At 73.0% G+C, this 57005-nt stretch carries 52 protein-coding genes and 2 tRNA genes (2 of these 54 running past the window's edge); 19 read left to right on the forward strand and 35 right to left on the reverse strand.

What is annotated here, in order from left to right; genetic code table 11:
• The 4 genes from BJY14_RS11715 to BJY14_RS11730 form a co-directional block, all read right to left on the reverse strand.
• Nucleotides 1-782 carry the start of an AMP-binding protein gene (locus BJY14_RS11715; RefSeq protein ID WP_179843639.1) on the reverse strand. It extends 2233 nt beyond the left edge of the window, so the window shows 782 of its 3015 coding nt (coding positions 1-782); it begins with the start codon at nucleotides 780-782; the stop codon falls past the left edge of the window.
• 53 nt (nucleotides 783-835) lie between these two features.
• Complete coding sequence (locus tag BJY14_RS11720) at nucleotides 836-2485, reverse strand: AMP-binding protein (RefSeq protein WP_179843640.1); 1650 nt, start codon at nucleotides 2483-2485, stop codon at nucleotides 836-838.
• 75 nt (nucleotides 2486-2560) lie between these two features.
• Nucleotides 2561-2938, reverse strand: coding sequence for a DUF3054 domain-containing protein (locus tag BJY14_RS11725; protein ID WP_258941455.1), 378 nt, complete (start codon nucleotides 2936-2938; stop codon nucleotides 2561-2563).
• Nucleotides 2939-2963: 25 nt separating this feature from the next.
• A complete protein-coding gene (locus BJY14_RS11730) occupies nucleotides 2964-4388 on the reverse strand; it encodes an MFS transporter (protein ID WP_179843641.1) in 1425 nt (474 codons plus the stop codon).
• Nucleotides 4389-4515: 127 nt separating this feature from the next.
• Between BJY14_RS11730 and BJY14_RS11735 the strand changes: the two genes are divergently transcribed.
• On the forward strand, nucleotides 4516-7725 hold the full coding sequence (locus tag BJY14_RS11735; protein WP_179843642.1) for an AfsR/SARP family transcriptional regulator: 3210 nt from the start codon (nucleotides 4516-4518) through the stop codon (nucleotides 7723-7725).
• 43 nt (nucleotides 7726-7768) lie between these two features.
• On the opposite strand, the gene BJY14_RS11740 is transcribed toward BJY14_RS11735, so the two are convergent.
• The 3 genes from BJY14_RS11740 to BJY14_RS11750 all read right to left on the reverse strand — a co-directional run bounded on the left by BJY14_RS11740 (nucleotide 7769) and on the right by BJY14_RS11750 (nucleotide 10096).
• Nucleotides 7769-8989, reverse strand: a complete 1221-nt coding sequence (locus BJY14_RS11740; protein WP_179849313.1) for an IS256 family transposase — start codon at nucleotides 8987-8989, stop codon at nucleotides 7769-7771.
• Nucleotides 8990-9354: 365 nt separating this feature from the next.
• Nucleotides 9355-9428 (reverse strand) — tRNA-Met (locus BJY14_RS11745).
• Between the two features lie 32 nt (nucleotides 9429-9460).
• On the reverse strand, nucleotides 9461-10096 hold the full coding sequence (locus BJY14_RS11750) for a helix-turn-helix domain-containing protein (protein ID WP_179843643.1): 636 nt from the start codon (nucleotides 10094-10096) through the stop codon (nucleotides 9461-9463).
• A gap of 58 nt (nucleotides 10097-10154) precedes the next feature.
• Between BJY14_RS11750 and BJY14_RS47175 the strand changes: the two genes are divergently transcribed.
• Nucleotides 10155-11366, forward strand: coding sequence for a cytochrome P450 (locus tag BJY14_RS47175; protein WP_179843644.1), 1212 nt, complete (start codon nucleotides 10155-10157; stop codon nucleotides 11364-11366).
• 10 nt (nucleotides 11367-11376) lie between these two features.
• Here BJY14_RS47175 and BJY14_RS11760 read toward each other — a convergent pair whose 3' ends face one another.
• From BJY14_RS11760 to BJY14_RS11775, 4 genes are all read right to left on the reverse strand, one after another.
• Nucleotides 11377-11946: a carbonic anhydrase gene (locus BJY14_RS11760; RefSeq protein WP_179843645.1), complete on the reverse strand. Its 570-nt coding sequence runs from the start codon at nucleotides 11944-11946 to the stop codon at nucleotides 11377-11379.
• Nucleotides 11947-12051: 105 nt separating this feature from the next.
• Nucleotides 12052-12390: a hypothetical protein gene (locus BJY14_RS11765; RefSeq protein WP_218905297.1), complete on the reverse strand. Its 339-nt coding sequence runs from the start codon at nucleotides 12388-12390 to the stop codon at nucleotides 12052-12054.
• A gap of 180 nt (nucleotides 12391-12570) precedes the next feature.
• Nucleotides 12571-14202, reverse strand: coding sequence for an L-glutamate gamma-semialdehyde dehydrogenase (gene pruA / locus BJY14_RS11770; protein WP_179843647.1), 1632 nt, complete (start codon nucleotides 14200-14202; stop codon nucleotides 12571-12573).
• Between the two features lie 9 nt (nucleotides 14203-14211).
• Nucleotides 14212-15120, reverse strand: a complete 909-nt coding sequence (locus BJY14_RS11775) for a proline dehydrogenase family protein (RefSeq protein WP_179843648.1) — start codon at nucleotides 15118-15120, stop codon at nucleotides 14212-14214.
• A gap of 117 nt (nucleotides 15121-15237) precedes the next feature.
• Between BJY14_RS11775 and BJY14_RS11780 the strand changes: the two genes are divergently transcribed.
• Nucleotides 15238-16326, forward strand: coding sequence for a PucR family transcriptional regulator (locus tag BJY14_RS11780; protein ID WP_179843649.1), 1089 nt, complete (start codon nucleotides 15238-15240; stop codon nucleotides 16324-16326).
• Here the strand turns inward: BJY14_RS11780 and BJY14_RS11785 are convergent.
• The 5 genes from BJY14_RS11785 to BJY14_RS11805 all read right to left on the reverse strand — a co-directional run bounded on the left by BJY14_RS11785 (nucleotide 16319) and on the right by BJY14_RS11805 (nucleotide 20388).
• Nucleotides 16319-17890 (reverse strand): acyl-CoA synthetase, encoded by a 1572-nt coding sequence (locus BJY14_RS11785; protein WP_312879149.1) that lies wholly within the window; start codon nucleotides 17888-17890, stop codon nucleotides 16319-16321. The genes BJY14_RS11780 and BJY14_RS11785 overlap by 8 nt on opposite strands.
• A 289-nt stretch (nucleotides 17891-18179) precedes the next feature.
• A tRNA-Met gene (locus BJY14_RS11790) sits at nucleotides 18180-18253 on the reverse strand.
• A gap of 50 nt (nucleotides 18254-18303) precedes the next feature.
• Nucleotides 18304-19353, reverse strand: a complete 1050-nt coding sequence (locus BJY14_RS11795) for a YlbL family protein (protein ID WP_179843650.1) — start codon at nucleotides 19351-19353, stop codon at nucleotides 18304-18306.
• 27 nt (nucleotides 19354-19380) lie between these two features.
• A complete protein-coding gene (locus BJY14_RS11800; RefSeq protein WP_179843651.1) occupies nucleotides 19381-19824 on the reverse strand; it encodes a molybdenum cofactor biosynthesis protein MoaE in 444 nt (147 codons plus the stop codon).
• 33 nt (nucleotides 19825-19857) lie between these two features.
• On the reverse strand, nucleotides 19858-20388 hold the full coding sequence (locus tag BJY14_RS11805) for a PPA1309 family protein (protein WP_179843652.1): 531 nt from the start codon (nucleotides 20386-20388) through the stop codon (nucleotides 19858-19860).
• 119 nt (nucleotides 20389-20507) lie between these two features.
• Between BJY14_RS11805 and BJY14_RS11810 the strand changes: the two genes are divergently transcribed.
• The gene (locus BJY14_RS11810) at nucleotides 20508-23429 is read left to right on the forward strand and encodes a UPF0182 family membrane protein (RefSeq protein ID WP_179843653.1); all 2922 of its coding nucleotides are present in this window, start codon (nucleotides 20508-20510) and stop codon (nucleotides 23427-23429) included.
• 49 nt (nucleotides 23430-23478) lie between these two features.
• Here the strand turns inward: BJY14_RS11810 and BJY14_RS11815 are convergent, their stop codons facing one another.
• On the reverse strand, nucleotides 23479-24561 hold the full coding sequence (locus BJY14_RS11815; protein ID WP_179843654.1) for an NAD-dependent epimerase/dehydratase family protein: 1083 nt from the start codon (nucleotides 24559-24561) through the stop codon (nucleotides 23479-23481).
• Nucleotides 24562-24650: 89 nt separating this feature from the next.
• Here BJY14_RS11815 and BJY14_RS11820 point away from each other — a divergent pair, with 89 nt between their 5' ends.
• The 3 genes from BJY14_RS11820 to BJY14_RS11830 are packed head-to-tail and all read left to right on the forward strand — an operon-like array spanning nucleotide 24651 to nucleotide 26816.
• A complete protein-coding gene (locus BJY14_RS11820; protein WP_179843655.1) occupies nucleotides 24651-26069 on the forward strand; it encodes a zinc-dependent metalloprotease in 1419 nt (472 codons plus the stop codon).
• Nucleotides 26066-26242 carry a hypothetical protein gene (locus BJY14_RS11825; RefSeq protein WP_179843656.1) on the forward strand — a complete coding sequence of 59 codons (177 nt, stop codon included), beginning with the start codon at nucleotides 26066-26068 and terminating at the stop codon, nucleotides 26240-26242. Before BJY14_RS11820 ends, BJY14_RS11825 begins: the two co-directional genes overlap by 4 nt.
• 52 nt (nucleotides 26243-26294) lie before the next feature.
• Nucleotides 26295-26816 (forward strand): NUDIX hydrolase, encoded by a 522-nt coding sequence (locus tag BJY14_RS11830; protein WP_179843657.1) that lies wholly within the window; start codon nucleotides 26295-26297, stop codon nucleotides 26814-26816.
• Between the two features lie 28 nt (nucleotides 26817-26844).
• On the opposite strand, the gene BJY14_RS46460 is transcribed toward BJY14_RS11830, so the two are convergent.
• The 3 genes from BJY14_RS46460 to BJY14_RS11845 form a co-directional block, all read right to left on the reverse strand.
• Nucleotides 26845-27516, reverse strand: a complete 672-nt coding sequence (locus BJY14_RS46460; RefSeq protein ID WP_218905299.1) for a hypothetical protein — start codon at nucleotides 27514-27516, stop codon at nucleotides 26845-26847.
• Nucleotides 27513-28103, reverse strand: coding sequence for a M48 metallopeptidase family protein (locus BJY14_RS11840; protein WP_312879150.1), 591 nt, complete (start codon nucleotides 28101-28103; stop codon nucleotides 27513-27515). Before BJY14_RS11840 ends, BJY14_RS46460 begins: the two co-directional genes overlap by 4 nt.
• A gap of 138 nt (nucleotides 28104-28241) precedes the next feature.
• Nucleotides 28242-29042 carry an enoyl-CoA hydratase/isomerase family protein gene (locus BJY14_RS11845; protein ID WP_179843658.1) on the reverse strand — a complete coding sequence of 267 codons (801 nt, stop codon included), beginning with the start codon at nucleotides 29040-29042 and terminating at the stop codon, nucleotides 28242-28244.
• A gap of 173 nt (nucleotides 29043-29215) precedes the next feature.
• Between BJY14_RS11845 and BJY14_RS11850 the strand changes: the two genes are divergently transcribed.
• The gene (locus tag BJY14_RS11850; RefSeq protein WP_179843659.1) at nucleotides 29216-30547 is read left to right on the forward strand and encodes an ABC1 kinase family protein; all 1332 of its coding nucleotides are present in this window, start codon (nucleotides 29216-29218) and stop codon (nucleotides 30545-30547) included.
• A 212-nt stretch (nucleotides 30548-30759) separates the two neighbouring features.
• Here the strand turns inward: BJY14_RS11850 and BJY14_RS11855 are convergent, their stop codons facing one another.
• The 5 genes from BJY14_RS11855 to BJY14_RS11875 form a co-directional block, all read right to left on the reverse strand.
• Nucleotides 30760-31086 carry a hypothetical protein gene (locus BJY14_RS11855; protein WP_218905302.1) on the reverse strand — a complete coding sequence of 109 codons (327 nt, stop codon included), beginning with the start codon at nucleotides 31084-31086 and terminating at the stop codon, nucleotides 30760-30762.
• Nucleotides 31087-31094: 8 nt separating this feature from the next.
• Nucleotides 31095-31373: a WhiB family transcriptional regulator gene (locus BJY14_RS11860; protein ID WP_131877072.1), complete on the reverse strand. Its 279-nt coding sequence runs from the start codon at nucleotides 31371-31373 to the stop codon at nucleotides 31095-31097.
• Between the two features lie 119 nt (nucleotides 31374-31492).
• The gene (locus BJY14_RS11865; protein ID WP_179843661.1) at nucleotides 31493-32032 is read right to left on the reverse strand and encodes a hypothetical protein; all 540 of its coding nucleotides are present in this window, start codon (nucleotides 32030-32032) and stop codon (nucleotides 31493-31495) included.
• Between the two features lie 71 nt (nucleotides 32033-32103).
• On the reverse strand, nucleotides 32104-32994 hold the full coding sequence (gene tesB / locus BJY14_RS11870; protein WP_179843662.1) for an acyl-CoA thioesterase II: 891 nt from the start codon (nucleotides 32992-32994) through the stop codon (nucleotides 32104-32106).
• A 53-nt stretch (nucleotides 32995-33047) separates the two neighbouring features.
• The gene (locus BJY14_RS11875; RefSeq protein ID WP_179843663.1) at nucleotides 33048-35114 is read right to left on the reverse strand and encodes an ATP-dependent DNA helicase UvrD2; all 2067 of its coding nucleotides are present in this window, start codon (nucleotides 35112-35114) and stop codon (nucleotides 33048-33050) included.
• A gap of 128 nt (nucleotides 35115-35242) precedes the next feature.
• Between BJY14_RS11875 and BJY14_RS11880 the strand changes: the two genes are divergently transcribed.
• Nucleotides 35243-35533 (forward strand): mycoredoxin, encoded by a 291-nt coding sequence (locus BJY14_RS11880; RefSeq protein WP_179843664.1) that lies wholly within the window; start codon nucleotides 35243-35245, stop codon nucleotides 35531-35533.
• A 250-nt stretch (nucleotides 35534-35783) separates the two neighbouring features.
• Here BJY14_RS11880 and nudC read toward each other — a convergent pair whose 3' ends face one another.
• Nucleotides 35784-36713 carry an NAD(+) diphosphatase gene (gene nudC, locus BJY14_RS11885; RefSeq protein ID WP_246395880.1) on the reverse strand — a complete coding sequence of 310 codons (930 nt, stop codon included), beginning with the start codon at nucleotides 36711-36713 and terminating at the stop codon, nucleotides 35784-35786.
• A 20-nt stretch (nucleotides 36714-36733) separates the two neighbouring features.
• On the reverse strand, nucleotides 36734-38119 hold the full coding sequence (locus BJY14_RS11890; protein WP_312879153.1) for a dipeptidase: 1386 nt from the start codon (nucleotides 38117-38119) through the stop codon (nucleotides 36734-36736).
• A 136-nt stretch (nucleotides 38120-38255) separates the two neighbouring features.
• Between BJY14_RS11890 and BJY14_RS11895 the strand changes: the two genes are divergently transcribed.
• Nucleotides 38256-38540, forward strand: a complete 285-nt coding sequence (locus tag BJY14_RS11895) for a DUF4031 domain-containing protein (protein WP_179843666.1) — start codon at nucleotides 38256-38258, stop codon at nucleotides 38538-38540.
• Here the strand turns inward: BJY14_RS11895 and BJY14_RS11900 are convergent.
• Nucleotides 38537-39145 carry an HD domain-containing protein gene (locus BJY14_RS11900; RefSeq protein WP_179843667.1) on the reverse strand — a complete coding sequence of 203 codons (609 nt, stop codon included), beginning with the start codon at nucleotides 39143-39145 and terminating at the stop codon, nucleotides 38537-38539. The two genes, BJY14_RS11895 and BJY14_RS11900, sit on opposite strands and share 4 nt — an antisense overlap.
• A gap of 137 nt (nucleotides 39146-39282) precedes the next feature.
• On the opposite strand from BJY14_RS11900, the gene BJY14_RS11905 reads away from it, so the two are divergent.
• The 4 genes from BJY14_RS11905 to BJY14_RS11920 all read left to right on the forward strand — a co-directional run bounded on the left by BJY14_RS11905 (nucleotide 39283) and on the right by BJY14_RS11920 (nucleotide 44742).
• Nucleotides 39283-40443: an ATP-grasp domain-containing protein gene (locus tag BJY14_RS11905; RefSeq protein WP_179843668.1), complete on the forward strand. Its 1161-nt coding sequence runs from the start codon at nucleotides 39283-39285 to the stop codon at nucleotides 40441-40443.
• A 218-nt stretch (nucleotides 40444-40661) separates the two neighbouring features.
• Nucleotides 40662-42023 carry an IucA/IucC family protein gene (locus BJY14_RS11910; protein ID WP_312879154.1) on the forward strand — a complete coding sequence of 454 codons (1362 nt, stop codon included), beginning with the start codon at nucleotides 40662-40664 and terminating at the stop codon, nucleotides 42021-42023.
• Nucleotides 42014-43615, forward strand: a complete 1602-nt coding sequence (locus BJY14_RS11915) for an IucA/IucC family protein (protein ID WP_179843670.1) — start codon at nucleotides 42014-42016, stop codon at nucleotides 43613-43615. Before BJY14_RS11910 ends, BJY14_RS11915 begins: the two co-directional genes overlap by 10 nt.
• On the forward strand, nucleotides 43612-44742 hold the full coding sequence (locus BJY14_RS11920; RefSeq protein ID WP_179843671.1) for a type III PLP-dependent enzyme domain-containing protein: 1131 nt from the start codon (nucleotides 43612-43614) through the stop codon (nucleotides 44740-44742). Before BJY14_RS11915 ends, BJY14_RS11920 begins: the two co-directional genes overlap by 4 nt.
• Here the strand turns inward: BJY14_RS11920 and BJY14_RS11925 are convergent.
• Both BJY14_RS11925 and BJY14_RS11930 read right to left on the reverse strand, forming a co-directional pair.
• Complete coding sequence (locus BJY14_RS11925; protein WP_179843672.1) at nucleotides 44710-45348, reverse strand: maleylpyruvate isomerase N-terminal domain-containing protein; 639 nt, start codon at nucleotides 45346-45348, stop codon at nucleotides 44710-44712. The genes BJY14_RS11920 and BJY14_RS11925 overlap by 33 nt on opposite strands.
• A gap of 34 nt (nucleotides 45349-45382) precedes the next feature.
• Nucleotides 45383-46234 (reverse strand): PhzF family protein, encoded by an 852-nt coding sequence (locus tag BJY14_RS11930; protein ID WP_179843673.1) that lies wholly within the window; start codon nucleotides 46232-46234, stop codon nucleotides 45383-45385.
• 71 nt (nucleotides 46235-46305) lie between these two features.
• On the opposite strand from BJY14_RS11930, the gene BJY14_RS11935 reads away from it, so the two are divergent.
• Nucleotides 46306-47232 carry a LysR family transcriptional regulator gene (locus tag BJY14_RS11935; protein WP_179843674.1) on the forward strand — a complete coding sequence of 309 codons (927 nt, stop codon included), beginning with the start codon at nucleotides 46306-46308 and terminating at the stop codon, nucleotides 47230-47232.
• Here BJY14_RS11935 and BJY14_RS11940 read toward each other — a convergent pair.
• Entirely contained in the window at nucleotides 47229-47801 is a 573-nt protein-coding gene (locus tag BJY14_RS11940) for a CGNR zinc finger domain-containing protein (RefSeq protein ID WP_179843675.1), read from the reverse strand. The two genes, BJY14_RS11935 and BJY14_RS11940, sit on opposite strands and share 4 nt — an antisense overlap.
• A gap of 121 nt (nucleotides 47802-47922) precedes the next feature.
• Between BJY14_RS11940 and BJY14_RS11945 the strand changes: the two genes are divergently transcribed.
• From BJY14_RS11945 to BJY14_RS11960, 4 genes are all read left to right on the forward strand, one after another.
• Nucleotides 47923-48384, forward strand: a complete 462-nt coding sequence (locus BJY14_RS11945) for a VOC family protein (RefSeq protein WP_179843676.1) — start codon at nucleotides 47923-47925, stop codon at nucleotides 48382-48384.
• A 29-nt stretch (nucleotides 48385-48413) separates the two neighbouring features.
• Entirely contained in the window at nucleotides 48414-49322 is a 909-nt protein-coding gene (locus tag BJY14_RS11950; protein ID WP_179843677.1) for a pyridoxamine 5'-phosphate oxidase family protein, read from the forward strand.
• 33 nt (nucleotides 49323-49355) lie between these two features.
• A complete protein-coding gene (locus tag BJY14_RS11955) occupies nucleotides 49356-50282 on the forward strand; it encodes a MerR family transcriptional regulator (protein WP_179843678.1) in 927 nt (308 codons plus the stop codon).
• Between the two features lie 142 nt (nucleotides 50283-50424).
• Nucleotides 50425-52125: an AMP-binding protein gene (locus BJY14_RS11960; RefSeq protein WP_312879785.1), complete on the forward strand. Its 1701-nt coding sequence runs from the start codon at nucleotides 50425-50427 to the stop codon at nucleotides 52123-52125.
• Here the strand turns inward: BJY14_RS11960 and BJY14_RS11965 are convergent.
• The 4 genes from BJY14_RS11965 to BJY14_RS11985 all read right to left on the reverse strand — a co-directional run.
• Complete coding sequence (locus BJY14_RS11965; protein WP_179843679.1) at nucleotides 52070-52378, reverse strand: hypothetical protein; 309 nt, start codon at nucleotides 52376-52378, stop codon at nucleotides 52070-52072. The two genes, BJY14_RS11960 and BJY14_RS11965, sit on opposite strands and share 56 nt — an antisense overlap.
• Before the next feature lie 54 nt (nucleotides 52379-52432).
• Entirely contained in the window at nucleotides 52433-53212 is a 780-nt protein-coding gene (locus BJY14_RS11970) for a class I SAM-dependent methyltransferase (protein ID WP_179843680.1), read from the reverse strand.
• A gap of 72 nt (nucleotides 53213-53284) precedes the next feature.
• The gene (locus BJY14_RS45095) at nucleotides 53285-56866 is read right to left on the reverse strand and encodes an ATP-dependent helicase (RefSeq protein ID WP_312879155.1); all 3582 of its coding nucleotides are present in this window, start codon (nucleotides 56864-56866) and stop codon (nucleotides 53285-53287) included.
• Between the two features lie 19 nt (nucleotides 56867-56885).
• Nucleotides 56886-57005, reverse strand: the final stretch of a protein-coding gene (locus tag BJY14_RS11985) for an ATP-dependent helicase (RefSeq protein ID WP_179843681.1). 3006 nt of this gene lie beyond the right edge of the window; 120 of the gene's 3126 nt are visible here — the last part of the coding sequence; the start codon falls outside the window, past its right edge; it ends in the stop codon at nucleotides 56886-56888.

The following is a 57005-nucleotide window of genomic DNA, read 5'->3' on the forward strand; positions in this document are numbered from 1 at the left end:
AGCGCGGGCCCGGGCCACGACACCCAGCCCTCCCGCTCCAGGAACCGGCGCTGGCGTTCCCGGGGCGCGAGCCGCTCCCGGTCGTGCAGCTGCAGGATGAAGTCGACCCGCGAGCGCACCGACTTGACGGGGCTGAGGAGCTGGAATCCGAGCCGCGTGACCCATCCCGGGACCGCGAACCCGCCGAGCAGGGCGTCGGGTATGCGCTCGACGCCTTCGGACGCGAGCCAGCTCGGCAGCCCGAACGGCAGCCCGACGCTGGTGTCGGCGGGGCTCCCGAACGTCACCACGGACGCGATGCCCTCGCTGCGCCGGTACGCGGCGGCCTGGTAGACGAACATGCCGCCCTGCGAGTACCCGGCGAGGTGGACGTCGCGCCCGGTGGCCTCGCGGATCCGGTCCACCGCGTCGCTGACGGCCAGCACGTGGTCGCTGACCGTCCGCTCCAGCCCGCCGGGCTCGCGCTCGGGGGCTCCGAAGTCCACCACCCACGGGTCGACGCCGAGGTCGCGCAGCACGCGCACCGCGCTGACCCGCGAGGAGATGTCGTACACCTCCGCGGTGATCATCAGTGGCGGGACGAGCAGCACGACCGGCCCGCCGCCCTCGCCAGGGAAGTAGTGCCGCAGCCTATAGACGCGTTGCTCGGTCACCACTTCGCAGGGCGAGGCGTCCTCGTCGGTGTCGAACCCTCCGAAGCGGGCGACCTCCAGGGCGTTCTGGGCGGTGGAGCCAAGGCGAGAACCCAGGCGAAGGAGCGTCTTGGCAACAGGCGGCATCATGGCCCTCTCACAGAGTCAACGCCATGTTGTCCTGTTATCACCGGGTTAAGCAATCACGAGATGATCCGCGCGCCTTCCAGGTGGCCGCCCTGCAGCCTTTCCCACATGTACCTGCGGCGGGGCTTGCCGCTGGAGGTGCGCTGGATCAGCCCGGTGCCGACGACGATCGTCAGTTCGACGTCGTCGCCGAGCCGCCGCCGCAGCATCTCGCGCACGCCGCCGATCCAGGCCTCGTCCTGCGTCTCGGCGAACAGCGCGAGGCCCTTGCGGCCCGCGCCGGGGACGCCGACCACGACGATGCGGCCCTTGCCGAGCCCGCTCACCTCGGCGATCTTGGATTCGAGGTCCTCGACGTAGACGGAGCGCCCGCGCACCTTGATGCTGTCGCCCATCCGCCCGAGGACGAACAGCTGCCCCTCGTGGAAGAACCCGGCGTCGCCGGTGTAGACCTTCCCGTCCATGAACCGGGTCGACTTGGCCTCGGCTCCCGCGAAGTACCCGGGGCACGCCGACGGTCCCCCCACGACGATCTCGCCGAGGAGCCCGCTCTCCAGCTCGCGCCCCTCGTCGTCGACGATGGTGACGGGCACGTCGTCCTCGGGCGTGCCGCACCCGACGACCCAGCCGGCCTTGGCGCCGAGGGACTCGGCTCCGAGCCGGTGCTGCTCCAGGATCCGGACGGGCCGCCCGAAGGCCAGCGCCTCCGGGTCGGGCCGGATCGCCAGGGGGTGGCGCGGGGCGTCGTCCATGGTGACGAGCAGGGTCGTCTCGGCCATCCCGTAGGCGGGCTTGAACATCGTCCGGGAGAACCCGAACGGCTCCAGGAGCTGCGCGAACACCTCCAGCGCGTGCGGGTCGATGGGCTCGGCGCCGATCAGCGCCATCTTCCACCCGGACACGTCGAGGCCCTCCAGCTGCTCGGGCTTGACGCGCCGCGCGCAGTAGGCGTAGGCGAACGGCGGCGCCGCCGTGTGCGCCGCCTCCGCGAAGCACCGGAGCCACCGTGCCGGGTCGCGGATGAAGTGGTCGGGCCGCATCAGCTTCAGCGTCCCCTGCCGCGCGATGGGCGTGAGGAAGCAGCCGATCAGCCCCATGTCGTGGTAGAGCGGCAGCCAGGAGGCGACCACGTCCCCGTCCTCGTATCCGGCCATCCGCGCGATCAGGTCGCTGTTGGCCTCCAGGTTCTCCCAGGTGACCATGACGCCCCGGGGCGAGCCGCTGGACCCGGACGTGAACTGGAGCAGGGCGAGCTCTCCGGCGGGCTGCACCTCGGCCTCCTCGCCGGCCTGCCGGGGCCGCCACGGCTCCCCGTCCAGCCCGGCCCCGGCCATGGCCCGCCGCGCGTAGTCGGCCAGCCCGTCGGAGGCGACGACGAGCGCCGGCGACGCCTGCCGGAGGATCGCCGCCACGTGCGCGACGTAGTCGTCGCCGTCCTGGAACAGCGGCGGGGTGATCAGGCACACCGTGGCCCCGGCGGCCCAGACGGCGTAGTACGTCTCGACGCAGGTGAAGTCCGTGGGCAGGACCAGGCACACGACGTCGCCCGGCCGGACGCCCTCCTCGATCAGCGCTCCGGCGGTGCGCCGCGCGGCCGAGGCCAGCTCACCGTAGTCGCGGAACTCCCAGCCGCCGTCGTCGGCGGCCAGGTGGATACCGCGTCCGGTGGTCGGCTTGTCCAGCCAGTCGCGCAGCGCAGATGGCATCGTGTCCCCTTCACAGGAAAGGCTCGCGCCCGTACATAACTCGCGGGTAACTTCACCAGGGCGGCGCGACCCCCGTCAACCGGTTCGATCAGTGAAAGAGACAGCCCGGGCCGACACCAGCCGGGCCACGAGGCGCCAGCCGAGCAGCGCCGCGCCCAGGAACACGCAAGCCACGATCACGAACGCGAGGGCGGTCCCCTGCCCGGCCAGGACCCGCAGCAGCATTCCCGCGGTCACGGTCGAGACCCAGACGCCGACGCCGACGGGCCAGACCCCTTCGGGCCGCCGCCAGGCCCGAAGGAGTCCCCATCCGACGCCGAGCCCTGCGAGGAACGGCCAGGCGGTGGTGAGGAATCCGCCCAGGCTGGCGGCCTCCTCATGGGAGGCGCGCCCGATGGCGACGAACACGAGCACGCAGAGGACGTCGGCGACCCCACCCAAGACCTTCGGCACCCCTCAAGGCTAAGCGCCCCGCAGGTCAGGTCATGCCGACCTTCGGCGCCGGCGACGCCGCAGCGCCCTCGGGGACGCTCGCGCCCGGTCCGCCGGAGGGACGGCCGGGAATCGCGAGGGCCGCGACGGCGCCGACCAGGGTCAGGACGGCCGAGACGGCGACGGCGGCGCGCAGGCCGCCGGCGGTGCCCGCGCCCGACGCCGCGACGCCGACGAGCACGGCCAGGCCGACGCCGACCCCGATCTGCATGGCGGTGTTGGCCATGCCGCCGGCGATGCCCTGTTCGCGGGCGTCCACTCCGGTGGCGGCGGCGGCGAACTGGGTGGGGTAGATCGTGCCCATGCCCATCCCGTACACGGCGATCCCGGCGAGGACGGTGAGGTAGGAGCCGTCGGCCACCATCCCGGCCGCCAGTAGGCCGCTGCCCAGGGCCCCGAGGAGGAGGGCGGTGACGAGGGTGCCGCGGATGCCGACGCGCAGCATCAGCCGCCCGGCGGTGAAGTTCCCGAGAGCGATCACCGCGGACAGGCCGAGGAACGCCAGCCCGGCCCGCAGGGCGGTGTAGCCCAGCACGTCCTGGAAGTACAGGGTGAGGAAGTACACGACGTTCTGCATGGTCGCCCCGAACACGAAGATGATCACGAGGGCGGGGGCCAGGTTGCGGTCGCGCAGCAGGCGCAGCGGCATCAGCGGGCTGCGGCTGCGCGCCTCGACGGCGAGGAAGGCGGCGAGCAGGACGAGCGCGAGCACGGCCCCGGTGAGGAACTTCGGCGACGTCCAGCCCGTCTCGGGGACCTCGGCGATCGAGTACACCAGGAGGGTGGCGCCCGCGGTGCCGGTCAGCACGCCGGGCAGGTCGTAGCCGCGGCCGCGCTCGACGGGCCCGTCCGCCGGCAGCAGCCAGAACGCGGCGGCGGCCGCGGCGACCACCAGCGGCACGTTGACGAGGAACACCGCCTCCCAGCCGAACGCGTGGGTCAGCACGCCGCCGAGGAGCGCTCCGGCGCTGAGCCCTCCGGCGCCGGCCATGGCCCACACCCCGAGCGCCCTGAGCCGGTCGCGTCCCTCCGCGAACATGGTGTTGACCTGCGCCAGGGTGGCGGGGAACACGATCGCGGCGCCGACCCCCTGGATCGCGCGGGCGGCGATCAGCGTGCCCGGGGAGGTGGCGAGGCCGCCGAGCAGGGACGCGCCGCCGAACGCGACCATGCCGAGGACGAACATGCGGCGGCGGCCCAGCAGGTCGCCCGAGCGGCCGCCGAGCAGCAGGAAGCCGCCGAAGAACACGGCGTAGGCGCTGATGACCCATTGGGCCGAGCCCTCGGTGAAGCCGACGTCGCGGACGAGTTCGGGCAGCGCGACGTACACGATGGTGAAGTCGAGCGAGGTGATGAGGCTGGAGAACGCCAGCAGGGCCAGGCTCAATCCCGGCCTGGGCGCGGAACGCATGATGGACCTTCTTCGGTAGGAGGCTCTTGGCCCGACTATGCGGCCGCGCGCTTACCGTTCGCCTTCCCTCCGCCTACCGTCCGCCGCCCGCCGCCGTAGGCGGCGATCACCGCGTTATCGTGGGGCCATGCGTTTCGGGGTGCTCGGACCGCTGGCGGTCTGGACGGCCGACGGCACCCTGGTGGCGGTGCGGGGGCTGAAGGTCCGGACGCTGCTGGCCGACCTGCTCGTCCAGGAGGGGCGGCCGGTGTCGGCGGAGCGGCTGATCGACGATCTGTGGGGGCCGGCGCGCCCCGCGGACGCGGCGGGGGCCCTCCAGGTCAAGGTGTCGCAGTTGCGCCGGGCTCTGGAGGACGCCGAGCCGGGCGGCAGGGCGCTGGTGGTGTTCCAGGCGCCGGGATACCTGCTGCGGGCCGCTCCCGAGCAGGTGGACGCGGGCCGGTTCGCCGCGTTCCTCGCACGGGCCCGGGGGACCGCCGATCCTCGCGCCAGGGCCGCGCTGCTCACCGACGCGCTGGCGCTGTGGCGGGGCCCTGCCTATGCCCCCTTCGCCGACGAGCCGTTCGCGCGGGCCACGATCACTCGCCTCGAAGAGCAGCGGCTGACGGCCGTGGAGGATCTTCTGGAGGCCCGGCTCGCCCTCGGCGAGCACACCGCGCTGGTGGGTGAGCTGCGCGACCTGGTGGCCCGGCACCCCCTCAGGGAGCGGCTGCGCGCCGCCCAGATGCGCGCCCTCTACCGCGCCGGGCGGCAGAGCGAGGCCCTGGACGGCTTCGCCGAGCTGCGCGACCGCCTGCGCGAGGAGCTGGGCCTGGACCCGGGCCCCGAGCTGGCGGAACTCCAGCGGGCGATCCTCACCCAGGATCCGGATCTGGCGCCGGGACGTCCCCGGAGCAATCTGCCCGCGCCGCCCGGCGAGCTGATCGGCCGCGAGGAGGCGGTCGCGGAGGTGCGGGGGCTGCTGCAGGAGTACCGTCTCGTCACCCTGACCGGGCCGGGAGGGGTCGGCAAGACGCGGCTGGCCCTGGAGGTCGCCGCCCGGCTCGTCGACGGGTTCCCCGACGGCGTGTGGGCGGTCGAGCTCGGCGGCCACGATCGGCCGGACGCGCTGGCGGAGGCGGTCGCCGCGACGCTCGGCGTCCGCGACGACGCCGTCCAGGACCCTGCGGCGAAGCCCGTCCCGGCCGCGGACCGGGTGGCCCGCGCGCTGCGCGGCAGGCGGCTGCTGCTGGTCCTCGACAACTGCGAGCACCTGATCGGCCCGGCGGCCGAGCTGGCGCACCGGCTGCTGGCGGCGGCGCCGGAGGTGCGGATCCTGACGACGAGCCGGGAGCCTCTCGAAGTGGGCGGGGAGGCGGTCTGGGCGGTGCCGCCGCTGGAGCCGCCGGACGCGGCGCAGGAGACGGCCCCGGCGGCCCTGCGCCGCTCCAGCGCCGTCCGGCTGTTCGTCGCCCGCGCCGCCGCCGCCTCGCCCGGCTTCGCCCTCACCGCCGGCAACGCGGGCGCCGTCGCGGCGATCTGCCGGCGCCTCGACGGCATCCCGCTGGCGCTGGAGCTGGCGGCCACCCGGGTCCGCGCGCTCGGCGCGGACGAGGTGGCGGCCCGGTTGCGGGACCGGTTCCGGCTGCTGTCGGCCGGCCGGCGGGACGTCCCGCGGCGGCAGCGGACGCTGCGCGCGGCGATCGACTGGAGCTGGGACCTGCTGGCCGGACCCGAGCGCGCCGTGCTGCGGCGGTTGTCGGTGCACGTCGACGGCTGCTCGCTGGACGCGGCGGAGGCGGTGTGCGCCGGGGACGGGGTGGCGGCCGAGGACGTCGCGGAGCTGCTGTCGCGCCTGGTCGACCGTTCCATGGTCGTGGTCGCCGCCGACCCGCGCGGGCACCGCTACCGGCTGCTGGAGTCCGTCGCGGTCTACTGCGCCGAGCGCCTGCGGGAGGCCGGCGAGTCCGAGCACGCGCGAACCCGGCGCGACGAGTACTACGCCGCGTTCGCCGAACGGGCCGCGGAGCGGCTCCACGGCCCCGACCAGGGGCGGTGGCTGGAGCGCCTCGATCTCGAACACGCCAACCTGCGCGCCGCCGTCGAGAGCTCCGTGCGGCACGACCGCCCGGATCTCGCGCTGCGCCTGGTCAACGCGATGGCCTGGTACTGGTTCCTGCGCGGAAGGCTCGGCGAGGGCCGCCGCCTCCTGGACCTGTCCCTCGCCGAGGTCGGCACGGCCCCGGCGGCCGCGAGGGCAGCGGCCGGGGCCTGGCGGACGGGCATGGAGATGCTCGGCCGCCACGGCGCCGACCGGACGCAGAAGGTCCGCGCGGCTCTGGAGCCCTTCGACCACCTGGACGATCCGAGCGGCCGGGCCCGGGCGGAGTGGTTCCTCGCCGAGATCCTGCTGGGCGGCGCGGACTCGTCCACCGGCGAACGGCTGGCGCGGCGGGCCCTGGACGCCTTCCGCGAGGCCGGGGACCGCTGGGGCACGGCCGCCACGCTGACCACGCTGGCCCACTACGCGCTGATCCGCGGCGACCTGGCCGTCTGCGCCCGCCACACGGAGCGGGGCGCGGCGCTGTTCGACGCGCTCGGGGACCGCTGGGGCCGGTTGCGGGCGGCCGACCTGCTGGGCAGGCTCGCGGAGATCCGGGGCGACTACGAGGGCGCCGCCGGGTTGCTGCGGGAGGGCCTGCATCTGGCCGAAACCCTCGGCATCTGGACGCAGGTCTCGTACCTGCTGTCCGGGCTGGGCAGGATCGCGTTGATGACCGGCGACCTGGCCGGTGCGGAGCGGCTGCACGAGAAGGCCATGCGGCTGGCGACGGAGCAGAGCAATCGCCCTGGAGAGGTGTTCGCCGAACTCGGCCTGGCGATGGGGGCACGGCGGCAGGGACGGCTGGACGTGGCCGAAGAGCTGCTGCGCGACGCGCTCGACTGGCAGCAGCGCGTCGGCTTCGCCCCTGGGGTGGCGCTGACCCTGTCCGAACTGGGCTTCGTAGCCGAGCAACGCGGCGACGCCCGCTCCGCCCGCCAGGCGCACCTGGACGCTCTGACGGTAGCGCGCCGCACAGGCGACCCAAGGGCAACGGCCCTGGCACTGGAAGGCCTAGCCGCCGCCCACACCCTGATGAACGAACACCACCAGGCCGCCCGCCTCCTGGGCGCAGCCACCGCCGCCCGCGAATCAACAGGCGCCCCACTACCCAGCGCCGCCGACACAGACGTGGCCCGCACCATGGCAACGCTGTGCAAAGCCCTGGGCGAAAAGACCCTGACCACCGAACTCCAGCAAGGCCGCACCACCGACCCGCAAGAGCTGGTAGCCCACCAAAGCCCCCCACCCCCCTAAAGGGGACTGTCTGAAAGTCTGTGGGTGAGGCAGTGATCAGCTTTCAGTTCAGGGTGATGCGGTCACCGTAGTGCAGCGCCAGGGCGTTCAGGGCTGCCTTCCAGCCGGGGGTTTTGCCGGTGACGTTCGGCCGGTTCTTCAGCGGCTGGCGGATGACCAGGTAGAGGACCTTGAGTGCGGCCTGCTCGGTGGGGAAGTGCCCGCGTCGGCGGGTGGCCTGGCGGAACCGGGCGTTCAGGCTCTCGATCGCGTTGGTGGTGTAGACGATCTTGCGGATCTCGGCCGGGAACGCCAGGAACGGCGTGAACGTCGGCCAGGCGTCCCGCCACAGCCGGACGATCGCCGGGTAGCGGTCGCCCCACTCGGCCTCGAACTCGGCGAACCGCTGCTGGGCGGCTGACTCGGTCGGGGCGGTGTAGATCTGCCGCAGGTCGCGGGTGAGCCGGCTCCAGTGCGTCTTGGACGCGTAACGCAGCGAGGAGCGGACCAGGTGCACCACGCACTGCTGGACGGTGGCCTGCGGCCAGATCTCCTCGATCGCCTCCGGCAGGCCCTTGAGTCCATCGCAGCAGGCGATGCACACATCCCGCACGCCGCGGTTGCGCAGTTCGGCCAGCACGGTCATCCAGTGCTTGGCGCCCTCACCACCGGTGCCCACCCATAGGCCCAGCACGTCCCGCTCGCCGTGGCAGTTGATGCCCAGCGCCGCATAGATCGGACGGTTGGCCACCTGGCCTTCGCGGATCTTCACATACAGCGCGTCGATCAGCACCACCGGATACACCCCGTCCAGCGGCCGTGCTCGCCAGGCCTCCATCTCGGCCACGACCTTGTCGGTGACGCGCGAGATCAGGTCGCGGGAGACCTCGACCTGGTAGATCTCGGCCAGGTGCGCACGGATCTCGCCGGTGGTCAGGCCCTTGGCATACAGCGAGATGATCGACTCGTCGAACCCGGCGATCCGGCGGGCGTGCTTGGGCACGATCTGCGGCTCGAACTCACCCGACCGGTCCCGCGGAACCTGGATCTGGACGGGCCCGACCTCGGTCGACACCGTTTTGGACGAGCTGCCGTTGCGGTGGTTGCCGATCGGCTCGGCCGGACGTTCTCCCTTGTCATAGCCCAGATGCTCGCTCATCTCGGCCTCCAGCGCGGCCTGCAGCACCGTCTTGGTGATCCCGGCCAGCAGCCCGTCCGGCCCGACCAGCGACACCCCCTGCGCCTTCGCCTTCTCGATCAGCTCGGCCGCGAGCTGCACATCCAACCCGCCCCGCGGCTCGTCCTCGTCGTGATTGGTCACAGATGATCCTTCCCGGCCAGGGCATCGGCCCCAGCCTTCCGGATCACCACCCCACCCACACGATCTTTAGGACAGTCCCGTCCAAGGCGCGACGCCCGAGGGGGGCGAAGGGCGAACCCCGAGCGGGTCCGAGGGGCGAAGCCTCAGGGGCGGACCCCAAGGGGGGTTCGAAGGGCGAAGCCCGAGGGGGGTCTAGGGGCGAAGCCCCAGGGGCGGGCGGGTGGGGGAGGCGGAGGAGCCGGGGGGCTCCGGGGGGTCGCCCCCCGGGCAACGCGAAGGGTCCCCCTGGGGAAGCCGCAAAGCGGCGACCAGGAGGACCCTAGGACCAGTAGCGGGGGCAGGATTTGAACCTGCGACCTCTGGGTTATGAGCCCAGCGAGCTACCGAACTGCTCCACCCCGCGGCGATGTCTTAACTGTATGGGGTCGGGGTGGCTTAGGCAAACGGGTTTGGGTGGGGGGCTTGGAGGGCGGCGGTGAGCATGGCGGTGAGGTCGGTGGTGAAGGTGTGGTGGTCGGGGTGGGGCGGGGGTGTGCCGGGTGGGTGGGTGCGGGTGGCGCGGTCGGCGAGGGCGGCGGTGAGGAAGGCGATGAAGAGGGTGATGCGTTCGAGGGCGAGGGGTTCGGGGAGGGTGGCGCGGCAGGCGGTTTCGAGGAGGTGGAGTTGTTGTTGGAGGGCGGTGTCGTGGAGGAGGGGCGGGGGGCGGTGGTCGCGGATTCCGGCGCGGCCGGCGAGTTGGGCGGTGATGCGGAGGAAGTCGCGGCCGTGGGGGGTGCGGAGTTCGTTGGCGGTGGGGCGGACGATGGCGTCGACGATGACGTGGGGGTGGTCTGGGTGGAGTGTGGGGAGGGTGGCGGTGCGGGCGGGTTCCATGCGGGTGATGCCTGCGCGGAGGATGGCGTTGAGGAGGCCGTCGCGGGAGCCGAAGTGGTAGGTGACGGCGGAGTCGTTGGCTTGTCCGGCGAGGGCGACGATGTCGCGGGTGCGGGTGGCGTCGATGCCGTGGGCGGCGAAGAGGTGGGCGCCGGCGTGGATGAGGGCGTGGCGGGTGGCTCTTGCGTCTTTCGGCACGCCGGTGATACTAACAGGGGGCGTTAATAACGTCGCCTGTTAGAACCGGAGGCCGGCCGTGGCGGACGTCTACGACCCTTTCGATCCCGGCTTCCAGGCCGATCCCTATCCGGCGTACCGGCGGCTCCGGGACGGCGAGCCGGTGCACCGGCACGGTGAGCCGCCGTTCTGGGCGCTGTCGCGGTTCGAGGACGTCTGGGCGGCGACGCGGGACGCGGAGACGTTCTCGTCGGCGCAGGGCCTGACGTTCCATCCGGACGAGATCGGCACGCTGGGCCTTGCCCCGACGATCGTGATGCTGGATCCGCCGCGGCACGCGGTGCTGCGGCGCCTGATCAGCCACGGGTTCACGCCGCGCCGGACGGCCGCGCTCGAAGACCTCCTGCGGGGGTTCGTCCGGTCCCGGATCGCGGTGATGGAGCGCACGGCCGCCGACGGTGGGACGCCGGACCTGCACCGGGACTTCTCCTCGCCGCTGCCGACGTTCGCGCTGGCGCACCTGCTCGGCGTCCCGGAGGCCGACCGCGCGCGGTTCGATCCGTGGGTGTCCGCCCTCACGACGTTGCAGGACGAGGGGTTCGGCCTGCGCTCGTTGCGGGACGGGGCGGTGAACGCGGTGGCGGAGATGTTCGGCTACTTCACCGACGTGATCAACGCGCGCCGCGCCGACCCGTCCGACGACCTGGTCAGCGCGCTGACGGCGGCGGAGGTGGACGGGGAGCGCCTCACCGACTGGGACGTTCTCGGGTTCTGCTTCGTCATGGTGGCGGGCGGCAACGACACGACCGGGAACCTGATCTCGCACGGCGTGGCGCTGCTGGACGGCGACCACGGGCAGCGCGAGCGCCTGGCGGCCGATCCGTCACTGATCCCGAACGCCCTGGTGGAGTTCCTGCGCCTGGAGAGCTCCGTCCAGGCGCTGGCCCGGACGACCACGCGCCCGGTCACGCTGCACGGGACGCGGATCCCGGAGGGCGAGAAGGTGATGATGCTGTTCGGGGCGGCGAACCGGGACGAGCGCGAGTTCGGCCCGTCCGCGGGCGAACTGGACGTCACCCGTGAGATCCCGCGCCATCTGGGCTTCTCCAGCGGCGTGCACTTCTGCATCGGGTCGCACCTGGCGAAGCTCCAGGCCCGCGTCGCGCTGGAGGAGCTTCTCCAGGCCCATCCCCACATCGGAGTGGACCTGGAGAGCGCCGAGCGCATCCAGTCGCCCTTCACCCGCGGCTGGGTCTCGCTACCGGCCACGGGCATCAGGGAGCGGGCGTGAACCGGGGCCGTCAGAGCGGGACGAAGGCCCCGTCCTCCTGGCAGGCCGAGACCGTCGCGGTGGCGAGGTCGTAGTACCAGAGGTGCATGCGCAGGCGTCCGGCGCGCAGGCTCCTGGTCACCGCCGGGTAGCGCCGCAGCTTGTCCGCCTGGGCGAGCAGATGCTGGTGCCCGGGGTCCGCGTCGGGGGTGTGCAGGCGGCGCCAGTGGTGGGTCTGGAGCAGCCACAGCCACATCGTCGGGGCCGTGCGCGGGGCCTGTGAGCGGGTCCGCGCCTGGACGGCGCCGCACTGGGTGTGGCCGCACAGGATCATGTCGGTGATGCGCAGGACGTTGACGGCGTATTCCACGGTGGCGGCCTCGGCGGTGAGCCGTCCGATCCGGTGCGGCGGGATGACGTTGCCGGCGGTGCGCAGTTCGAACAGTTCTCCCGGGCGGGCGCCGGTCAGCTGCGTCGGGACGAGCCGGGCGTCGGAGCAGGCGATGAACATCGCCTGCGGCGCCGGGGCCTGGGCACCGCCGGACGGGTGGCCGCCCTGGCGCTGCGGGGCGAGCCGGGCATGGTCGATGAGGGGTTGCATGGGAGCGGATCCTTCGCTTCGGATGAAGAACCAGACGAGGTCAGGTGCGGGCACGCGGGACTCGCACGCGTGGGACCGCGCGCTCGCCCACGTGGGCGTCCGGTATTAGCAGCGCAGGATCTGCGATCGGTTGCGGGACGGCAGCGCGGGGCCCCTGGCCGTCGAGGGCCTGCCGGGGCCGGTCGCGGGGCGTCTGGCAACGGCGGTGGCGGCGGGAGCGGCGCCGCTGGGCGGGAAGTGCGCGGCGCCTCCGAAGAAGGAGCCGTGGTCGGCCTCGCAGTGTTCGGCGCACGGCGAGGCGAGGGGCTCCGCGTCAGGGGCGTGCGGGCAGGTCGCCGGGGCGACCGGCCGGTCGGCGTCAGCGATGTAGGCGGCGCTGCCGCGATGGCCGCTGGAGTGGCTCACCCCGTGCAGCAGCAGGACCAGGGGGATCACCGCCAGCACCCATGCGCGCCTACCCCGCGCACGCGGCCGGACAGCCCTGGTCGCACGCTTTCCCACACCTCAAAGGTTACCCATAGTGATGGCCTGATACTAGCTGTGACCAGTAAGGGGGTCCTGCCCTGGTCACGGCCGCGGGCCCGCACCCGTCCGGGTGCGGGCCCGCCAGGGCCGGGAGGGCGGCTACCCCATGTGCGGGTACCGGTAGTCGGTCGGCGGGACGAACGTCTCCTTGATGGAGCGCGGGGACGTCCAGCGCAGCAGGTTGAACACCGAGCCGGCCTTGTCGTTGGTGCCGGAGGCCCGCGCGCCGCCGAACGGCTGCTGCCCGACGACGGCGCCGGTGGGCTTGTCGTTGATGTAGAAGTTGCCCGCCGCGTACCGGAGCACCTCGGCGGTGTGCGCCGCCGCGGCCCGGTCGGTGGCGATGACCGCGCCGGTCAGGGCGTAGTCGGCGACCGACTCCATCTGGGCGAGCATCGCGTCGTACTGCTCGTCGTCGTACACGTGGACGCCGAGGACCGGCCCGAAGTACTCGGTCCGGAAGATCTCGTTCTCGGGGTCACCGGACACGAGCACGGTCGGCCTCACGAAGTACCCGACGGAGTCGTCGCAGGTCCCGCCGGCCACGATCTCGACGTCCGGGTCGCCCTGGGCGCGCTCGATGGCGGCCTTGTTCTTGGCGAAGGCCCGCTCGTCGATGACGGCGCCCATGAAGTTGGACAGGTCGGCGACGTCGCCCATGGTGAGGCCGTCGACCTCGGCGGCCAGCTCCTCCTTGAACCCGTTCTCCCAGATGGAGCGCGGGACGTAGGCGCGGGACGCGGCGGAGCACTTCTGGCCCTGGTACTCGAAGGCGCCGCGGACGAGCGCCGTCTTCAGCACGGCCGGGTCGGCGGACGGGTGCGCGACGACGAAGTCCTTGCCGCCCGTCTCCCCCACGACCCGCGGGTAGCTCCGGTACTTCTCGATGTTGGCGCCGACGGTCTTCCACAGGTGCTGGAACGTCGCGGTGGAGCCGGTGAAGTGGATTCCGGCGAGGTCGGGGTGCTGGAGCGCCACGTCCGACACCGCGAGCCCGTCACCGGTCACCAGGTTGATGACGCCCGGCGGGAGCCCGGCCTCCTCCAGCAGCCTCATGAGCAGGACGGCGGAGTAGGTCTGCGTGGGCGACGGCTTCCACACCACGACGTTGCCCATCAGGGCGGGCGCGGTCGGCAGGTTCGCGGCGATCGCGGTGAAGTTGAACGGGGTGATCGCGTAGACGAAGCCCTCCAGCGGCCGGTGGTCGGACCGGTTCCACACGCCGGGGCCGCTGATCGGCTGCTCGGCGAGGATCCGCCGGGCGAAGTGCACGTTGAAGCGCCAGAAGTCGACCAGCTCGCAGGGGCTGTCGATCTCCGCCTGCTGGACGGTCTTGGACTGCCCGAGCATCGTCGCGGCCAGCAGCGTCTCCCGCCACGGCCCGGCGAGCAGGTCGGCGGCCCGCAGGAAGATCGCGGCGCGGTCGTCGAAGGCCATCGACCGCCACGCGGGCGCGGCCTCCAGCGCCGCGGCGACGGCGTCGCGCGCGTCCTGCTCGGTGGCGGTGCCGAACGTGCCGAGGACCGACGCGTGCCGGTGCGGCTGGACGACGGCGACCTTGGCGCCCGCCCCGAGCCGCCGCTCGCCGCCGATCGTCATGGGCAGGTCGATCGGGGTCTCGGCGGTCAGCTCGGCGAGCTTGGCCTCCAGCCGGGCCCGCTCGGCGCTGCCGGGCGCATAGCCGCGCACCGGCTCGTTCGCCGGCGTCGGAACGTTGGTGACGGCGTCCATGGAAACTCCTTAGCGGGAGACGAACGAACGGAGGAAGAAGGTGAGGTTGGCGGGCCGCTCGGCGAGCCGCCGCATGAAGTAGCCGTACCAGTCGGCCCCGTAGGGGACGTAGACGCGCATCCGGTGGGCCTGCGCGAGCCGCCGCTGCTCGGCGGCCCGGATCCCGTAGAGCATCTGGAACTCGTAGGAGGCGGGCGACCGCTCGGCGGCCAGGGACAGCGCGATCTCGATGATCCGCGGGTCGTGGCTGGCGACCATCGGGTACCCGTCGCCCGTCATGAGCCGCCGCAGCGCCCGGACGTACGCGCGGTCCACCTCGTGCCTGCTCTGGAACGCGACCGACGCGGGCTCGGCGTACGCGCCCTTGACCAGCCGCACGCGCGACCCCTCGCCCACGAGGTCCCGCAGGTCGCCCTCGGTGCGCCGCAGCATCGCCTGGACGGCGACCCCGACCCAGGGGAAGTCGACCCGCAGCTTCCCGAGGACCTCCAGCGTGGAGTCCACGGTCGTGTGGTCCTCCATGTCGAGGGTGACGGTCATGCCGACCCGTCCCGCCGCGGAGCAGATCTCCCGCGCGTGGTCGAGCGCGAGGTCGCCGGGCAGCGCCTGCCCGAGCGCGGACAGCTTCACCGACGCGTCGGAGCCCCCGGCGAGCCCCCGCTCCTCGAACGCCTCGAACAGCCGCAGGTAGGCGTCCCGGGTCGCCCGCGCCTGGGCGGGTTCGCGGGTGTCCTCCCCCAGATGGTCGAGGGTGACCTCCAGCCCGCCGCCCCGCAGTTCGCCGGTGGCCTCGAGCGCGGCGTCGAGATCGTCACCGGCGACGAACCGGTCGACGACGCCCCTGGTCAGCGGCACGGAGGTGAGGACATCGCGCATCCGTCCGCTGCGCGCGGCGGCGAGGAGAAGCGGGCTGAGCATGGAACCCTCCAACGTCAAGGAACACCTCGCACGTTAGGAGCACCGCCCCGCACCCCCTATAGTCAAACGCCACTTTCAGAGTGGCTCGTCCTCATACAGATGTACGAAGGAACAGGAATGGCACTCGACCTCCAGGAGATCGTGGAAGAGGCGGCCGACCTCCTGGGCGCGCCCGCGACCCTGGAGGACCGCGATTTCCACCTGGTCGCCTACGCCGCGCACGGCGACACGATCGACCCCGTCCGGATGGACTCGATCCTGCACCGCCGCGCCACCGAGGCCGTCCGCGCCCGCTTCGAGCGCCACGGCATCGCCCGCGCGGCGGGCCCCGTCCGCATCCCGGCGGACGCCGCGCTGGGCCAGCTCGCCCGCCTGTGCCTGCCGGTCCGCTGGAACAACGTCACCTACGGCTACCTCTGGCTGCTGGACGACCGGCAGCGCATCACCGACCCCCAGGCGGCCAGGGCGATGCCCCTGTGCGAGCGCGCGGGCCTCCTCATGGCCCGCGAGGCCCGCGAGCGCGACGACCTCGGCTGGAAGGTCGCCGACCTCCTGTCCACGCACCCCGACGTCCGGACCCAGGCCGCCGACGACCTCACCGACGCGGGGGCGGTCGACACCCCCCTCACCGTGGCGGTCCTGCGCACCCCGAGCCCCGAGCCCCTGAACCCGTGGCTGCTCCCCCACTCCGTCCTGGCGACGGTGTGGCAGCGCGACCACGTCCTGCTCCTCCCCGTGGCCAGCGCCCCGGCCGCCCTGGCCCGCGCACGCCGCCTGCTGGAAGAACGCAACGCCCCCGTCCAGACGGGCGTGTACTCCCCCTGCCCCACCTTGGACGACGTCCACGAAGGCTGGCTTCGAGCCCGCGTGGCGGCCCGCACCGCCGCCCCGGGCGAGACCCGCGACTGGACGTCCCTGGGCGTCCTGCGCCTACTCCGCACGGCAGGCGACGAGGCCCTGGCCCAGACGACCCAAACCCCGGGAACCGAACGCCTCCTGGAACACAAGGACCTCGCCGCGACGGCCCGCACCTACCTGGACCTGGCAGGCAACGTCCAGGAGACCGCGAAGACCCTGAACATCCACCGCCAGACCCTCTACCACCGCCTGCGCCGCATAGAGGAGCTGACGTCCCTCACCCTCACCGACGGCCAGGACCGCCTGACCCTGCACCTGGCCCTGACACTCGCCGGCCACCTCACCTGACGGCGAGGCCGGCGTGCCGCTCCCGCAGATCCCGCTTGAGGATCTTGCCGCTGGGGTTCTTGGGCAGCGCGTCCGCGAGAACGACGTACTTGGGGCGCTTGTAGGGGGCGAGCCGCTCGCGAGCGTGGGCATGGATGTCGTCCACGGTCAGCGCGGCACCGGGCTTCGGCACGACCACCGCGGTGACGGCTTCGATCCAGTGCGGGTGGCTGATCCCGAAGACGGCGACCTCGGCCACCCCGTCCATCTCGTAGACGGCCTCCTCGACCTCGCGGCTGGCGACGTTCTCGCCCCCGGTCTTGATCATGTCCTTCTTGCGGTCGACCACCGACAGGTAGCCGTCCTCGGTCATGATCCCGAGGTCGCCGGAGTGGAACCACCCGTCCCGGAAGGCCTCGGCGGTCTTCTCCTCGTCGCGGTAGTACCCGAGCGCGGCGTGGGGGCTGCGGTGGACGATCTCGCCGACCTCTCCCGCCTTCACCGGCTCGCCTTCGTCGTCGACGAGCATGGTCTCCACGTTGATGGCCGCGCGTCCGGCGCTGCCGGCCCGGTCGAGCTGCTCGTGCGGCTTGAGGATGGTGGCGAGCGGAGCCATCTCCGTCTGCCCGTAGAAGTTCCACAGCCGCACGTCGGGCAGGCGCCGCATCAGCTCCCGGAGCACCTCGACGGGCATGGGCGACGCCCCGTAGTAGCCCTTGCGCAGGCTCGACAGGTCGCGCCGGTCGAAGTCGGGGTGGCGCAGCAGCGAGATCCAGACGGTCGGCGGGCAGAAGAGCTTGGTGACCTTCTCCCGCTCGATGGTCTCCAGCAGCGCCGCCGGGTCGGGCCCCGGCAGGATGATGCTGGTGGCGCCCAGGTAGACGTCGACGGAGAAGAAGCAGTCGAGCTGCGCGCAGTGGTACATCGGCAGCGTGTGCGCCTCGACGTCGTCGGCGCCCATCTCGCCGTCGATCACGCAGCTCACGTACTGGCTGACGAGGGACCGGCTGGTCAGCACCACTCCCTTGGGCCGCGACTCGGTCCCCGAGGTGTACATGATCCGCAGCGGGTCGTCGTCCTCGACCTGGACGTCCGGCGCCGTGGAGGGCCCGTCGCGCCACCAGGCGTCGACGTCCTCCCACCCGTCGCCCGGCGCGGCGCCCGACAGCGGGATCCATCCGCGCACCCCGTCCTGGACGCCGGCCGCGTCGAGCGCCTTCTGCGCGGTCGCGGCGAGCGCGTCCTCCGCGATGATCCCGGACGCCCCCGAATGCCCGAGGATGTAGGCGATCTCCTCGGCGTTCAGCATGAAGTTCACGGGGACGAGCACCACGCCGAGCCTGGCCGTGGCGAACACGGTGACGGCGTACTGCCAGCAGTTGTGGCTGAGCAGCGCGAGCCGGTCCCCCTTGCCGAGCCCCCGCGCCGCCAGCGCGTGCGCGGCCCGGTTCACCGCGGCGTCGAACTCCGCGTACGTGACCCGCAGCTCCCCGCTGACGACGGCCAGCTTCCGAGGATCCCGCCGCGCCGTCCGATGCAGCAGATCCCCCACCGAGTGCCGACGAGCCCGATCAACGACCGACACCAGCAGCCACCTCCCCCACAAGGCCCCCGAAAGCCGCAAAGCGGCAGGTAAGGGCAAGGAGGCCGATCATAATCACACCCCCCAAATCTTCCACCACCCCCGGATAGGGGGAGGCCCAAGGAGGGGGTTCGAAGGGCGAAGCCCGAGGGGGTCTAGGGGCGAAGCCCCAGGGGCGGGCGGGTGGGGGATGGCGGAGGCACAGGGGGCTCCGGGGGATCGTCCCCCGGGCGAAATGCGAAGGGTCCCCCTGGAAAGCCGCGAGCGGCGACCAGGAGGACCCTAGGACCAGTAGCGGGGGCAGGATTTGAACCTGCGACCTCTGGGTTATGAGCCCAGCGAGCTACCGAACTGCTCCACCCCGCGGTGATGTCTTAAGTCTATGGCATCGGAGGGAGTGGTTCGTACGGGCGGCGTCAGCGGGTGCAGGCGGGGACGGTGCCTTTGCCGCTTGTGAGGGCGTTGAGGGATTGGACGGCGTCGTGGAGGGTGTCGGCGCGGACGAGGCGGAGGCCGTCGGGGCGGGAGCCGGCGGCGTCGGCGCAGTTGTCCTTGGGGGTGAGGAAGACGGTGGCGCCGGCCCTGCGGGCGGCGATCATCTTCTGCTGGATGCCGCCGATGGGGCCGACCTTGCCGTCGGGGGTGATGGTGCCGGTGCCGGCGATGAACTTGCCCTGGGTGAGGGGGCCGGGGGTGAGTTTGTCGACGATGGCGAGGGAGAACATGAGGCCGGCGGAGGGGCCGCCGATGTCGCCGATGCTGATGTCGATCTTGAAGGGGAACTTGTACTGGTCGGACAGGACGATGCCGACGACGGCGCGTTTGCCGCTGGGGTCGGCGACGGTCTTGAGGGTGGCCTTGGCCTTCTTGCCGTCGCGGGTGTAGTCGAGGGTGACGGGGGCGCCGATGGGGCGTTTGGCCATGGTGCCGGTGACCTGGGAGACGCTGGTGACGGCGGCGCCGTCGAGGGCGTTGATCTCGTCGCCGGGTTCGAGGACGCCGTCGGCGGGGCGGCCCTTCTGGACGCCGTCGACGACGACGCGGGTGGTGACGGGGACGCCGAGTTCGTGGAGGGCGGCGGCTTCGGCGTTCTGCTGGGAGTCCTGCATCGCCCGGGTGTTCTCCTGGTCGACCTGCTTGGGCGACTCGTTCTTCGGGAAGATCGTCTCTTCGGGGACGATGGCGGTGTCGCCGGCGATCCAGCCGCGCAGGGCGGTGAACAGGTCGATGCGTCCGCCGGGGCCGCCGCGGTAGGTGACGGTGGTGAAGTTGAGGTGGCCCTGGTCGGGGTAGGTCTGGCGGCCTTCGATCCTGATGAGGGGCTGGCCTTTGTCGTTCGTGCCGAGGGTGTTGCTCGTGGGGCCGGGCATCAGGGCGACGTAGGGGACGCGCATGACGGAGCCGATGACGGCGAGCACGAGGACGAGCACGCTCGCGAGGGTGAGCGTGGCGGCACGACGAGACATGCCGGAAACTCTATGCGGTTCGCGCCCTCAGCAGGCTCCGACCCACTCGTCTCCCCCGTCGGCGAAGGTCTGGTGCTTCCAGATGGGGACGTGGGCCTTGAGGTCGTCGATGAGGCGGCGGCAGGCGGCGAAGGCTTCTTCGCGGTGGGGGCAGGACGCGGCGACGACGACGGCGATGTCGCCGATGCGGAGGTCTCCGACACGGTGGAGGGCGGCGAGGCCGAGGACTGGGTAGTCGGCGGCGACCTTCTCCATGACGGCGCGGAGTTCGCGTTCGGCGGTGGGGTGGGCGCTGTAGGAGAGCGCGGTGACGGCGCGGGCGTGGTCGGTGTCGCGGACGGTGCCGGCGAAGACGGCGGTGCCGCCGGCGCCGGGGGCGCCGACGGCGGCGTACACCTCGTCGATGGACAGGGGCGTGTCGCGGACGCCGATCAGCCGGATGGCGTCCCCGCCGGTAGCGCTTTGGCTCACGTCCCGCAGGCTACCTCCCGGCCGCGGCCGGCTTCACGCGGGTGCGCCGGGCTCGTCGGGTTCGAGGGTGGCGGCGAGGGCCTCGGCGAGGGCGGGGACGAGGTCGGGCCCGGTGAGGAGCTCGTCGTCGGTGTCGTGGCGGCGGAGCCGGAGGGCGGAGTGGCGGGCGCCGCCGCGCAGCACGCCGACGATCATGCGCACGTCCTCGCGCCGGGGGTGGGAGGCGGCGAACTCGGCGGCCTGGGCCTCGTCCTCGGGGATCTCCTCCTCGACCTCGGGGGGCAGGACGATCCGTTCCAGGACGAGGGCGCAGCCTTCGACGGTGTCGGGCCAGGCGATGGTCGCGAGGGCGTCCTCGACGCCGGCCTGGTCGGGCAGGGCGGGCTGTTCGAGGGCGGCCAGGGTGTCGGCGCCCTCCTGCAGGCCGAGCTGCTCGGCGAGCTCGGGTTCGGCGCGGCGCAGTTCGGAGCTGCGGACGAGGGCGTAGATGCGCGGCGCGCTGTCCCAGCCCTCCTGGGCCGAGTGACGTTCGAGGTCCAGCACGACTTCTTCCAGAAGACTCACAGGCCCATCTTTCCCCCATTCAGCACGGGGAAGTGCGGGAACCCCCGTCCCAGTCGGTAAGTTGCATCTACAGCACCGCCGGGCGGCCGGTGGGAGAGATCCTCGATCGGAGGGGCCACTTGACCTTCCGGACTCCCGGTTTCGGGCGCCGGCTCGGTACCGGACGGACGCGGCCGCTGCTGCCGGCGCTGGTGGCGCTGGCCGCGCTGCTGATGGCGTTCCTGGTCTTCACGGCCGTGTACACGGACCTGCTCTGGTACCGCTCGATCGGCTTCTCGTCGGTCTACACGACGCAGCTGCGGGCGAAGGCGGTGCTGTTCTTCGGGGCGGGGCTGCTGATGGCGCTGGTGGTGGGCGCGAACGTGGTGGTGGCGTACCGGCTGCGCCCGGCGTACCGCCCGCTGTCGGTGGAGCAGCAGGGCCTGGAGCGCTACCGGGCGGTGATCGACCCGCGGCGGCGGCTGATCGCGTGGGGGCTGCTCGGGGTGCTGGGGATGCTGACGGGGTCGTCGGTGGCGGGCCAGTGGCCCGTGTGGCTGGCGTTCCTGAACCGGACGCCGTTCGGCGTGAAGGATCCGCAGTTCCACAAGGACGTCTCGTTCTACGTCTTCACGTATCCGTTCCTGCGCCTCGTCATCGGGGTGGTCTTCGCGACCGTGATCCTTTCGATCCTGGCCGCGGTGATGGTGCACTACTTGTACGGGGGGCTGCGGCTGCAGGGGCCGGGCGACAAGGCGAGCCCGCCCGCGCGGGCGCACCTGTCGGTGCTGTTCGGGTTGTTCATCCTGCTGAAAGCGGTCGCGTACTGGTTCGACCGGTACGGGCTGGTGCATTCGGAGCGCGGGGTGGCGACGGGGGCGTCCTACACGGACGTGAACGCGCTGCTTCCGGCGAAGACGATCCTGGCCGTGATCGCCCTGCTGTGCGCCGCCATGTTCTTCAGCAACCTGCTGCGGCGCGGCATGATGCTGCCGGGTGTCGGGTTCACGCTGCTGGTGCTGTCGGCGATCCTGCTGGGCGGGGTGTATCCGCTGCTGATCCAGCAGTTCCAGGTGAAGCCCGACGAGCTGGCCAGGGAGCGCCAGTACATCCAGCGCAACATCGAGTTCACGCGCAAGGCCTATGGGGTGGACGGGGCGCGGGTCGTCCCGTACGGGTCGCAGCCGGTGACCGACAAGAAGGCCCTCCAGGACGAGGCCGCCAAGCTCGGGCAGAGCGGGGTGCGCGTCCTCGACCCGAACGTGGTGGGCGAGACGTTCCAGCAGTTGCAGCGGATCCGGCCGTTCTACCGGTTCCCCGACACCCTGGACGTCGACCGCTACCAGGTGGACGGCAAGCTCGTCGACACCGTGGTGGCGCTGCGCGAGCTGTCCGGGGCGCCGGTGGGGCAGCGCAGCTGGGTGAAGGACCACATGGTGTACACGCACGGCTACGGGTTCGTCTCCGCCTACGGCGACCGTTTCGACTCGACGGAGCCGGCCTTCATCACCCCGGACATGCCGGCGTCCCCGAACCAGCCGATCAAGGTGGCGCAGCCGGAGATCTACTTCGGGGAGCGCTCGCCGCGGTACTCGGTGGTCGGCGGGCGCGGCCAGCAGGAGCTGAACTACCCGGACAACAGCCCCTCGGGGCAGCAGAGCAGCACCTACGACGGGCAGGGCGGCGTTCCCGTCGACTCGTTCGCGCACCGGCTGCTGTACTCGGCGAAGTTCCAGGACAAGAACCTGCTGCTGTCGGGCGCGATCGACAAGAACGCAAAGATCCTCTACGACCGGTCGCCGCGGCAGATGGTGCAGAAGGCGGCGCCGTGGCTGACGCTGGACGGCGACCCGTACCCGACGGTGGTCAACGGCCGCATCCTGTGGGTGGTGGACGGCTACACGACGTCGGGAAGCTACCCGTACTCGGAGGAGATGAGCCTCGGGGAGGCCACCCGCGACACGATCACCGACACGCGGTCGGCGGTGGCGCGGCAGGCCAACGACCACATCAACTACCTGCGCAACTCGGTGAAGGCGACGGTGGACGCCTACGACGGCACCGTCCACCTGTACCAGTGGGACGAGAACGACCCGATCACCAAGACGTGGATGAAGGTGTTCGACGGCACGGTGCAGCCCCGGTCGTCGATCCCGCCGGAGCTGGAGTCTCACTTCCGCTACCCGCAGGACCAGTTCAAGGTCCAGCGGAAGATCCTCACGAAGTACCACGTGACGGACCCGTCGGCGTTCTACAACGGGGAGGGCTTCTGGGAGGTGCCCGAGGACCCGTCCGCGAAGGGCAGGCAGCAGCCCCCCTACTACCAGAGCCTGCGGATGCCGGGCCAGGACGCCCAGTCCTTCTCGCTGACCACGGTGTTCAACCCGCGCGGCAACCCGCAGCTCGCCGCGTTCATGTCGGTGGGGTCGACGCCGGGGCGCGACTACGGGCAGATCCAGATCCTGCAGATGCCGCGCAACGCGCAGCCGTCGGGGCCGGGGCAGGTGCAGAACTCCTTCGAGACCGATCCGAAGGTGAAGGCCGATCTGTTCGCGTTGCGGCAGGGCGGGACGAAGACCGTCCCGGGCAACCTGCTGACGATCCCGTTCGGCGGCGGCCTGCTGTACGTGGAGCCGATGTACACGAAGGCGGCGGGCGGCTCGGAGCAGCAGCCCTACCCGATCCGCGGCAAGATCCTCGTGCGGTACGGGGAGGGCATCGCCGCGGCCGACACGCTCGACGAGGCGTTGAAGCAGGTGCTCGGAGGCAGCGGCAGTAGCGCCGCCCCGCCGCAGCCGGGGTCGCCGGTGCCGCCGGGCCAGCAGCTGAGCGCGCCGGCGCAGAAGGCGATCGAGGATCTGAAGGCCGCCGTGGCCGACTACGAGAGCGCCCAGAAGAAGGGCGACTACCCGGGCATGGGCGAGGCCTGGAAGCGGATCAAGGACGCGCAGGCCGCGCTGTCGGCCGCGGGCAAGGAGCCGCCGAAGGCCTCCCCCAGCCCGTCGCCGAGCCCGTCGGGGTCGCCGTCGGCCTCGCCCAGCGCCACCCCGTCCGCGAGCTGACGGCGCCGGCCGTCCGGCCAGGCCGGGACGGACGGCCGGCGCCGGGGGTTCAGCGGCGGCGCTTGCGGGCGCGCCGGATGGCGGCCGCCGCGCCGATCGCGGCGACGGTGGCTCCCGCGGCGGTGGCCATGGTGGCCTCCTTGCCGCCCACGCGGCGGCCGACGACGGCGTGCCGTCCGGCGGTCTCCTCCATGACGGCGCGCAGGGCACCGGCGTTGTCGTGGAGGGGTTTCCAGCCGGCGGCGCGCAGCCGCGCGCAGTCCACGACCCACGGGTAGGCGACGTAGTGCAGGTCGGTGGCGGGCGCGGGCGTCATGCCGAGCCGGTGCAGGCGCTGCGCCATCCCGAAGGTGAGGGCGGCGGGCAGCTCGATGGTGCGCTTGCCGGTGATCTCGGCCACCTCCTCGGGGCCGAGCCAGCCCTCGGAGCCGACGGCGAGCGGGCCGGGCACGTTCTCGGTGACGACGACGTCCAGGGCGGACGCGAGGTCCTCGATGTGGCAGAACTGCCAGCCGGGCGTGCTGCCCTTGACCGACAGCAGCCGGGGCGCCTCGAAGTGCCGGGTGACGACGGTGTCCACGCCGGGTCCGGCGAGCGCCGCCGGGCGGACGACGGTGACCTCCACGCCGGGGTGGGTGAGGTGCGCGGTGGCGGCCAGCTCCTCGATCTCCAGGTAGTCGCCGGCGATGGAGGTGCTGGCCTCGGCGAGCAGCGGCGCGTCCTCGCCGAGCGGCACGTCGTTGCCGGGGCCCGCCCCGTAGACCATCGCCGACGTGACGAGGACCACGCGCCGGACGCGGGCCGCCGCGGCGGCGGTGACCACGGTCTGGGCGCCGCGGACGTTGTGGGTGCGGCGCTCGCGCGGGTCCACGTCCGGGGACCGTTCCAGGTCCAGGTTGACGATCACGTCGACGTCGGCGAGCCGTCCGGGGAGCAGCGGATCCCTGATGTCGACGACACGCCACGTGACGCCGGGCACGTCGCCGCGGTGCCCGTCGATGGCGACGACCTTGCGGATCTCTTCCCGTTCGGCGAGCCGGGCGGCCAGCAGCCGCCCCGCGCCGGTGGCCGCGCCGGTGACGGCGACGACCGGGCCCTTGCTACGCCGAGGGCGAACCTTGCCCGTTGCCACGGAGGTGCCCCCTTCCTTGAGTACGCGACCTTGCCGGGACCGGCTAACGTTGCGGATATGAGCCCATCATGCATCCCAGGGGCAAACCGATGAGTGACACTCCGTTCGGCTTCAACCGTCCCGGGGACGGCGACGACGACGACCGGCCCCAGGATCCGTTCAAGGGCATGGGCGGCGACATGGCCCAGTTCGCCGACATGCTGCACCGGTTCGCGGACATGATCGGCGCGCAGGGTGCGGGCGGCGAGGGCGGCGGCCCCCTGAACTGGGACCTGGCCAAGAACATCGCCCGGCACACCGTGGTGGAGCAGGGCGACCCGTCGGTGGTCGACACCGAGCGCCGCCAGGTCGAGGAGGCGCTGCGCCTGGCGGAGCTGTGGCTGGACGAGCGGACGACGCTGCCCGCCGGGATCCGCGCGCCGCAGGCGTGGAGCCGGTCGGAGTGGATCGAGCAGACGCTCCCGGTGTGGGCGAAGGTGTGCGACCCGATCGCGTCCCGCATGGTCGACTCGATGGGCGGGGCGCTCGGCGGCGGCGAGATGCCCGCCGAGATGCAGGCGATGGCGGGCCCCCTGATCGGGATGGTCAAGCAGATGGCCGGGGCGATGGTCGGCGGGCAGGCCGGGCAGGCGCTCGGCGGGCTGGCCCGCGAGGTGACCGGCTCCGCCGACGTGGGGCTGCCGCTGGCGCCCGACGGCGTCGGGGCGCTGCTGCCCGCGGGCGTCGAGGCGTTCGGGGAGGGCCTGGAGGTCTCGCTCGACGAGGTGCGGCTCTACCTGGCGCTGCGCGAGGCCGCGCACCAGCGGCTGTTCGCGCACGTGCCGTGGCTGCGCTCGCACCTGCTGGGCGCGGTCGAGGAGTACGCGCGCGGGATCACCGTCGACCTGTCGGGCATCGAGCAGGCCGTGCAGGGGCTCGACATGAGCAACCCGGAGGCGATCCAGGAGGCGCTCGGCGGGGAGATCCAGCTCCAGCCGGAGGAGACGCCGCGGCAGAAGGCGGCGCTGGCCCGGCTGGAGACGACGCTGGCGCTGGTCGAGGGCTGGGTCGACACGGTCGTGAACGAGGCCGCGCAGGGCCGCCTGCCCGGCTCGGTGAAGCTGGCGGAGGCGGTGCGGCGGCGCCGCGCGACGGGCGGCCCGGCGGAGCGGACGTTCGCGACGCTCGTCGGCCTGGAGCTGCGGCCGCGCCGGCTGCGGGAGGCGGCGGCGCTGTGGCGGTCGCTGACCGAGGCGCGCGGCACGGAGGGCCGGGACGCGGTCTGGGAGCACCCCGACCTGCTGCCGACGTCCGACGACCTCGACGACCCGGAGGGCTTCGTCCACGGCCGCGACGAGATCGAGGGCCTGTCCGACATCGACCTGTCCAAGCTCACCAGGGGTCTCGACGAGGACGAGAAGCCCGACGAGAAGCCCGACGAGAAGGAGTCCGGCGACGCCGGTGAGGAGCCGGACGGCGGTGGTCCCGGCGGCGAGCGGGGGCCCGGCGACGAGGGGCCGCGCGCATGAGCCCGTCGCGCCCGTCGCGGGTGAACGGCTGCCGGTACGAGCCCGGCTCGTCCACGAACGCGATCCGGCGGCGGGTCGCGCGGGCGAGCCTGTGCTGGCAGCGCCCGCTCGACCAGGAGCGGCGCCGCCGCCACCCGGCCAACTCCCGCTACCCGCGCGTCGGCCGCACATGAGGCGCTCGCCGGGCACGCGGCCGTGACGTCCGGGGCCCTTCACGGCGACGCCGTGCGCGTCCTCTCGTCCTGGCAGGCGCCCGATCCCGGGCAGGACGGGCTGCGACTGGAGTTCCTGCGGCACCTGGAGGAGCATCCGGCGGACGGCCTGTGGCGCGAGTGCGCGGACGGGCACATCACCGCCAGCACCGCGGTGCTCGACGCGTCCGGTACCCGGGTGCTGCTGACGCTGCATTCGAAGGTCAAGGCGTGGCTCCAGCTAGGCGGGCACTGCGAGCGGGACGATCTCGCGCTCGCGGGCGCGGCGCTCCGCGAGGCGACGGAGGAGTCGGGCATCGCGGGCCTGCGGCTGGTGCCGGGGCCCGTGCAGCTGGACCGGCACGAGGTCCACTGCCATCCGCAGGGGACCTGGCATCTGGACGTGCAGTACGTCGCGGTCGCTCCGCCGGGTGCACGGCACGCGATCTCGGACGAGTCCGACGATCTCCGCTGGTTCCCGGTGGACGATCTACCGGATTCGGCCGACGCGGCGGTCCGGCGGCTGGTGGCCCGGGCGGTGGCCGCGGGCGTCTGACGCCCGCGGGCCCGGCGGCGGGCGCCGGTCAGCGGCCGAGCGGGTGGCCTTCCAGGAGGGCGCGGGTGCTCTCCCAGCCTTCCAGGCCGGGGTCCAGGAACCGCAGGTCGTCGGGGGTGCGGAGGCGGTGCCAGCCGGGACCCTGCGGCACGAGGCCCGGGCGCGGCGCGGCGGCGCGGAGCCGGGCGAGGGCGTCGGGGGTGTCGAGGTCGATCTCGCGCAGGGCGCCGGCGAGCCAGCCGGGCAGCGGCAGGCGGGCGGCGAGGGCGACCAGGCCGTTCCCGCCGGCGCCTCCTTCGGCCCGGCAGGCGGCGGCCGGGGCGGCGCCGAGGGCGCGGAAGAGCTTGCCGAGCAGCAGCGGCGGCAGGTCGGGGGCGTCGGGGGCGACCAGCGCGGCGGTCCCGGCGCCGAGGGCGTGCAGGGCGGCGAACGCCCCGGCGAGGGTGGCCTCGCGGACGATCGGCGTGCCCGGCCAGGTGACGGCCTCGGCGTCCGGCTGGTCGGGCGGGTCGAGGACGAGCGCGGGCGTCACCAGTTCGAGTCCGGCGACGACCTCGTAGGTGTCTTCGAGCAGCGCGAGCCGGAAGTCCTCCGGGTCGAGGCCGGGCGGCACGGCGGAGCGGCGCGACGGCCAGGAGAGCACGGCGGCGCAGCGCGCGGGGCCTTCGGGCGCCGGGCTCGCGGTGACCTGGTCGGTCACCCGGCGGCCTCGTGCGGGTACTCCTCGCCGGGGTGCAGCCCGTCGCCGTGGTGGATGTCAGCCACGTCGTCGGGTACGTCCGCTTCGAGCGGCAGGTGGGCGGCGGCGGCGACGCCCTCCAGGTAGCCGCGGGCGCGGTCGGCCTTCGGATAGTTGCCGACCAGCTGCCAGAAGTCGGCGCCGTGCCCGGGGATGAGCAGGTGCGCCAGCTCGTGGACCAGGACGTAGTCGACGACCCAGCCGGGCATGCCGCGCAGCCGCGTGGACAGCCGGATGGTGCCGTCGTCGGGGGTGCACGATCCCCAGCGGGCGCGCTGGTTGGCGACCCAGCGGACGCTGACCGGGTCGGCGCGGCCGGCCAGGTAGCGGCGGGACAGCTCGCGGGCACGGGACTGGAGGTCGGCGTCGGTGGGCCGCCGCCGGCGCTCCCTCTCCGCGAGGCGTTCGAGGATGGTCGCGATCCATTGTTCCTCTTCGGCCTTGCTCAGCCTGGACGGAACCATCACCACCACCTTGTCGCCCTCACGGTAGGCGGACACGGTGCGCCTGCGCCTCGGGCTCCGGCGGACCTCAACGTTAGGGGGCACGGTCAGAACCGTACTCGAATTTTTGCCGAATCCACAGGGGGTGTTTGACGTTACCGCAGGTCAACCCCTACGTTTTGGACAGTTCTCCAACGCTTCCACCAATCTCGGCGGAGGGCCGCGGCAGTGTGCCCGCGCACTTTACTCACCTGAGAATTGCGGGCTGCGCTTCTCCCGCTGCGCCGCGAGCCCTTCGCGCATGTCCCGGGACGCCATCGTCACCGGCTGGGCGAGGGACTCCCAGCGCAGCGCCGACTCCATGTCGGGGTGGCCGCCGTTCGCCAGGGCGACCTTGGTGAGCCGGGTCGCGATCGGCGCCTGCGCGGCGATCCGCGCGGCGACGGCGAGGGACTCCGCGAGCACGTCCTCGCGCGGGAAGGCCTGGTTGACCAGGCCGTGCCCGGCGGCCTCGGCGCCGGTGAGGACCCGGCCGGCCAGCAGCATCTCCCGGGCCAGCGGCAGCCCGGCGACCTCGGGGAACAGCCAGGTCGCGGCCATGCCGGGATGCAGGCCGAGCGCGGTGAAGGGGGCGAGCAGCTTGGCGTCGCGGGCCGCGTACCGCAGGTCGCAGGCCAGCGCGAGGCAGAGGCCGGCGCCGACGGCGTGCCCGTTGACGGCGGCGATCGTCGGCACCTCCAGGCCGCGGATCGCGAGCCACGTCCGGTAGAACTCCAGCATCCGGTCGCGCAGCGGCGGGACGGCGACGTCGCCGGTGCCCGCCAGCCAGGAAAGTTCGCCGCCGGAACTGAAGGCGGTGCCCGCGCCGGTGACGACGACGCAGCGCAGGCCGGCGTCGGCGCGCAGGTCCTCGACGGCCCGCTTCCACGCGGCGGTGAGGTCGTCCGCCATCGCGTTGCGGCGGCCGGGGTCGTTCAGGGTGAGGACGGCGACCCCGTCGGGACGGCGTTCGATCAGCAGCACATCGGCAGGCTCCGCGGACATGTCCGGCACCGTACCGCGCCCGCCGCGCCGCGGGCCGGGCGGCCCCTCCCCCGCGTGAGAAAGCGCACACTTACCGCGTTTGACCAGGTCAGACGGGTGGGCCGGTTCCGGCTCCGGGGAGAGTTCGGGATGGTTGTGGCGTGAACGACAGTGGATCATCGACAATGGTCGGCGTGAGCGATCTTCCCCGCCGCGCGGTGACGCGGTCAGCAAAGCTGGCGTCCCTCCCCATCGGCTTCGCGGGACGCACCGCCCTCGGCATGGGAAAGCGGACGCTCGGCCGCCCGGCGGAGACGGTCGCGCTGGAGATCCAGACCCGGACCGCCGAGCAGCTGTTCAAGGTGCTCGGCGAGCTCAAGGGCGGCGCGATGAAGCTCGGCCAGATGCTGTCGATCTTCGAGGCGGCGCTTCCGCCGGAGATCGCCGGGCCGTACCGGGCCACGCTGACCAAGCTGCAGGAGGCCGCTCCGCCGCTGCCGGTGTCGACCGTCCACAAGGTGCTGGAGGAGTTCCTCGGGGAGGACTGGCGGGACTACTTCGAGTCGTTCGACGACCGGCCGGCCGCCGCCGCGTCGATCGGCCAGGTGCACCGGGCCGTCTGGCACGACGGCCGGGCCGTCGCGGTGAAGGTGCAGTACCCGGGCGCGGGCAAGGCGCTCATCAGCGACTTCAACCAGCTCGCCCGGCTGGGCCGGCTGTTCGGGGTGCTGATGCCGGGCCTGGACGTCAAGTCGATGCTGGCCGAGCTCAAGGAGCGGGTGGTCGAGGAGCTCGACTACACGATCGAGGCCGAGTCGCAGACCCGGTTCCGCGAGGCGTACCTGGACGACCCCGACTTCGCCATCCCCGAGGTCATCGCGCAGTCCGGCAACATCCTGATCACCGAGTGGATGGACGGCACCGCCCTCTCGAAGATCATCAGTGACGGGGACCAGGAGACCCGCGACCACGCGGCCCTGCTGTACTGCCGGTTCCTGCTGTCGGGGCCGAAGCGGTCGGGGATGCTGCACGGCGACCCGCACCCCGGCAACTTCCGGCTGCTGGAGGACGGCCGGCTCGGCGTCCTGGACTTCGGCGCCGTCGACCGCATCCCCGGCGGGTTCCAGAAGCGGCTCGGGCTGCTGCTGCGGATCGGCACCATGGCCGACATCGACGAGGTCGAGGAGGCCCTGCGCCGGGAGGACTTCATCCGCGAGGGCGTGGAGATCGACGCCGAGTCGCTGCAGGCGTTCCTCGCGCCGATCACCGAGCCGTTCGTCACCGAGACGTTCCGGTTCAACCGCGAGTGGCTGCGCGACATGGCCGCCCGGGTCACCGACCTGCGGCCGTCCAACGTCGTCCGGCAGCTGAACCTGCCGCCCGAATACGTGATCATCCACCGGGTGCTGTCGGCGGGCACCGGCGTGCTGTGCCAGCTGGAGTGCGAGATCCCGGCCCGTGCGGAGTCGCTGAAGTGGGTGCCCGGCTTCGCCGACGACGCCGACGGCGAGCTGGTCGGCGGCTGACCCTCCGCCCGGAAAGGCTCGGGGGCCCCGCGCACTGATGAGGTGTGCGGGGCCCCGCTCTTCGCGCGGTCCGGTGAGTGGGCCACCGGACGCGCTCCACGCGCCCGCCGGGAGGCGTGCCGTCCGCCAAACCATCCAAGAAAGAACGGACGGCGGCCTGCGACCCGCGGGCTCCACGCCTGTCAGTCCTGCGTCATCTCCCCGTTCGTGCGTCAGTCCCGGTGCCGCGGCCGCTGCGGGTGCGCGTACGCGTCACCGCCCGCGGTGGGGGCGAGCAGCACGCGCCGCACCCGCGACGCCCTCGTCCGCGCCTCCCGACGGGCGCGCCTGAGCGCGACCACACGGGCGGCGAGCTCGTCGGGCGCGGTCGCCGGTATTCGCTCCCGGGACAGGTCCTGGCTGAGCAACGTCATCTCGCTGAGCATCGTCATCTCGCTGAGCATCGTCATCTCGTTCTCCTCGGCCGCCCGGAGGCGCGGTCCCCGCGCGGGGGCCGCGCCTCCGGGGTCGGTCCGGCCGATCATCGGCGTGGCGGGCATCGTCGCCCTCACACCGTCACTTCGTCGGGCCGCGGGTGCTTGCGCGGGCGGCCGCGCGGCCGCTTGCGCGGCACGATCACACCGCGGACGAACAGTTCGCCGCCCCAGACACCCCAGGGCTCCTTGCGCTCCAGCGCCCCGGCGAGGCACTCCTTGCGGAGCGGGCACTCCAGGCACAGGGCCTTGGCGAGCTCGACGTCGGCGGGAGCCTCGGCGAAGAACAGCTCCGGGTCGGTCCGGCACGGAAGCGTGAGGTCCTCCTCGCTTACTGCGAGAGCCCCCTGCATCACAGTCACCCTTGTTCCTCTCGTTGGATCTCAACGGGCGTGTCGGTGGGTCTGGACAAAGAAGAAGGCCGCGGATCCGGTGTCTGGATCCGCGGCCTGGGGGCTTGCCGGTCTTCGTTCTAGACCGGTCGTCGCCTCCAGGGATACGGACCCGACACGCCACCCGTGAAGGTGACGCCCGTGTGGGCCGTGGCCGGAGCCGGAGCGCTCATGTCCTCGACGAGGTGTTCGAGGACACTGCACCCCTGGTCGTCCTGGATTCGCTGCTCGAAGCGCAGATCACGCAGATTCGTGCCGCGCAGCCCGCGCTCGTCGCGCCGCCACATGCCGCGCTCACGCTGTCGCGGCGCGGACGTCTCGACGACGGACGCCTCGAGATACGCGACGGACTCGCCGGGCTTCGAGAGACGGGTCATCGGGGCGCGGGACACGGAGGTGCCGAGCATCGAGGTGCCGGGGCAGGCCGCGGTCCAGGACGACGCGGATTTGATCAACGTGTTGCTCACCGGACTGCACACCACCTCTCTGGCTCCTCGGGCCGGGGCCGGCGGATTCAAGATCCACACCGGACGGCCGGTTGATTGCTCGCGTTGAGCGTACGGCGACTCCGCCGAATCAAGCAAGATATTTTTGACCTGCGGTTTCGTGGGGGACTTCACCCTCGTTCCGCCGAACCCGGGACGCCCCGCGAGCGTCGAAGCTCCCGGGAGCCTCGTACGGAACGATCATCTCACGGACGGGTCCGCGGACGCTCGCGCTCGGTGTCGGAGACCCGGACGAGGCCCTCCTGCATGACCGACACGACCAGTTCCCCCGAGCGGGTGAACACCTGCCCGCGGGCGAGCCCGCGGGCGCCGCCGGCGAACGGCGTGTCCTGGTAGTACAGCAGCCAGTCGTCGGCGCGGAACGGCCGGTGGAACCACATCGCGTGGTCGAGGCTGGCGCCCATCGTCCGCTTGTCGCCCCAGGCCAGCCCGTGGTTGAGCAGGACGGTGTCGAGCAGCGTCATGTCCGAGGCGTAGGTCATCAGGCACACGTGCAGCAGCGGGTCGTGCGGCAGCTCGCCGTCCACCTTCAGCCACACCTTCGACTCGGGCGTGGCGAGGGCGGGGTCCTTGGCCGCCTCCCACGTCAGCGGCGTCGCGTGCCGGATGTCGAACGGGCGGCGGGTGACGAACTCGCGCGCGCCGACCTCGCCGAACAGCGGCGTGAGGCGGGTCAGGCCGTCCGGCAGCGTCTCCGGCGCCGGGGCGTCCGGCATCGGGGCCTGGTGGGACGGTCCGTCCTCGTGGATCTGGAACGACGCCGACAGCGTGAAGATCGCCTTGCCGTGCTGGACGGCGGTGACGCGGCGGGTGGTGAAGGACCGCCCGTCCCGGACCCGGTCGACGGTGTAGACGAGCGGGACCAGCGGATCGCCGGGCCGGATGAAGTAGGCGTGCAGCGAGTGGACGGGCCGGTTGGCGGGGACGGTGCGCCCGGCGGCGACGAGCGCCTGCCCGGCCACCTGCCCCCCGAACACGCGCTGCCGCCGCTCCTCGGGGCTGCGGCCGCGGAAGATGTCGTTCTCGATCTGCTCCAGGTCGAGCAGGTCCAGCAGTGCCTTCAGCGATTCCTTCACGGCGGCCAGTCTTCCCTATCGGCACGAGTGAGCCGCGTCTCACCCCGGTGGTGTCAGTGCCCGCAGAGGCCTAGGACGGCGTCGCCGTAGCGGTCGAGCTTGACCCTGCCGACGCCGGGGATGCCGGCCAGGTCCTCCAGGGACTCGGGGGCGTGCTCGGCGATCGCCTGGAGCGTCGCGTCGGTGAACACCACGTACGCGGGCACCTTCTGCTCGGCCGACACCCCGGCGCGCCACTCCCTGAGCGCGAGGAGGAGCTCCTCGTTCAGCTCGGAGGGGCAGTCCTCGCAGCGGCCGAGCTTGCGCTCGACGGCGGCGGTCAGCGGGCGCCCGCAGACGCGGCACGGCTGCGGCCCCTTGGCGGGACGCCGCTTCGACCGGTCGACGCGCGCGGGCGTGTGCGTGGTGGTCTTGCCGGTCAGGCCGTCGAGGAAGCGGGACGGGCGGCGCGCCTGCGTCCCGCCGGGCGAGCGGGCCAGCGCCCACGACAGGTTCAGGTGCACGCGGGCCCGCGTCACGCCGACGTACAGGAGGCGGCGCTCCTCCTCGATCTGCTCGGGCGTCTTGGCGTAGACGATGGGCAGCGTGCCCTCGGCCAGCCCGACGAGGAACACCGCGTCCCACTCCAGGCCCTTGGCGGCGTGCAGCGACGCGAGCGTGACGCCCTCCAGCGGCGGCGCGTGCTGCGCGGCGGCGCGCTCCTCCAGCTCGGAGACGAAGTCGGGGAGCCCGGCCCCGGGGTTGTCGGCGGCCATGTCCTCGGCGAGCTGCGCCAGCGCCGCGAGCGACTCCCAGCGCGCGCGGGCCGCGCCCGCGCCCTCGGGCGGCCGGTCGGAGAAACCCGCCCCGCTCAGGACGTGCCGGACGGTCTGGATCAGCCCCATCCCGTCGGTCTCGGCGTCGGCGCCCGCCCGGGCCGCGCCGCGCAGCCGGACCACCGCCTCGCGCACCTCGGGCCGCTCGAAGAAGCGCTCCGCGCCGCGCAGCACGTACGGGACGCCGACGGCCGCGAGCGCCGACTCGTACGTCTCGGACTGCGCGTTGATGCGGTACAGGATCGCGATCTCCCGCGCGGGGACGCCCTCCTCGATGAGCTTGCGGGCCCGCCGGGCGGCGTCGTCGGCCTCGGCGACCTCGTCGTCGTACTCGTTGAACACGGGCTCGGGCCCGTTCTCGCGCTGCGCGACCAGCTCCAGCCTGTACCGCGCGCCCCGCGCCTGCCCGATCACCCCGTTCGCCAGCCGGACGACCTGCGGCGTCGAGCGGTAGTCGCGGACGAGCCTGACGATCTTGGCGTCCGGGTGCTCGCGGGTGAAGTCGAGCAGGTGGGAGGGGGACGCGCCGGTGAAGGAGTAGATCGTCTGGTTGGGGTCGCCGACGACGCACAGGTCGTCGCGGTCGCCGAGCCAGGTGTCGAGCAGCATCTTCTGCAGCGGGTTGACGTCCTGGAACTCGTCGACGACGAAGTACCGGTACTGCTCGCGGACCTGGTTGGCGACCTCGCGGTGCTCGGTGAGGACGGCGGCGGTCAGCTCCAGCATGCCCTCGAAGTCGAGCAGGTTGCGCTCGCGCCTGAGCTGCTCGTACATCGCGTAGACGCGGGCCACGTCGACGACCTCGGCGGGCGGGCGGCGGCCCGCCTTCACGACGGCGGCCGGGTAGTCCTCGGGGCGGTTCTGGGTGACCTTCGCCCACTCGATCTCGCCCGCGACGTCGCGCAGCTCCGTGCGGCCGAGCGTGAGCCGGCACGCCCGCGCCGCGTCCGCGACCAGCCCGATCTTCGAGTCGACGATCTTCGGCGGCTCGCCGCCGACGACGCGCGGCCAGAAGTAGTGGAGCTGCCGCAGCGCGGCCGCGTGGAACGTGCGGGCCTGCACGCCGGGCGCGCCGAGCTGGCGCAGCCGGCTGCGCAGCTCCCCCGCCGCCCGTGTGGTGAACGTCACGGCGAGCACCCGCTGCGGCGTCACGACGCCGGTGAGGGTGGCGTAGGCGATCCGGTGGGTGATGGCCCTGGTCTTGCCCGTCCCGGCGCCCGCGAGGACGCACACCGGGCCCTTCACCGCCTCGGCGACCGCCCGCTGCTCGGGGTCGAGTCCCTCCAGCACCGACTCAGCTGACATTCCCCCATACTCGCAGCCCGCCCCACCTGTATCAGCCATCCCGCCGCCTGTGGACAGCGCGGAATGGGAAACGGCTGTCTACTGTTCTTGCGGAGGCACACCCCCGAGCGCAAGGAGACGCGGAAGCGATGGCGACGCCGACGACCGACCGGGCCAAGGGCGCGGCCGGCCAGCTCACCATGTACACCACGACCTGGTGCGGGTTCTGCCGGCGGCTGAAGAGCCAGCTGGCCCGGGACGGCATCCAGATGGTGGAGGTCGACATCGAGCGCGACCCCGCGGCAGCCGAGTTCGTGATGAGCGTGAACGGCGGGAACCAGACGGTCCCGACCCTGGTGTTCCCCGACGGCACGGCCGCGACCAACCCCAGCGCCAAGGAGGTCAAGCGCCGCCTCGCCCAGATCGCCGACGCGGGCTGAGACCCGAGAAGAAGGCCCGCCGACCGTCCGGTCGGCGGGCCTCTTCGCGTGCGCGGGCGCAGCAGTCTTCTAGGAACCTGGCTCGACGGGGCCTCGGCCACGCGCGCGAACGCGTGACCTGGCCGGTGCAGCGAAGCCGGAGGCGAGCGGAACCGGGCAGATCGCGAAGCGATGCCGCGTTCCCCCAGGCCCGGTCACGTAGCGAGCCGCCAGGCGAGCGAAGTGGGCCGGGCCTGGGGGAACACGGCCCTTAGAACGGCGGCATGTTGGGGAGTTCGCCGCCGTACCAGCGCATGATGAGCTGGGCGGCGATGGACAGCGGGCCCGGCGCGACGATCTCGCCCGCGTCGATGGCGGCGCCCAGCTCGTCGCGCGTGTACCAGGCGGCGTCCAGGATCTCCTCGGGGTCGGGACGCAGCGGGAGGTCCCCGTCGGTCCGGGCGGTGAACCCGAGCATGAGGCTCTGCGGCAGCGGCCACGGCTGGCTGCCGAGGTAGCGCACGTCACGGACGGGCAGCCCGACCTCCTCCTGCACCTCCCGCGCGACGGCCTGTTCGAGGGACTCGCCCGGTTCGACGAACCCGGCGAGGATCGAGCGGCGGTCGGCGGGCCACTGCGGGCCGCGGGCCAGCAGCACGCGGTCCGACTCGTCCGTCACCAGCATGATCACGGCGGGGTCGACGCGCGGGAAGTGCTGCGAGCCGTCCTCGGGGCAGACGCGCACGTGCCCGGCGGACGCCACGCGCGTCCCGGCGCCGCACCGCGGGCAGAACCGGTGCGTGGCGTGCCAGTGCTCCAGGGCGACGGCGTGGGTGAGCAGGCCGGAGTCCCGGTCGCCGAGGAGGGCGCCGACCCGGCGGAGCCCGGCCGGCTCCGCCCCCTCGATGACCGGCAGGGGGCCGCTCACCCCGAAGTGGGCGACGCCGTCGCCGTCGACGCCGAGGAGCCACCGGTCGCCGTCCGGTGCCTGGTCCGGCCGGACGAGGACGAGTGCCGGGGCGGGCTCGAAGGTGACGAGCGACCGCCCCTCCTGGATGACCAGCACGCGCGTTCCGGGATCCGCCCACGCCTCGTCCAGCCATGCCTCGTCGCGGCGGTTCAGCGCGACGCGGTCGAGCGTGCCCCGCGCGAGGGCGAGCCACTCCAGCGGGGCGTGCGGCATCTCCTGGGCGTCGGTCATCGTGCTCCTCTCCGGCGTGTTCAGCGCAGCGCGGCCGCGAGTTCTTCCCACAGGTACGCGGCGGTCTCGGCGCCCTTGAGCAGCAGCGGGACCTCGACCTTCTCGTTGGGGGCGTGGATGCGGTCGCCGTCCAGCCCGACCGCGACGAAGATCAGTGGGGCGTCCAGGATGTCGGCGAGGTCGGCCTCGGGGCCGCTGCCGCCCTCGCGGGTGAACAGCACCTCGGTGTCGAACGCGCGCTCCATGGCGCGCCGCGCGGCCTTCACGCCGGGCGAGTCGATCGGCGAGAAGCACGGCCGGACGCCGTTGCCCGGGACGCGGACCTCGGCCTGCACGCCGGCCGGCGTCCGCTCGGCGACCCACGCCCTGAACTGCTCCTGGACCGTGCGGGGGTCCTGCCCGGCGACGAGCCGGAACGAGATCTTGGCGTGCGCCTCGCGGGGGACGATCGTCTTGCCGCCGGGGCCGGTGTGCCCGCCCCACATGCCGTTGATCTCGGCGGTCGGCCGGGCCCAGACGCGTTCGAGGGTCGTGTAGCCCTTCTCGCCGTGGGCGGCGCGGCTGTTCCCGGCGGTGCGCAGCCACTCGGCCTCGTCGAACGGCAGCCGGGCGAACAGCTCCCGCTCCTCGTCGCTCAGCGGGACGACGTCGTCGTAGAAGCCGGGGACGGCGACGCGGCCGTCGGCGTCGTGCAGGGCGGCGAGCAGCGAGGCCATCGCGTGGAGCGGGTTGGGGACGGCGCCGCCGAACGAGCCGGAGTGCAGGTCGCCGTCCGGGCCGCGCAGGGTGACCTCGGCCTCGGCGAGGCCGCGCATGCCGGTGCACATCGACGGCACGTCCGCCGCCCACATGGTGGTGTCGCTGATGACGACGGCGTCGCAGGCGAGGCGGTCGCGGTGGGTGCGCAGCAGCTCGGCGAAGTGCACCGAGCCGGACTCCTCCTCGCCCTCGACCAGCAGCTTGACGGTGACGGGCGGGGCCTGCCGCCCGGACGCGGCGAGCGCCGCGCGGATGCCGAGGGTGTGGAAGAAGACCTGGCCCTTGTCGTCGGAAGCGCCGCGCCCGACGAGCCGGTCGCCCTTCTCGACGGGCTTGAACGGGTCGGTCTCCCACTCCTCCAGCGGCTCGACCGGCTGGACGTCGTGGTGGCCGTAGACGACGACCGTCGGGGCCTGCGGGTCCTCGGCGGGCCATTCGGCGAACACCGCCGGCAGGCCGGGGGTCTCCCAGACCTCGACGGTGGGGAATCCCTGCCCGCGCAGGTAATCGGCGAGCCATCGGGCGGAGGTGCGCACATCCTCGGCGTGCGCCGGGTCCCCGGAGATGGACGGGATCGCCAGCCACTCCTTGAGGTCGGCGACGAACCGGTCGCGGTCCGCCTGGATGTAGGCGACTACGTCGTTCACCTGCATGCCCCTTCGCATGTCGTAATGTCGGGCTGAGTGACCTCTGTCTGGGATCTCCAGACGTCCCGACCCCTCGGGTTCCCCGAGACGGACACTCACAGTAAGGGATCCCCTTGCCTCGATCGTGGGAGTGGCCTTGATCCTCATCGACCCGCCGCTGTGGCCCGCGCGGGGCCGCGTGTGGTCGCACATGGTCAGTGACGTGTCCTACGAGGAACTGCACGTCTTCGCCGCGGAACTGGGCATGCCGCCCAGGGCTTTCGAGCGCGACCATTACGACGTCCCGTCCGAGCTCTACCGGGCGGCGCTGCTCCAGGGCGCCGAGGCGGTGGGCTGCCAGGAGCTGCTCGCGCGGCTGACCGAGGCGGGCCTGCGGCGCCGCAAGGCGTACCGGCCCCGGACGGTCCGGCTCGGCGGTTAGGCGTTGAGGAGGAGGAGCTCCGTCCCCATGTTGGCGCGGGCGCGCTCCTCGAAGCGTTCGCGTGCGGCGGGCGTGTGGAAGAGCCGGGGCAGGGCCAGGAGGCCGCTCAGGACCTCGGCCCGTCCGGCGCGGAAGAACTCGTCGGGGACGAACGCGTACTCCTCGCGGACGGCGGCCGCGTAGGCGGCGTAGTCCTCGGGCTCCGCGCCGAGGACGGCGAGGTCGGCGTCGCAGAGGACCTGCCCGTCGCGGTCGCCCTCCTCCGGCGCGTGCGTGGCGGTCAGCTCGACGAGCCGGACGACCCGCGCGACGGCCGCCTCCGGGAGGTCGGTGTCGGCGAGCATGCGCGCGGCCAGGCGGGCGCTGCGCTCCTCGTTGTCGGCGCGCTCGGGGTCGTAGACGGCGTCGTGGAACCAGGCGGCCATCCGGACGGCGTCGGGGTCCCCGGCGTGGCCGGCCAGCTCGTCCACGAGGTCGAGCACCGCGGTCAGGTGCGCGCGGGTGTGGTAGCGGCGGTGCGGCTCCCCGTAGCGCCGGTCGAGCTCGGTCCCGATGTGCCGGGTGTGGGGCCCCGCCAGCGCCGCCCACCGGTCGACAAGATCCATGGGGCCCATCCTGGCCGATCGCGGGACGGGCCGGGACACGCGGTGCCATCGTTCTTGCGTGCGGAGGGCGCCCCGGCCACTATGGTTGATCACTGCGAGTTAGGCAAGGCTTACCTCACTCACTGGAAGGGCCGGTCGTGGCCGCCTCTCTCTACCTGGTCGCCGGCAAGGCGACCGACTCGGTGACGCACGGGTTCCTGCCCGCCGCCGCGCGCCTGGGCCTCGACGTCACGCTCCTCACCGACCGCCCCGCCGCCCACGACGCCGGCGTGCCGGTGGTCGAGTGCGACGTCTCCGACTTCCGCGACATCATCGCGCGCGTCGGGGACGCCGCCGCGTGCGGCGGGGGCGAGCCCGCGGCCGTCTTCTCCAACAGCGACTTCCTCCAGGCGCCCGCCGCCTTGGCCGCCGCGTACTTCGGCCTGCCCGCCAAGGACTGGCGGGCGGCGGCCCGCGCGAAGAACAAGGCGCTCATGCGGCGGCACCTGGCGGCCCTCGACCCAGTCTTCTCGGCGGACGCCGGGCGGGTCCCGGCGGACGCGCCGTATCCGCTCGTCCTCAAGCCGCGCGAGGGGGTCGCGAGCGAGGACGTGTTCCTCGTCCACGACGCCACGGAACTCGCCGGCCGGGTGGAGGAGATCAGGGCCCGCCGCGGCGACCCGCTCGTGGCCGAGGAGTACCTGCCGGGCCGCCTGCACACGCTGGAGACGCTGGGCGACGGGTGGGAGCCGCGGGTGCTGGGGTCGTTCCGCACGACGCTCTCGCCGCCGCCGTTCTTCGTGGAGGAGCGCCTTGAGTGGGCTCCCCCTCCCCCGGAGACGGCGCAGGTCCTGCGGCAGTTGGAGGCGCTGGGCGTCGGCTTCGGCGCGTGCCACACCGAGTTCGTCGTCCACGAGGGGCGCGCCCGCATCATCGAGGTGAACTACCGGCTGATCGGCGACCACTGCGACTTCCTGCTGGCCGACCTGCTGGGCGTGCCCCTCTTCGAGCAGATCCTGCGTGTGCATCTTGGGGAGGCCCTTCCGGGGCGGCCGGTCCCCCGTCCGCGCCATGCCGTCGCCGAGCCGGTCATAGCCGACCGCTGCGGCACGCTCGTCGCCGCGCCCGGTCCCCTGCAGATGGACGACGGCCCGGTGCGGCTGGCGTACCGCCCTCAGCGCGCGGTGGGCGACACGGTCTCCCTCACCCGGACCAATCGCGACTACCTGGGCACCGTGCGCGCCATAGGACCAGGGCAGGACGAAGTGAACGCCGCCCTGGCGCGGTTCCGCGCGACCCACGACTGGACGATCGCGTGACCGGTCACGACGTCGAAGGGCTCTTGGCGGCGCGTGTCCTGGACGCGTTGCTGAGGGAGGACTACGCGGGCCTACGACGCTTCGTCCGGGGCAACACGTTGGAGCTTCCGGGCCGTTCCGTGCGTCTTGTGGAAGCCCGGCCCGCCTTCCTTTCAACGCTCGTCGTGGACCCTGGGCAGGGCCTAAGGCTGAGGGACGTCTTCCATGCCGTTCGTCTGGTGGCCGACCCGCGTGACGACACGGCGTCGTTCGAGCGCGAGTGCCGTGAGGCCCTGGCGACCATCAAGCTGCACGACGACGCGCGCCCGGCCGTCCACCGGCGGCTGGGGCGTCTCCCGGCCGAGTTGCGGACGGGCCCCGGCACGTTCTACGAGACGCTGGCGGCCTACAACGACCACCCCGTGCATCCGGCCGGCCGGAGCCGCTCCGGGCTGTCCCTGGCCGAGCTGAGCCGCTACGCGCCCGAGTTCGCGCCGTCCTTCCCGCTGCGCTGGGCGGCCGTGCGGAACGCGACGCGGACCGGAACGCTCCCCGGGTGGTGGCCTGCGCCGTCCGACGTGGGCCTGCGCCTGGACGACGTCGATGGGGCGCTGTTTCCCGTCCACCCGCTGGCGGCTCGGCAGGTCGGCTCTCTGCCCGGCGTCTCGCTCGCACCCGATCCCTACTTGCAGGTCACGCCCACCCTGTCGATGCGGACCGTCGCGGCCGCACCGCTCGACCACGTGAAGATGCCACTGCCGACGAGCACCCTCGGCCTCCGCAACCGGCGCACCATCATGCCCGGCACCCTCCCGGACGGCGCGCTCGTCGAACGAATCCTGCGCCAGGTCCTCTCAGAGGAGCCCTCGCTTCCCGTCCTCCTCGCCGACGAACAGACCTACGGCCATGCCGACGACCCGCTTCTCGGCTATCTCGTCCGGCGCTTCCCCGCTGAGACCGCGCACGCGCACATCGTCCCTGTGGCGGCCCTACTCGCCGAGGCACCGGACCAGGGTCACGTCATCGAACGCTGGGACGTCGAAGCGCTCTTCGGCGCCTACCTGTCGGCGCTGCTCTCCTTGAACGTCACGCTGTTCCGGTACGGCATCGCTCTGGAGGCGCATCAGCAGAACGTCGCGCTCGTCTTGGACGACTCTCCGCTCCGCCTCCTCATCAAGGACAACGACGGCGCGCTGATAGACCCGTCCCGCTTCCGGGAACGCGTCCCGCCCTCCCCCGGTACGGACCCTCGCGACCTCATCGACCGCCGGATGACGACCTCCGATCCCGAGGCCCTCGCCCGCGTCTTCGTCACCATCACCCTGCACCTCTGCGCCGCGGCGCCCGCCCTGGGCCTGGCCGAGCGGGGCCTGCTCCCCTGGCGGACCGGGCTCCGGATGATCCGCGAACGGCTCGACCAGGCGCTCGGGCCGCAGGACGCGTTCCTGCGCGCCCGCACGCTCGACGCCGGCACGCTGCCCGGCAAGGCCATGGTCACCGCCGGGACCCTCGTCGACAAGGCGAGGACCGGCGCGGCCGACATCAACAAGCACTACGGCCCACCGGGGCCCAACTACCTACTGGACACGACGTGCTGCTGACAGGACCGGCCGTCACGGCCGACGACGCCACCGCGACCGCGCTGCTCAACTGCCTGATCCGCGAGGTGTGCGGGCCCGAGCAGCAGGTCTGGCCGGACGGTGGCCGCCTCGTCTTCCGGCTGCCCCGCGCGGGGGTCGTGCTGCGCGCGGGCCTGGCCCGTCCCCCCGTCGGGGCGAGCCACCGCCTGGCACCGCCCTACGAGGAGCGCCGCGAGGACGAGTGGATACCGGCTCCCTGGGACAGGCTGGCGAACCTGGTCGCGGGCGAACTGGAGTTGGCGACCGGCTCCCCGAACGCGGAATTCCTCGTCCAGGTGGGTGACAGCCACACCGCGCTCACAGCGATCCTCGCCGCCAGGGGCGAGTCCGTTGAAGACCGCTACATCGACTCAGAGCAGTCTCTTGTCGCTGGGCACCGGTTCCACCCGTCTCCGAAGGCCCGCCAGGGTTCGCCGGAGGAGTGGCTACCGTACGCGCCCGAGACGAGGGTTCGGTTCCGTCCTCTGTGGCTTGCCGTTCCTGCGGAGCTCGTAGCTGAGGAAGGGGCTGCGGAGGCGTTCACAGCTCTGGAGACGCATGGCCCCTCGGCGCCCACGGGACGTCGTTTGCTTCCTGTCCATCCGTGGCAGTTCTCCCTGCTTGCGGACAACCCTGTCTTGCAGAGGGCACTTGCGAACGGCTCTCTGGTCAATCTCGGCCCGTCCGGCATGGAGGCGGTGCCCACCTCGTCGGTCCGGACCGCGTACCTGCCGGACGCCGACGTGTTCTGCAAGTTCAGCCTGGATGTGCGCATCACCAACTGCGTCCGCAAGAACGCCTGGTACGAACTGACCGGCGCGATGACGCTCGATGAGCTGCTGCCGCCCATCCTGGAGAAGCTGAACGCCACCTTCCTCAGAGAACCCGCCTACCGCAGCGTCGCCCTCCCGGACCGCCGCCTGTACGAGGGGCTCGGGGTGATCCTGCGTCAAGGCGTCAGATCCCTTCCCGGAACGCCTCTCCTCGCGGGTGCTCTCGCAGACCCCTACAACGAGCTCCTCGCCGGGCTGCCCGCCTTGTCGTCCCCGGACAGCGCCCAAGCCTGGTGGGACGCATACGTAGCCCATGTGGCACCGCCCGTGCTGGGCGCCTATCTGGACCACGGCGTCGTCCTGGAACCTCACCTGCAGAACGTTCTGATGTGCGTCGACGCTGACGGCATGCCCGTCCACGCCGTGTTCCGTGACATGGAGGGCACCAAACTGACCACCGGCCATTGGGATCTGTCGCATCTTCCCTCCCGCGTGGCCGAGAGCCTCACGTACGCCCCCGACAGAGGCTGGAACCGCGTCGTCTACTGCCTCCTCGTCAACCACCTCACCGAGGTAGCCGCCGCCGTGGCCGACCTCCATCCGTCCCTGGACGAGCCCCTCTGGCACGCGGCGCGCAAGCACTTCGCCGCCTATGACCGCCACCCCCAGGTGAGGGCTCTCCTAGCCGGCGTTCCGCTGCCTGCCAAGGCGAATCTCCGCACCCGCTGGTCACGGACGGCCGACCGCGGCGCGGCCTATGTCCCCGTCCCCAACCCGCTCGCGGCGCCCCGACCGCTGTGAACGAGTTCGCGCTGAACCTCGACCGGTACCCGGCTTACGTCTACGACCTGCCCGGCCTCGAATCCCACGTCCGCGCCATATGCGCGGCACTGCCGGGAACGGAGGTCTACTACGCCGCCAAAGCCAATCCGGACCCCGAGATCCTCCGGACTCTCGCGCCTCACGTCGATGGCGTGGAGGTGTCGTCCGGCGGCGAACTCGCCCACGTCCGCGAGACCCTCCCCAGCATGCCCGTGGCTTTCGGCGGGCCCGGGAAAACGGCCGACGAACTGGCCCTGTCTCGCACGCTCAAGGCCGACCGGATCCACGTGGAAAGTCCGAACGAACTGGCCCGCTTGGGCGCCCTCGGCCCGGCCGACATCCTGCTCCGCGCGAATCTCCCGGTGCACGCACCGAACGCCGCCCTCACCATGGGCGGCCCCTTCGGCATGGACGAGGACACCCTCGACCATTGCGCCCGCCTCTTGGCCGGATATCCGAACCTCACGCTCCGAGGCGTTCACGCACATCTGGCCTCTGGCCTGGAAGCACCGGTCATGCTCGGCCTCGCCCACCAGATAGCGGAATGGGCGATCCCCTGGCTGCGCTCCCAAGGAGTGGACGACCCCGAGCTGAATGTCGGCGGCGGCATGGCGGTCGACTACACCGCCCCGGAATCCCGCTTCGACTGGCAGACCTACGGGGCGGGTCTAAGCCGCATCCCCGTGAAAATCCGCATAGAGCCGGGACGGGCTATGACCGCCTACCACGGCTGGTACGTCACCGACGTCCTGGACGTGAAAACCACGCGAGGCGAGACCTACGCCATTCTCCGAGGCGGCACCCACCATCTGAGGACCCCCGTGACGAAGGGCCACGACCAGCCTTTCAAAGCCCTCACCGCGAACGGCCCGGAACGTCCGGTCACTTTGGTGGGCCAGCTCTGCACCCCGAAGGACGTCTTCGCGCGCGACGTCCTCGTCCCCTCTCTCGCGCCAGGGGACGTCATCGCCTTCACCATGGCCGGGGCCTACGCCTGGAACATCTCCCACCACGATTTCCTGATGCACCCGAAACCGGCCTTCCACTACCGGCGCTGGCCGGACCCCGCGCAGTCAGCCGCGAGGGCTCCCGTACCAGCGCCATGACGTGACGCGCGGGTGCCCGGGCAGGTCCCCTCGACCGGTGGCCCACAGCAGGGTCGGCCAAGGGTCGGTGTCGTGCGGTGCGCCGGGGAAGAGACGTCCCAGCACGCGGGCGCAGAGGTCTGCGGGCGGCTCCCACGTCAGCCCCAGCCCCTCCGCCAGGTCGTGCATGTGGACGAGGGTCTCGACGATCCCCATGGCGGCGAACCCCTCGGCGTCCGAGGCGCCGAAAGTGTGGTGCGCGCGGACGTCGGGAGGCGTGTGGCGGACCACCGCGGACAGCATCCCACCGCACGCGTCGAGAACCTGCAGGAGCCCCGCGGGCCCCGCGCTCCTGTCGGCGTGGACGGCGTTGGCCGGCCCGCCGGGCCGCCGGCTCTCCCAGACGAACGGCACCTCGCCGTCCATCGGCGGCGTCCTCGGCGCGATCTGCGCGGCGTAGGCGAACAGGTCGTCGCTGAGATGCTCGACGGTCTCCCAGCAGTCCCATTCGAGCGACCCGGCCTTCCCGCTCCACGCCTCCGGGGGAGCCTCCCGCAAGGCGGCGACGGCCAGCCGAACGGCGAGGTCGAGATCGTCTGCGGTCACGGCGGCGGTCGAGTGCGGCATGCCCCGACGCTACTGGACGCTCCCGGACCGCCGGTCACCCCATCGGCGCGGCGGTCCCGCTCACGCTGATGCCCGCGTCCCCCGCGGGGACGTCCACGAGCAGCCGGCTGGGGCGGCCCATGTCCTCTCCCTGGCGGATGGTGATCCGGGCCGGAGGGGCGACCAGGCCCAGCGAGCGCAGGTACCCGCCGAAGGCCGCCGCGGCGGCGCCGGTCGCCGGGTCCTCCACGACCCCGCCCGGCGGGAACGGGTCGCGCGCGTGGAAGACGGTCCCGCTCTCCCGCCAGACGAGGTGGACGGTCGTCCAGCCGCGGCGCGCCATGAGCCCGCCGAGCGCGTCCGTGTCGTAGTCGAGGTCGGCGAGCCGCGCGCGGGTGGACGCCGCCAGGACCAGGTGGTCGTTGCCGGCGTTGGCGATGCGCGGCGGCAGCCCGGGGTCGAGTTCCCCCGCCTTCCAGCGCAGCGCGTCCAGGGCCTCGGCGAGGTCGGTCTCCTCGACGGCCCGGACGGTGGGCGGGACGCTCGTGAGGGTGGCCTGGACGCGGCCGTCCGCCTCCCGGGTCTCGACCCCGACCTCCCCGGCCGGGGTGCCCAGCCGCAGGCGCCCCGTCCCCCGGCGCTCGGCCAGCGCGACGGCGGTCGCGATCGTGGCGTGCCCGCAGAAGGCGACCTCGGCCAGCGGGCTGAAGTAGCGGATCGCGAACCGCTCGGGCGCCCCTCCCTCGTCCACGAGGAAGGCCGTCTCGGAGAACCCGATCTCTGCCGCGATCTCCTGCATCCTCGCGGCGTCCAGGCCCTGGGCGTCCAGGACGACCCCGGCCGGGTTGCCGCCCTCGCCGTCCACGTCGAAAGCGGTGTAGCGGAGTGCTCGTGCGATGTCGCTCATGCGGGAAGTCTGCTCCAGCGACTACCATCGCGTCCAACGATGATTGTTGATCCAAGGCATCGGGATAATCGATGGACACGCGCCTCCTCACCACCTTCCTGGCGGTCCTGCGCACCGGCGGCATGACGGCCGCGGCGGCGGAGCTCGGCTTCGTGCAGTCCACGGTCACCGCGCACGTCCAGGCGCTGGAGCGCCTCGCCGGGACGCCGCTGCTCGACCGCCGGCCCGGCCGCGTCTCCCCCACCCGCGCCGGGTCGCTGCTCGCCGAGCACGCCCGGGGCGTCCTCGACCTCCAGGAGCGGATGCTCGCCGAGGTCACCGCCGCCGCCACCGAGCCGTCCGGCCCGGTGCGGCTCCGGGCGCCGGAGTCCGTCTGCGCCTACTGGCTCGCGCCCCTCATGCCCCGGATGCGGGCGCGGCTCCCGGACGTGTCCCTGTCACTGTTCCCCGCCGACACGCGGACCGCGCTCACCGCGCTCGCCGACCGCCGCGCCGACCTGTCCCTCGTCCTCGCCCCCTCGCCCGACCCGTCCGGCGTGGACCTGGTCGATCTCGGCCCGCAGCCCCTGTCACTCGTCGCCGCGGCGTCCACGCCGCTTCCCGGGGACCGCCCCCTGACCCCTGCGGAACTGGCCGCGACCGGAGTCCTGCTCCTTGAGGAAGGCTGCTCCTACAGCGACGAGATCGCCGCGCTGGTGGCGGCCGCCGATCCCACGGCGAACCCGCCCCGCTTCGGCGGCATCGAGACGGCGAAGCGCTGTGCGGCGGCGGGCCTCGGCGTGGCGCTCCTGCCTACGGTCACGGTCGCCGACGAACTCGCCGCCGGCGCGCTCGCCGAACTGGTTCCGCCCGCGGGCCTGTCCCGGCACCACCTCTGGCTGGCCGAGCCGTCCTCCCGCTGGCGCTCCCCCGCCGTCCACGCCGTCCGCACCGCCCTGATCGACTCGATCAGCCGGCCGGACGAGGCGGCCGCGCCCGGTTCACCACCGCGTCCCTAGCGTTCGGTTTTCGCGCGCTCGTAGTGCCGGGCGGCCTTGGCCCGGTTCCCGCAGACGGCCATGGAGCACCAGCGCCGGGTGCCGTTCTTGGTCGTGTCGTGGAAGTGCAGTACGCAGTTCGGGTGTGCGCAGGCCTTGACCCGGCCGGGACTTTCGGCGACGAGGCGCAGGTAGTCGGCGGCGGCCAGCCATGACGGCAGCCACGCGGGATCGTCGGTTCGCGGGTGGCTCTCCGGGCCGCCCGACCCGAATCGGTAATGCAGAGCACCGCGTTCCAGGACGTGGTTGAGCGCGCCCACCGCCTCGGGGGACGGGCCCCCTTCCACGAGCGCCAGAAGGACCTCGCGGGTCCGCAGCGCGGCGTCGAGCGTCGCCCGGTCGGCCGCGGCGCGCCCGTCCAGGCCGGCCGACCGGAGCCAGACGGCCAGGCCGCCGGTGGAGTCGAGCAGGTCGCGGGGAACGCCGTCCTCGGCCCACCGGGTGTTGAGCAGGTCCAGGCACAGCGGCTCCCCCACCAGCGGACGGGGGTCCGCGGCGTCCCGCTGCGGGAGTCCGTCTTCCGGCTGCACACCGCGATTCTACCCACCTATCGCGACTTAGCCGGTTGACGTTGACGATCTAACCTCTTATCTTCAGTTAGCCAGTTAGATTGACGCCGGGCGCGAGTGCCCCGGGTTCGTGAGGAGTGCCATGGAGACGGTCGCGATCAAGACTCTGCAGACGGGGCACGTGGGGCTGAACGTGACCGACTTGGATCGTTCCCTGCCCTTCTACCTGCGGGTATTCGGGTTCGAGGTGCAGGCCGAGGGGCACGAGCCCGGCCGCCGCTGGGCCTTCCTCGGCCGGGACGGGCGGCTGGTGCTGACCCTGTGGGAGCAGAGCGACACCGTGTTCGCGACCCGCTCGGCAGGCCTGCACCACCTGTCCTTCCAGGTCGAGTCGATCGAGGAGGTGAAGGCCGCCGAACAGGTGCTGCGCGAACTGGACGCCACATTCGCCCACGACGGCGTCGTCCCGCACGGCGAGGGCGTCTCCTCCGGCGGCATCTTCTTCACCGACCCCGACGGGACCCGCCTGGAGATCTACGCGCCCGCAGGCGCCGACACCGCTCCCGCGCCCAGCGGGGCCGCCCCCACCTGCGGATTCTTCTGACCCCACCGGCACGTCGAAAGGAGGCCGCTGTGGCGGCCGACGTCTACCACCAAGGCGAACGGGCCGCCCAGCGGCGCGCCGGCCTGCTGGACCAGGGGGCGTTCTCCTCCCGCGCCGTCCGCGCGGAGATCCCCGAAGTGGCGCGCGGCTTCCTGCTCCAGCAGCCGATGCTGGTGCTGGGCGCCGCCGACGACCAGGGACGCCTGTGGGCCACCCTCGTCACCGGGCAGCCCGGCTTCCTGCACGCCGAGGACGACCGCGCCCTCGCGATCGGCGCCCGACCCGGACCCGGCGATCCGCTGCACGACCGGCTCACGCGCCCGGCACCGGTCGGCATGCTGGCCATCGAACCCGCCCGGCACCGCCGGATGCGGATGAACGGCCGCGCCGTCCCGACCGGGCACGGCCTGCGCGTCGATCTCGACCAGGTGTACTCCAACTGCCCCAAGTACATCCAGAAGCGGCAGCCGCGGTGGGAACCGGCCGCACCGTCTCCGCCGCGCCCGTCCCGCGCTCTGACCGGCGACCAGCGGCGGTGGATCGGCGGCGCCGACACCTTCTTCATCGCCACCGCCGACCTGGACGGCGACGCCGACGCCTCCCACCGCGGCGGCGCGCCCGGATTCGTGGACGTGGTGTCGCCGACCGTGCTGCGGTGGCCCGACTACATCGGCAACGCCATGTTCAACACGCTGGGCAACCTGGAGGTCCAGCCCCGGGCCGGACTGCTCTTCTGCGACTGGCGCACCGGCGGCGTGCTCCACCTCACCGGCACCGCGCGCACCGACTGGGACCCCGCGCACGCCGCCGCGGTGCCGGGCGCCGAGCGGCTGGTCGAGTTCACCGTCACCGGCGTCGTCGAGATCGCCGGAGCCGTGCCGCTGCGCTGGAGCGACCCCGTCCCGTCCCGCTTCAACCCGCCCGCGGACCTCCCTTGAATCTCCCCTGAGGGGAGATGCCACGCTGAGGCCATGGACGGCGAAGCGAGCTACTCCATCGGCGAACTCGCCCGGAGCGCCGGGATCACGGTGAAGGCCGTGCGGTTCTACACCGAACGCGGGATCGTCCCGGCGCGCAGGACCGCGTCGGGGCACCGGCGCTACGGGTCCGACGCCGTGGCCCGGCTGGGCCTGGTGCGGACGCTGCGCGAGCTGGGGATCGACCTGGCCACCGTCCAGAAGATCGTTGACCGCGAGGTGCCGGCCGCCGAGGCGGCCGCCGCCCACGCCGAGGCCGTGGCCGTCCAGATGCGGATGCTGCGGCTCCGGCACGCGGTCCTGACCATCGCCGCCCGGCGCGGCAGCGACCCCGAGGAGATGGAACTGATGCACCGGCTCGCCCGTCTGTCCGCCGCCGAGCGCGGCGACCTCGTCGGCGACTTCCTCACCAGCTCCTTCGGCGCCCCCGAGACCGGCCCGATGCCCCGCGTCCTGCACCGGTCCCTGGCCCCCGAACTGCCCGAGGACCCCACCTCGGAGCAGCTGGCGGCCTGGGTGGAACTGGCCGAACTCACCCGCGACCCCGATTTCCGCACCCTGATGCGGGACCTGTTCAACGACCACACCGCCGAGGCCGCCCGCCGCCCCAAGGGCCCGCCGCGCAAACACGCCGTCGCGCGCGTCACCGAGACCGCCCGCCCGCTGCTCGCCGCGGGTGTCGCCCCCGACTCGCCGGAGGCGGCCGAGGCCGTCACCGCGGTCGTCGCCGCCTACGCGGAGTTCCAGGACCGCCCCGACACCCCCGCCCTGCGCGCCCGCCTGGCCGCCTACCTGACCGGCGCCAACGACCCGCGCCGCGAGCGCTACCTGACCCTGCTGTCGACCGTCAACGGCTGGGCCCCGCCCGACCACCCCCGCGACGAGATCGACTGGTTCCTCACCGCCCTCGCCGCCTCCTGACCGGCCCCCGCCACGGTTGGACGGCGGCGCGTCCGAGGGAGCACGCTCGCCGTTGGCCGTTGGCAGATGATGCCTTTGCCTGGAGGAAAGGCGGGTATGCCGGGGGCGGACGGCGTCGGGTCATCGGAGGAGTGGCTTGCTGGTGCTTGAGCGGGTGCGGGGTGCTGCGGAGGCGGGGGTCAGGGCGGCCCGGGCGGTGCGGGACTCCGGAGTGGTGCGGCCCGTCCGGCCTGATCGGGCGGTTCGGCTGCTGTTCCCGTACGTGCGGTTCGGGCCCGTGCCCGCGACGCTCGGCGCCATGGCGGCACTGCGGTTCCCCGAGCGGACGGCCCTGATCGACGAGCGCGGGGAGCTGTCCTACGCGGAACTCGAACGGCGGGCGGCGTCGCTGGCCACGGCGCTCGGCGGCCGGGTGGGGGACGGGAAGGTCGGAGTCCTGTGCCGCAACCACCGCGGGTTCGTCGAAACGGTCCTCGCGGCGTCGCGGCTCGGCAATGACGTCGTGCTGCTGAACACCGACTTCTCCGGCAGGCAGCTGGGGCAGGTCCTCGAACGCGAGGGGATCGAGCTGCTCGTTCACGACGAGGAGTTCGCCCCGGCCGTCGAGGAGTCGGGGTTCGACGGGCAACGGGTGCTCGCCTGGGCCGAGGAGGGGGCCGCGACGATCGACTCGCTGATCGCGGAGACCACCGCCGAACCCGTCAAGCCCGGCCGGGCCGGCCGGGTGGTCCTCATGACGTCCGGGACGACCGGCACCCCCAAGGGGGCGCGGCACGATCTGTCCGCGTCCTCGCTGCTGCCCGCGGCCCTGAGTCATCTGATGCGCGTTCCCGTCCGGTCGGGCGCGCCGATGGTCGTCGGGCCACCGCTCTTCCACCTGCTCGGCTTCGCGTACACGACGGTCGGGCTCGCCATGGGGGCGCCGCTCGTGCTGTCCCGCCGCTTCGACCCGCGGCGGACGCTGGAGACGATCGCGGACACCGGGGCGGAGGCGCTCGTGGCGGTGCCGGTGATGCTCCAGCGCATCCTGGACGTGCGGGACGCGCCGCCGACGCCGGCGCTGCGGGCGGTCGTGTGCGGCGGGGCCGCCCTGCACCCGCACCTGTCCGAGGCGTTCATGGACGCGTTCGGCGACGTGCTCGTCAACGTGTACGGCGCGACCGAGACCGGGTGGGCCACGATCGCCACGCCCGAGGACCTGCGGGCCGCGCCCGGGACGGTCGGCCGGCCGTCCTTCCGGCTCACGATCAAGGTGCTCGGGCAGGACGGGCGGGAGCTGCCCGCGGGCGAGACCGGGGAGGTCCACACCGGCGGCGGCCTGCGGTTCGCCGGCTACACCGGGGGCGGCGGCAGGCGGGTGCGCGGCGGGCTGACCGGCACCGGCGACCTCGGGCACTTCGACGCGGCGGGACGGCTGTTCATCGACGGCCGCGCCGACGACATGATCGTCTCAGGCGGGGAGAACGTGTTCCCCGGGGAGGTGGAGAACCTGCTCGGCGGCCACCCGGACGTCGCGGACGCGTCGGTGGCCGGGGTGGACGACGAGAGGTTCGGGCAGCGGCTCGCCGCGCACGTCGTCAGAAACGAGGGGGCGGCCGTCACCGAGGACGACCTCAAGGAGTACGTGCGCGCGCACCTGGCCCGGTACAAGGTCCCGCGGGACATCCGGTTCGTCCGCGAACTGCCCGCACCAGCACCGGCAAGGTCAGGCGGCGGGCTCCCGGCGACCGTTGAGGGAACGCCCGGGCCCAGGGCCGCGAGGTCCCGGGCGCACCCCGTCCCGAGGGTCAGGCGGCGCCGGCGCGCCGCTTGGCCGCCATGCAGATGCGGGCGAGGTCGTTGAGGGCGTCGGCGCGGCGCTCGTCCAGCGTCCGGCGGTCGCCCGGCCCGGCCTCGGCGAGGGTGTCGATGACCAGGGAGAACACCGGCCATTCGGCGGGCCCGATGGCGCCCTGGAAGTCGACGCCGTCGGCCAGGTCGTCCAGGTCGAGGTTGCGGGCGAAGGTGGCGAGGGCGGCCTCGGCCGCGACCACGCCGATGCGCATCGCCAGCGCGGCGGGCTCGCGATCGAGGGAGCGCACGGTGCTAGAACCCATGTTCGACAACATAGACCACACGCGTCACACGCGTCGAAAGTTTGCTCGAAAACGTTATCCGACGATGGCCTGCTGGAAGAGGTAGGAGTGCGTGAAGTGCAGGGCGCCGTCGACCATGCTCGGGCGCATGCCGGTGGCCGGTCCCCCCGCCAGCTCGTCCTCCAGCTCCCGCCTGATCCGCGCCGCGGCCTCCGGAGGGGTGTGCGAGAACTCCAGCCACGGGTCCAGCGGGCGGCCGAGGTCGAACCGGTCGGCGCGCTTCACCGTCGCGCCCGCCCCCGTGACGAGCTCGGTGATCCGCGCCTCGGTGAGGGCCTCGCCGTGCGAGGGGTCGCGGAGGCGCTCGATCCGGTCGGGGTCGCCGGCCAGGCCCTCGGGCCGGACCAGGTCGGCGATGATCAGCGCGGCGCCGGGCCGGCTGACCCGGGCCATCTCCTTCACGACGGCCCCGGGGTCGGCGACCTGGTGCAGCGAGAAGCGGGTGACGACGAGCGTGAACGACCGGTCGAGGTAGGGCAGGGCGGTGGCGTCGCCGTGCGCGAAGGTGACGTTGGTGAGGCCGGCGTGGTCGGCGTCGCGCTTGCCTTCGGCGAGCATCGCGGGCGTGATGTCGAGCGCCGTCACGTGCCGGACGCGGCGGGCGATCGCGCGGGACACGATGCCGGTCCCGGCGGCGACCTCCAGAACGACGTCCTCCAGATCGAGTTCGGGGTCCATGAACCGGACGAGCCGGTCCAGGTGGCGGGTGAACGCCGTGTTCAGCCTCGGGTCGGAGAACCCGGCCGCCTGCTTGGAGAACTCCCGTACCACCTTCTCGTCATGGGTCACCGACACGCCGCCTCCTCGGATGGTTGCCCGGATCATCCCCGAAACCACGCACGGTGAACAGAGGCGGCGGCGAAACGCTCAGGCGGCGGGGACGCCGTCCAGCAGCGCGGCGAGCCCGGCGGCGTCGAGCAGGTCGGCGGGACGGACGGTGACCTCGGCGGAGACGTAGTGGAACGCGGCGCTGACCTGCTCGACCGCCACCCCGGCGAGCTGGGCCCACGCCAGCCGGTACGCGGCGAGCTGCACGGCGGCGAACCGGGCCTCCTCGCCGCGCGGCGGGGAGCCGGTCTTCCAGTCGACGACCTCGTATCCGCCGTCCCGGGACCGGAACACGGCGTCCATCCGGCCCCGGACCAGCCGGTCGCCGATGATGGTCTCGAACGGCACCTCGACGTCGAGCGGCTCGCGCGCCGCCCACTCCGACCGCTCGAAGCGCTCGCGCAGCGTCGCCAGGTGCGCGTCGTCGGCGGCGCCCTCGTCGGCGGCGCCGGGCAGCTCGTCGGGGTCGAGGAGGCGCTGCTGCCCCCAGCGGCCCTCCAGCCAGGCGTGGAACGCGGTGCCGCGCCGCGCGTAGGGGGCGGGCGGGCGCGGCATGGGCCGGCGGATCTGCCGCGCGAGCGCCGCCGGGTCGCGCGCCAGCGACACCAGCGACGACACCGACAGGTGCGCGGGCAGCTCGACGAGCAGGCCGTCGCCTCCGCGCCCCCGGTCGCGCTCGGCGAGCAGCAGCTCGACGTCGCGCGCCCACGCCGTCATGCGTCCCCGGTCGGCGTCGGACAGGCCGCTGTTCCCGGCCCAGTGGCGGGTGCGCCCGGCCATCTCGTCCTCGACCATGCGGGCCCCCTCCACGACCGCCTCGTAGCGCGCCCGCGCCGACACGTCGGAGCGGCCGCGCTCGCCCGGCGCGGCGGGCCACTGCGCCTCCTCCGGGTCGGCGAGCAGCGGGTTGGCGGCGCCCTCCTCCGGCGGGTCGGCCCACGCGGCGACGGACCCGGCCCCGGCGAGGCAGACCGCCCGCACCTCCTCCAGGAACGGCGAAGGGCCGAGCGGGCGCCCCGAGGACCCCCACCAGTAGCCGGTGGTGATCAGCAGGCTGGACGCGCGGGTGACCGCGACGTAGGCGAGCCGCCGCTCCTCCCGCAGGTCGCGCTCGGAGCACGCCTGGTCGAACGCGGAGAGGTCGTCCTTCTCCAGCCCGGTGAGCGCGGGCAGGTCGGCGCGGTCGCCGCGCAGCATGAACGGCAGGACGCGCGGGTTCGCCGTCCAGCGGGTGGCGTTCTGCGGCGGTGAAGGGAAGATCGACCCCTTGGCGGGGGAGCCGTTCTTCTGCGGCGTGAACGCCAGCCCGGGGACGACGACGACCGGCCATTCCAGCCCCTTGGAGGCGTGCACGGTGAGGAGCTTGACGCTGTCGGTCTCCCCGACCCGCCCGGCCTCCAGCCCGAACTCCTCGGTCTCGGCGGCCTTGAGGTAGGCGAGGAACGCGCCGAGCGTCGGGTCTTCGGCGTCGCCCGCGAACGTGGCGGCCGCGTCGATGAACGCGTCGAGGTCGGCGCGGGCGGTGACGGGGTCGAGCCCGGACCGCGCCGCGACCTCGATGTCGAGGCCGAGCGCGCGCTCGGCCTCGTTGACGAGGTCGGGCAGCGGCAGCCCGACCTGGCCGCGCAGGACGCGCAGCTCGTCGCGGAGGCGGCGCAGGCGCCCGTACCCCTCGGGCGAGAACGCGTCGGGCGCGCCGAGGTCGTCGAGCGCGTCGACGAGGCTGCCGGTCTCCTGGTTCAGCTCGCTGACGAGCTGCCGCAGCGGATCGTCCCCGGCCTCCCCCTCGCCGGGGGCGACGCCGGACGCGGGCTCGGACGCGGGCTCGGACGCGGCGGTCGGCACGCTGCCGGACGCGGGGTCGGATCCCTCGCCGGGCTCCCCGCCGGACGCGGGAGCGGGCGCGGTGGCGGATGCAGTGGCGGGGGCGGATGCGGGGGCGGGCTCGGCGGTCGGCACGCCGGCGGAACCGCTGCCGGACGCGGGGGCGAGCCCTCCGCCGGGCTCGGAGCCGGGGCCCTCCTGCGGTGCGGCGGCGGGGTCGGGGCGGGTGATGTCGCGGGCCGACTCCTGGGCCAGGGCGCGGGCGCGGCGGCCGAGGGCGACGAGGTCGCGGGGGCCGAGGCGCCAGCGCGGGCCGGTGAGCAGCCGGGCGAGGGACGCGCCGGCGGTCGGGTCGTGCATGACGCGCAGCGTGGCGACGACGTCCTGCACCTCGGGGACGGTGAGGAGGCCGCCGAGGCCGACCACCTCGACCGGGATGCCGCGCGCCTCCAGGGCCCGCCTGATCAGCGGGAACTGCGACCGCTTCCGGGCGAGGACGGCCACGTCGGAGTAGCGGAGCGGCTCGGTCTGGGGGCCGCCGTCCGGGGCGGTGCCGGGGTCGGAGGCCATGAGCCCGGCGATGCGCGCGGCGATGCGGTCGGCCTCGTCCTCGACGGTGGGGAACAGGGCGCACTCGACGCGCCCGCGCCCCTCGCGCCCGGCGCCCGGGACGAGGCGAGGAACGGCCTGCGTCTCGGCGCGCAGCTCCTCCTGCACCCTCGCCGCCGCCTCCAGGATCTGCTCGCCGTTGCGGAACGACCGGCTGAGCTGGACGACCGGCGCCGCCACGGGGCGCCCCCCGGGGGCCGCCGCCGGCTGCGAGGGGAAGTCGTAGGCGAACCGCAGCAGGTTCCCGGCGCTCGCGCCGCGCCACCCGTAGATGGACTGGCACGGGTCGCCGACGGCCGTCACGGGATGCCCGCCCGCGAACAGCGACTTGAGCAGGACGAGCTGCGCCTGGCTGGTGTCCTGGTACTCGTCCAGCAGGACGACCGAGAACCGGGACCGCTCGATCATCCCGACCTCGGGGTGCCTGTAGGCGATGCGGGCCGCCAGGGCCATCTGGTCGCCGTGGTCGATGACCTCGCGGTCGGCCTTGGCGCGCCCGTACGCCTCGATGAGCGGCATCAGCTGCTCGCGGACGGCGTGCTTGGCGAGGATGTCGCGCTGCGCCTTGAGCGGCTTCTTCACCACGGCGAGCCGCTCGTCGAGCCACGCGCCGACCTTGCGGACGTCCTCGGCCGTGCGCAGATGCTCCGACAGGTCGCCGGAGAGCTCCATGACGGCCTTGGTGACGGTGTCGGGCTGCCATTCGATCCGGTCCATGGGGCCGTGGTAGGCGTCGACCACCCGCGAGCAGATCTGCCAGGCGACGGCCGGCGAGATCAGACGCATCGTCGGTTCGAGCGCCTCGCGCAGGGCGTGGTCGCCGAAGAGCCGCGCCGCGTACGAGTGGTACGTGGACACCATCGGCTCGCCGTCGAACAGGGCCTCGCCGCCCAGCCGTTCGAGCTCGTCGCCCGGCAGGACCTCGCGGAGCCTGTCGAGCCGCTTGCGCACGCGCGCGCCGAGCTCGGCGGCGGCCTTGCGGGTGAAGGTGAGCCCGAGGACGCGCTCCGGCCGGACGAAGCCGTTCGCGACCAGCCACACGACCCGCGCGGCCATCGTCTCGCTCTTGCCCGACCCGGCGCCGGCGATCACCGCCATCGGCGCCATCGGCGCCTCGATCACCCGGGTCTGCTCCTCCGTCGGCGCCGGGATCTCCAGCAGCCGGGCCAGTTCTCCCGGCGTGATCACCTCGCTCCCCCCGAGCTAGTCAGTCACCCACCTGCCCGCCCTCGTCATGGACGGGGCAGCAGGAGCGTACGGGACAGGTGCGACACTTGTCGTTCGCCCTGGCCTGGAAGACGTCGCCGGCCATCCCCGTGGCGACGAT

The sequence above is a fragment of the Actinomadura luteofluorescens genome (assembly GCF_013409365.1).
GTDB classification, from domain to species: domain Bacteria; phylum Actinomycetota; class Actinomycetes; order Streptosporangiales; family Streptosporangiaceae; genus Spirillospora; species Spirillospora luteofluorescens.

Coding starts and splice junctions, on each gene's coding strand:
- BJY14_RS11720 (WP_179843640.1), bottom strand. CDS start 2,485: ATGCCATCTGCGCTGCGCGACTGGCTGGACAAGCCGACCACCGGACGC.
- BJY14_RS11730 (WP_179843641.1), bottom strand. CDS start 4,388: ATGCGTTCCGCGCCCAGGCCGGGATTGAGCCTGGCCCTGCTGGCGTTC.
- BJY14_RS11735 (WP_179843642.1), top strand. CDS start 4,516: ATGCGTTTCGGGGTGCTCGGACCGCTGGCGGTCTGGACGGCCGACGGC.
- BJY14_RS11760 (WP_179843645.1), bottom strand. CDS start 11,946: ATGCAACCCCTCATCGACCATGCCCGGCTCGCCCCGCAGCGCCAGGGC.
- pruA (WP_179843647.1), bottom strand. CDS start 14,202: ATGGACGCCGTCACCAACGTTCCGACGCCGGCGAACGAGCCGGTGCGC.
- BJY14_RS11775 (WP_179843648.1), bottom strand. CDS start 15,120: ATGCTCAGCCCGCTTCTCCTCGCCGCCGCGCGCAGCGGACGGATGCGC.
- BJY14_RS11780 (WP_179843649.1), top strand. CDS start 15,238: ATGGCACTCGACCTCCAGGAGATCGTGGAAGAGGCGGCCGACCTCCTG.
- BJY14_RS11795 (WP_179843650.1), bottom strand. CDS start 19,353: ATGTCTCGTCGTGCCGCCACGCTCACCCTCGCGAGCGTGCTCGTCCTC.
- BJY14_RS11820 (WP_179843655.1), top strand. CDS start 24,651: ATGAGTGACACTCCGTTCGGCTTCAACCGTCCCGGGGACGGCGACGAC.
- BJY14_RS11825 (WP_179843656.1), top strand. CDS start 26,066: ATGAGCCCGTCGCGCCCGTCGCGGGTGAACGGCTGCCGGTACGAGCCC.
- BJY14_RS11845 (WP_179843658.1), bottom strand. CDS start 29,042: ATGTCCGCGGAGCCTGCCGATGTGCTGCTGATCGAACGCCGTCCCGAC.
- BJY14_RS11855 (WP_218905302.1), bottom strand. CDS start 31,086: ATGCCCGCCACGCCGATGATCGGCCGGACCGACCCCGGAGGCGCGGCC.
- BJY14_RS11860 (WP_131877072.1), bottom strand. CDS start 31,373: ATGCAGGGGGCTCTCGCAGTAAGCGAGGAGGACCTCACGCTTCCGTGC.
- BJY14_RS11875 (WP_179843663.1), bottom strand. CDS start 35,114: ATGTCAGCTGAGTCGGTGCTGGAGGGACTCGACCCCGAGCAGCGGGCG.
- BJY14_RS11880 (WP_179843664.1), top strand. CDS start 35,243: ATGGCGACGCCGACGACCGACCGGGCCAAGGGCGCGGCCGGCCAGCTC.
- nudC (WP_246395880.1), bottom strand. CDS start 36,713: ATGACCGACGCCCAGGAGATGCCGCACGCCCCGCTGGAGTGGCTCGCC.
- BJY14_RS11900 (WP_179843667.1), bottom strand. CDS start 39,145: ATGGATCTTGTCGACCGGTGGGCGGCGCTGGCGGGGCCCCACACCCGG.
- BJY14_RS11925 (WP_179843672.1), bottom strand. CDS start 45,348: ATGCCGCACTCGACCGCCGCCGTGACCGCAGACGATCTCGACCTCGCC.
- BJY14_RS11930 (WP_179843673.1), bottom strand. CDS start 46,234: ATGAGCGACATCGCACGAGCACTCCGCTACACCGCTTTCGACGTGGAC.
- BJY14_RS11935 (WP_179843674.1), top strand. CDS start 46,306: ATGGACACGCGCCTCCTCACCACCTTCCTGGCGGTCCTGCGCACCGGC.
- BJY14_RS11945 (WP_179843676.1), top strand. CDS start 47,923: ATGGAGACGGTCGCGATCAAGACTCTGCAGACGGGGCACGTGGGGCTG.
- BJY14_RS11955 (WP_179843678.1), top strand. CDS start 49,356: ATGGACGGCGAAGCGAGCTACTCCATCGGCGAACTCGCCCGGAGCGCC.
- BJY14_RS11965 (WP_179843679.1), bottom strand. CDS start 52,378: ATGGGTTCTAGCACCGTGCGCTCCCTCGATCGCGAGCCCGCCGCGCTG.